Here is a 57,671-nt window from a genome sequence, read left to right as displayed (position 1 = left end):
CGAGTCCTTCGCCGGCTGGATCGGCGCCCTCGCCCCCGGCGGCACCTTCGCCTTCCAGGTCCCCGGCAACTTCACCGCCCCCAGCCACGCCCTGCTCGCCGAACTGTGCGCCACCCCGCGCTGGCGCGACCGGCTCGACCTCCCGGCCCTGCGGACCGTGCGCGTCCTGGAGCCCGCGGACTACCTCACGCGCCTCTCGGACCTCGGCTGTGCGGCGGACGTCTGGGAGACGACGTACCTCCAGCTCCTCACCGGCGAGGACCCGGTGCTCGACTGGGTCAAGGGCACGGCCCTGCGGCCCGTCCTCACCGCGCTGGAGGGCGACGAGGCGGCCACGGAGGAATTCACGGCCCAATACCGCGACCTGCTCCGCACCGCCTACCCCCCGGGCCCGCACGGCACGGTCTTCCCGTTCCGCCGGATCTTCGCGGTCGCACGCACGGCGGGATGAGGCCCGGTGGCCCGCCTGGCTCAGGCCCGCCGCTTCAGGGCGTCGAGAGTGATGTCCAGGTCGATGGTGAACGGGACGCTGAGCTTGAGACGGTCGTGGTGGATGCCCGTCAGCTGGTACGACTTCGAGAGCGGGTCCAACTCGTAGACGCGTACGACCGGATGCCGGTCGGCGCCGGCCATCTCGACCAGCCAGAAGTTCGGGATGCCCGCCGTGGCGTACTTGTGTGGCTTGCTCTCACGGTCTCGCGCCTCGGAGTCCGGGGACACCACCTCGACGGCAAGCAGCAGGTCGGCCGCCTCGAAGCGGGTCTGTTCCAGGTCGGTGGCCGCCTCGGCCCGGACGACGAGAACGTCAGGCTCAGGGCCGTTGCGGCGATCGAGGATGACGGTCATCTCTCGCTCGACTTCGACATCCGACGGCGCCGACCGGCTCAGGCCGGTCACTAGCAGGTCGATCATTCGGGCATGGAAACGGCGCTGCGGACTCACGAAAACAAGGCTCCCGTCGATCAGCTCGGTGTGCGGCGGGAGTCCTGGCAGGGTGAACAGATCGTCCACGGTGTAGCCGTCCTGCGGGGGCACAGGCCACTGATGCGTGGCCTTGACTGGCTCTGCGGTCATGATTCCTCCCATGGACGGAATGCTCGGCCCTGTTTCTCCACCGTAGCGGTGGAATAACGACGTCGTCATCACAATGAGTGACCGTTTGCCCCTGAGGCTGACCGTATGATCAACGGGCGCCGGTCTCAGATCTTGCGGTGGCCTATGAGCCGCGGCTTCGGTTCCAGGTTCTCCAGGCCGTGCCACGCCAGGTTCACCAGATGCGCCGCCACCTCGGACTTCTTCGGGCGGCGCGCGTCCACCCACCACTGGCCCGTCAGCGCCACCATGCCCACCAGCGCCTGGGCGTACAGCGGTGCCAGCTTCGGGTCGAAGCCGCGGGCCTTGAACTCCATGCCGAGGATGTCCTCGACCTGGGTGGCGATATCGCTGATCAGCGAGGCGAACGTCCCCGTGGACTGCGCCACCGGAGAATCGCGGACCAGGATGCGGAAGCCGTCCGTATACGTCTCGATGTAGTCGAGCAGTGCGAACGCGGCCTGTTCCAGCAGCTCACGGGGGTGGCCGGCGGTGAGGGCGCTGGTGACCATGTCCAGCAGCTGGCGCATCTCGCGGTCCACGACCACCGCGTACAGGCCCTCCTTGCCGCCGAAGTGCTCGTAGACGACGGGCTTGGAGACCCCGGCCTTCGCCGCGATCTCCTCGACCGACGTGGCCTCGAAGCCCTTCTCGGCGAAGACGGTGCGGCCGATGTCCAGCAGCTGTTCGCGCCGTTCCGCACCGGTCATCCGGACCCTGCGAGTCCGCCGCCCTCCCGTGGTCCGGCCCTTGTCGGTGCTGCCCTTGCCGCTCGTGCTGCCGTCGATCGCCACGGTGCCCATCATGCCTTGGCGGGTGCGCTCTTGCGGCGAGTGTCCAGCCGGGAAGCGCTCGGCCAGCGGACGTCCGACGCCCAGCCCAGCAGCTCGAACCAGCGGATGATCCGGGCGCTGGAGTCGAGCTGGCCCCTGAGCACGCCGTGCCGCGCGCTGGTGGGGTCCGCGTGGTGCAGGTTGTGCCAGGACTCGCCGCAGGACAGCACCGCGAGCCACCAGACATTCCCCGAGCGGTCCCGGGACTTGAAGGGGCGCTTGCCGACCGCGTGACAGATGGAGTTGATCGACCACGTGACATGGTGCAGCAGCGCCACCCGCACCAGCGAGCCCCAGAAGAACGCCGTGAACGCCCCCCACCAGGACATCGTCACCAGCCCGCCCACCAGTGGCGGGATCGACAGCGAGACGACCGTCCACAGCGCGAACTGGCGCGAGACCGCCCGGATCGCCGGGTCCTTGATCAGATCGGGCGCGTATTTGTGCTGCGGCGTCTGCTCCTCGTCGAAGAGCCAGCCGATGTGCGCCCACCACAAGCCCTTCATCAGCGCGGGAAGGGTCTCGCCGAACCGCCACGGGGAGTGCGGGTCGCCCTCCGCGTCCGAGTACTTGTGGTGTTTGCGGTGGTCCGCCACCCAGCGGACCAGCGGGCCCTCCACGGCGAGCGAACCGGCCACGGCGAGCAGGATCCGCAGCGGGCGCTTCGCCTTGAAGGAGCCATGGGTGAAGTAGCGGTGGAAGCCGATCGTGATGCCGTGGCAGCCGATGTAGTACATCGCCACCATCAGACCCAGATCGAGCCAGCTCACGCCGCCCCAGGCGAACGCCAGCGGCACCGCGGCGAGCAGCGCCACGAAGGGCACGGCGATGAAGAGCAGCAGGGCGATCTGCTCGATGGTCCCCTTGCTGTCCCCGCCGAGCGTGGCGGAGGGAAGCGGGGTGCCCTCGGCGTCCGAGCCGGGGGAAGAGGAGCCGGTGGAAGAGGTGGGGGGAGTGGAGGGATCGTCGATCACATCGGGGGGTGTGGGCATGAGGGGGTCCCCTGGGGGTGAGGAGTAGGTCAGAAGTACGAATAGGGCAGAAGGTTGGATACGGGTGCGTAACCTACGGCATCGTAAGTATGGCAGCGCCGCACGGCGCGGCAAGAGGCCTGTGGATAACACCAAGCGAAGGACACCTATCCTTGTTGTCGTCGGACAGCGCGGTCCGCGAGACCTTCTCCCGGAAGGTCTGACGCCTCCAGAACCCTCCAGACGTGCTCAAACACTGCAAGGAGCCGCACCTGTGAGCAGTGCCGACCAGACCTCATCCGCCAGCGCGGAGCTGCGCTCAGACATCCGCCGTCTCGGTGACCTCCTGGGCGAGACCCTCGTACGGCAGGAAGGCCCGGAGCTCCTCGACCTCGTCGAGCGAGTACGCGCGTTGACGCGCGAGAACGGGGAAGCCGCCGCCGAGCTGCTCGGCGACACCGACCTGGAGACCGCCGCCAAGCTGGTGCGCGCCTTCTCCACCTACTTCCACCTGGCCAACGTCACCGAACAGGTCCACCGCGGCAGGGAAATGCGCGAACGGCGCGCCGCCGAGGGCGGCCTCCTCGCCCGCACCGCGGACCGGCTCAAGGACGCCGACCCCGAGCATCTGCGCGAAACCGTCAAGAACCTGAACGTACGGCCCGTGTTCACCGCGCACCCCACCGAGGCCGCGCGCCGCTCCGTCCTCAACAAGCTCCGCCGCATCGCCGAGCTGCTCGAAGCACCCGTCATCGCCTCCGACCGGCGCCGCCACGATCTGCGGCTCGCCGAGTCCATCGACCTGATCTGGCAGACCGACGAACTGCGCGTCGTACGGCCCGAACCGGCCGACGAGGCCCGTAACGCCATCTACTACCTCGACGAACTCCACGTCGGCGCCGTCGGCGACGTACTCGAGGACCTCGTCGCCGAACTGGAGCGCGTCGGCGTCGAACTGCCCCCCGGCACCCGCCCGCTCACCTTCGGCACCTGGATCGGCGGCGACCGCGACGGCAACCCGAACGTCACCCCCGAGGTCACCCGCGAAGTGCTGATCCTCCAGCACGAGCACGGCATCACCGACGCGCTCGAACTCATCGACTACCTGCGCGGCCTGCTCTCCAACTCCATCCGCTACACCGGCGCCACGGACGAACTGCTCGACTCGCTCCAGACCGACCTGGCACGCCTCCCGGAGATCAGCCCCCGCTACAAGCGCCTCAACGCCGAAGAGCCCTACCGCCTCAAGGCCACCTGCATCCGCCAGAAGCTCGTCAACACCCGCGAACGCCTCGCCAAGGGCACCCCGCACGAGCCCGGCCGCGACTTCCTCGGCACCGCCGAACTGCTCGACGACCTCACCCTGATCCAGACCTCGCTGCGCCAGCACCGCGGCGGCCTCTTCGCCGACGGCCGCATGGACCGTACGATCCGTACGCTCGCCGCCTTCGGCCTCCAGCTCGCCACCATGGACGTACGCGAACACGCCGACGCCCACCACCACGCGCTCGGACAGCTCTTCGACCGCCTCGGCGAGGAGTCCTGGCGCTACACCGACATGCCGCGCGAATACCGGCAGAAGCTCCTCGCCAAGGAACTGCGCTCCCGCCGGCCGCTCGCCCCCACCCCCGCGCCCCTCGACCCCGCCGGAGAGAAGACGCTCGGCGTCTTCCACACCGTCCGCCAGGCCTTCGAACGGTTCGGGCCCGAGGTCATCGAGTCGTACATCATCTCCATGTGCCAGGGCGCGGACGACGTCTTCGCGGCGGCCGTACTGGCCCGCGAGGCCGGACTCCTCGACCTGCACGGCGGCTGGGCCAAGATCGGCATCGTCCCGCTGCTGGAGACCACGGACGAACTGCGTGCCGCCGACGTCATCCTCGACGAGATGCTCGCCGACCCCTCCTACCGCCGGCTCGTCTCGCTGCGCGGCGACGTCCAGGAGGTCATGCTCGGCTACTCCGACTCGTCCAAGTTCGGCGGCATCACCACCTCGCAGTGGGAGATCCACCGCGCCCAGCGCCGGCTGCGCGACGTCGCCCACCGGCACGGCGTACGCCTGCGCCTCTTCCACGGCCGCGGCGGCACCGTCGGCCGCGGCGGCGGCCCCTCGCACGACGCGATCCTCGCCCAGCCCTGGGGCACGCTGGAGGGCGAGATCAAGGTGACCGAGCAGGGCGAGGTCATCTCCGACAAGTATCTGATCCCCTCCCTGGCCAGGGAGAACCTGGAACTGACCGTCGCCGCCACCCTCCAGGCCTCGGCCCTGCACACCGCGCCGCGCCAGTCCGACGAGGCGCTGGCCCGCTGGGACTCGGCGATGGACACCGTCTCGGACGCCGCGCACGCCACATACCGCGCGCTGGTCGAGGACCCCGACCTGCCCGCGTACTTCTTCGCCTCCACCCCCGTCGACCAGCTCGCCGACCTCCACCTGGGCTCCCGGCCCTCCCGGCGGCCCGACTCCGGCGCCGGTCTGGACGGACTGCGCGCCATCCCCTGGGTCTTCGGCTGGACGCAGTCGCGGCAGATCGTGCCCGGCTGGTACGGGGTCGGCTCGGGCCTCAAGGCCCTGCGCGAGGCCGGACCCGACACCGTGCTCGACGAGATGTACGAGCACTGGCACTTCTTCCAGAACTTCCTCTCGAACGTCGAGATGACGCTCGCCAAGACGGACCTGCGCATCGCACGCCACTACGTGGACACCCTCGTCCCCGACGAGCTGAAGCACGTCTTCGGCGCCATCGAGGCCGAGCACGCGCTCACCGTCCAGGAGGTGCTGCGGATCACCGGCGGCGAGAAGCTCCTCGACTCCAACCCGGCGCTCCAGCAGACCTTCGCGATCCGGGACGCCTACCTCGACCCGATCTCCTACCTCCAGGTCTCGCTGCTCGCCCGCCAGCGCGCGGCGGCGGAGCGGCAGGAAGCGCCCGATCCCCTGCTGGCACGGGCGCTGCTGCTGACGGTCAACGGGGTCGCGGCGGGGCTGCGCAACACCGGCTGACCGCCCGCCGTACACGCGGAAACGACGACCGCCCCCGGCCCGGATCTCCGGGCCGGGGGCGGCGTCATACCCACGACATGCCGCTTCTCAGAGCGCGAAGAACGTGGCCAGCAGCAGCGCGGCGCCCGCCAGCGCCGTCCCCCAGGCCGTCCGGGTCATCCGCAGACCGCCGCCGATGACGAGCGAGGCCAGCAGCAGCGCCCCGCCCAGCGGCACCCACGCGTACAGCAGCCCCGCCACGCCGGTACGGACCAGATCGTCGGTGCCCGGCTTCACGACGACCGGGAACCGCTCGCCCTTCTTGACGGCGACCGACTGCTCGATGGCCATCCCCGCGCGCGGGCCGTCCGGACCGTCGGGATCGTACGGCCCGGTGCAGGTCCCGTCCGCGCAGCGGGACACCGTGAGCGTGCCGTGCTCACGGCCCTTGGAGAGCACCACGTGGTGGGCGGAGTCCCACGAGGTCCAGACGGCCGCGACGAGCAGCAGCACGGCGACGCAGCCCATCACCGCCCGCCGGCCGAAGGAGAGCACACGGCCGGAGGAGTTCCGCTTCCGCCGCTTCCGCTCTGTCGTCCGTCCCATAGGGCGGGATCTTTGGCCATAGGCATGCGCCCGGTCAACTCAGCGCGGTAAGAGACCTGCCGGAGAGCCCTCGGGACGCCGCCCGTACCGCCCGTACCGCCGTACCGCCTTACCGCCCGTACCGCCGTACCGCCCTGACCGTCGCCCCCGCCCGTCCCCGCGGTCAGTGCAGGATCTTCTCCTTGGCCCGGCGGAACTCCTCATCGGAGATGTCGCCCCTGGCACGGATCTCCGAGAGTTTCGCGAGTTGCTCGACCTCGCTGGATTCCCCCGAGCCCCTGGCGGTCTCCCGCACATAGGAGTCGAACGCCTTCTGCTGGGCCCGCACATGCTCCGTCTCCCGCCTGCCCATGCCCTTGCCGCGAGCGAGGACGTACACGAGGACGCCGACGAAGGGGAGAACGATCACGAGGACGAGCCACCCGGCCTTGGCCCAGCCGCTCATGGCGTCGTCGCGGAAGATGTCGACGATGACCCGGAACAGCAGGACGAACCACAGGATCCAGAGAAAGATCCACAGCATGGTCCAGAACGCACCCAGAAGCGGATAGTCGTACGCCAGATACACGGAACCGTCCATTGTCCTCTCCCCAATCCACCCCCCGCGGTCCGAGCCGCGCGGCGGGGGCCGACGGCTCACCCTTTCCATGCTCATGCGCTCAGCCGATGATCGCCACGCGACCGCCGGAGATGCGGTCCGCGGACCGGGTCTGTGGAATGGAGGACAAGAGCGGTCCGACCGGCGGGAGGCTTGATCGCGTGGACAGGCGCTGGGCCGCACGCCTCGCACTGGCGGCGGGAACGGCGGCCCTGCTGGTTCTCCTGGTGTCCGCCGGGCTGCGGAGCGTGGCGCTGGTGGGCGTGGGGCTGGCGGGACTGGCCGTCACGGCCGCCGCCCTGTGGTGGGTGCTCGCGCGCACGGGGCCGGTCAGGGCGCTCGCTCTCGTACTGGCGACCGGCGCACCGATCGCCGTCCTGGTGTTCTACGCCGTCGCCGGAGTGCTGTGGGTGGTGCTCGTCTCGCTCGCCCTGTGGATGCTGGCGGTGTCCGCCGGCAGAACGGCACTGGCGGACCCGGGCCCGCCGCCCACGCCGGAACCCCGGGCCGCTCCTCCGAGACGGCCGTTCCTCATCATGAACCCGCGCTCGGGCGGCGGGAAGGTCGAGAAGTTCCGCCTGGTGGACAGGGCCAGGGCCCTCGGCGCCGAAGTCGTCGTGCTGGACCCCGCGCATCCGCAGGACGTGGCCGACCTGGCGAGGCGGGCCGTGGACGACGGCGCGGACCTCCTCGGCGTCGCGGGCGGCGACGGCACGCAGGCCCTGGTCGCGGGCGTGGCGATGGAATGCGGCGTTCCGTTCGTCGTCATCTGCGCCGGGACCCGTAACCACTTCGCCATGGACCTCGGCCTCGACCGCGAGGACCCGGCCGCGTGCCTCCAGGCACTCACCGACGGCGTCGAGATCCGCGTCGACCTCGGCTTCATCAGCGTGGGAGCGCCCTCGGCAGCGGGCCGGGAGCGCGTCTTCGTCAACAACGCGTCCTTCGGTGCGTACGCGACCGTGGTGCAGAGCCCGGCCTATCGCGACGACAAGGCCCGTACGACCCTTCGGATGCTGCCGGACCTGCTCACCCACCACAGCGGCCCGAACCTGAAGGTGCACGCCGATTCCGTCGCCCTCGACGGACCCCAAGCCGTCCTGGTGAGCAACAACCCCTACCGGATGGGGGACCCCGCGGGCCTGGGATATCGGGACCGGCTGGATTCCGGCGTCCTGGGAGTGCTCGGCATCACGGTGGACAACGCGGTCCAGGCGGCCTCACTGCTTCGCGGCCGGCGTGCGCTCGGGCTGACCTCGGCCACCGCCCGGCAGGTCGTCATCGACGCCGACGCTCCCTCCGTCCCGGCCGGCGTCGATGGCGAGGCCCTCACCGTGCCCGTCCCCGTACGCTGCCGGATCGAGCCGGGCGCGCTGCGCGTACGACTGCCCCGCCACCGCCCGGGTGTGCGGCCCGGGGCGCCGCCGATGAACTGGCGCAGAGTGCGCAGGCAGGCCCTCACGGTGGGACGGGCCGCGGCGGGGCGTGACCCACGCTGACCGACGGCGGCGGCGCGGGCCGCGGGCGGGAGCGCTCGCCGACCGTGATGTCAGAGGTGCGCGGTAGCGTCGGCCGTACCCGACAGAGGAGGGGCCTCGCATGGCGACCAACTGGAGTCTGACGATCGACTGCGCGCACCCGGCGAAGCTGGCGGAGTTCTGGGCACTGGCGCTGGGCTACGCGGAGAAGCCCGCACCCACGGGGTTCGGGAGCTGGGAGGAATGGTTCTCCCATCACGAGGTCCCGGAAGACGAGTGGGACGACGGCGCGTACCTCTGCGATCCCGAGGGGGCGGGCCCCCACATGTCCTTCCTGAAGGTGCCGGAGCCCAAGGCGGCGAAGAACCGCGTGCACCTGGACGTACAGGTAGGCGGCGGCCGGGAAACACCGTGGGAGGTGCGATGGCCGCGCGTGGCCGAGGCGGTGGAGCGGCTGACCGCCGCGGGGGCGACCGTGATTCGTGAGGAGGGCCTGCGGGGCAGACCCGATCATGTGGTGATGGCTGATCCGGAAGGAAATGAGTTCTGCCTGGTCTGACAGCCCGGTCTGACAGCCCGGTCTGACAGCAGCCCGGTCCGACAGCGGAATTCACCAGCCCCTCAGGAGCCGCGTCAGGAGCCGTTCAGGAAATCGCGTCCGGAATCGCGTCAGGAGTTGTACGTGCTCTGCGCGCGCTCGAGTCCCTCGATCACCAGAGCCTCCACCGCGTCCGCCGCGCGGTCCACGAAGTACCCCAGCTCCTTGCGCTCCACCGACGAGAAGTCCTTCAGGACGAAGTCCGCGACCTGCATCCGGCCCGGCGGCCGGCCGATCCCGAACCGTACCCGGTGGTAGTCCGGGCCCATCGCCTTCGTCATCGACTTCAGACCGTTGTGGCCGTTGTCCCCGCCGCCCAGCTTCAGCCGCAGCACGCCGTAGTCGATGTCCAGCTCGTCATGGATCGCGACGATGTTCGCCGTCGGGACCTTGTAGAAATCACGCAGCCCGGTCACCGGACCACCGGACAGATTCATGTACGAGCCGGGCTTGGCCAGCACCACCCGGCGGTTGGCGGGACCTGGCGGCCCGATCCGGCCCTCGATCACCTGCGCCTGCGCCTTCTGCGCCCGCTTGAAGGAGCCGCCGATACGCTCCGCCAGCAGATCGGCCACCATGAACCCGACATTGTGCCGATTGGCCGCGTAACCGGGCCCGGGATTCCCCAGGCCGACGATCAGCCAGGGGGCATTGGCATCCGTGGTCATCCGCGCTGCGTCTCCTCTGGATCGGATGGATCGGGTCGATCGGGTCGATCGGATGGATCGGGTGGATCAAGGTGCATCGGCGAGATCGAGGTGCATCGGGTGGATCAAGCGGACCGGAGCCGATCGGGGGCGTACGGACAGCCGAACGGGGTGGCGGGCCGAGGCCCGCCACCCCGTGGGGCACAGCGTACGGATCAGCCCTCGGCGCCCTCGGCCGCCTCGGCCTCGTCCGCCGACGGCTCCTCGGCCTGCGCGGCCAGGATCTGGATGACGACCGCGTCCTCGTCCGTGACCAGCGTGGTGCCGGACGGCAGCGGGACGTCCTTGGCGACGATCGAGTCACCGGCGTCCAGACCCGCGATGGAGACCGTGACGGACTCCGGGATGTGGGTGGCCTCGGCCTCGACGGTCAGGGTGTTGAGGACGTTCTCCAGCAGGTTGGCGCCCGGGGCCAGCTCGCCCTCGGTGTGCACCGCGACCTCGACGGTGACCTTCTCGCCGCGCTTCACCGCGAGCAGGTCGACGTGCTCGATGTGGCCCTTGATCGCGTTGCGCTGGACGGCCTTCGGGATGACCAGTTCCTTGCGGCCCTCGATGTCCAGGGAGATCAGCGCGTTCGCCGTCTTCAGCGCCATCATCAGGTCGTGGCCCGGCAGGGTCACGTGGACGGTGTCGGCGCCGTGGCCGTAGATGACGGCGGGGACCTTGTTGGCACGACGGGTACGGCGGGCGGCGCCCTTGCCGAACTCGGAACGGACCTCGGCGCTGATCTTCACTTCAGCCATGACGGCACTCCTCGTAGGTGACAGGAAATCGGCCGTCACCCGGCCACGACAGGCCTGCTACGAAGAGCACGTCGATAACGGACCGCCGCACATGAGTGCGGCCTCCCTCGCCGAGCAACTCGCTGAGTCTACCCGGCGGGGAGGCCGCCTCAGAAATCGATCTTGCGGGCCCAGGGCTCATGGGCGCTCCCGGTGCGCTGCGGGCGCTCCGGAACCGTGAACCCAGAGCCCTGAGCCCAGCAGTACCGTTACGCCTGCTCCTCGAAGAGGCTGGTCACCGAACCGTCCTCGAACACCTCGCGCACCGCACGGGCGATCGTCGGCGCGATCGACAGGACCGTGATCTTGTCGAGGTCGAGGTTGCCGGGGTCGGGTAGCGAATTCGTGAAGACGAACTCGCTGACCTTCGAGTTCTTCAGCCGGTCGGCCGCCGGACCCGACAGCACGCCGTGCGTGGCCGTCACTATGACGTCCTCGGCGCCGTGCGCGAAGAGCGCGTCCGCCGCCGCGCAGATCGTGCCACCGGTGTCGATCATGTCGTCCACCAGGACACAGACCCGGCCGGCCACATTTCCGACGACCTCGTGGACCGTCACCTGATTGGCGACGTCCTTGTCACGGCGCTTGTGCACGATCGCCAGCGGCGCGCCCAGCCGGTCACACCAGCGGTCCGCGACCCGTACCCGGCCCGCGTCCGGCGAGACCACCGTCAGCTTCGACCGGTCCACCTTCCCGGCCACATAGTCCGCCAGCACCGGCAGCGCGAAGAGATGGTCCACCGGACCGTCGAAGAAGCCCTGGATCTGGTCCGTGTGCAGATCGACCGTCAGGATCCGGTCGGCCCCCGCGGTCTTCATCAGATCGGCGACCAGCCGGGCCGAAATCGGCTCCCGGCCACGGTGCTTCTTGTCCTGCCTGGCATAGCCGTAGAACGGCACGATCACGGTGATGCTCCGGGCCGAGGCCCGCTTCAGCGCATCGATCATGATCAGCTGTTCCATGATCCACTTATTGATCGGAGCGGTATGGCTCTGGATCAGGAAGCAGTCCGCGCCACGGGCCGACTCCTGATAGCGCACGTAGATCTCACCATTGGCGAAATCGAATGCCTTGGTCGGCACAATCCCGACACCCAGCTGTTGCGCGACCTCCTCGGCCAGCTCGGGGTGGGCGCGGCCGGAGAAGAGCATCAACTTCTTCTCGCCGGTCGTCTTGATCCCGGTCACAGCACTGTCTCCTCAGACGTGTTGATGGCCGCTGCACCCGCGCGTCCCTGCGAGCCAGCCGAATCGTGCAGTTATCACGGTACGCCGAGATCGGCGCATCTCTTTCCGGTCAGCTTTCCTTCTCGTCGCCGACCGAGGTGGTCCCGGCCGCCTGAGCCGCCTGAGCGGAGGCACTCCCCGGCCGCTTCCTGGCCACCCAACCCTCGATATTCCTTTGCTGGCCCCGGGCCACGGCCAGCGAACCGGGCGGTACGTCCTTCGTGATGACCGACCCCGCCGCCGTGTACGCGCCGTCCCCCACCGTGACGGGCGCCACAAACATGTTGTCCGAGCCCGTCTTGCAGTGTGAGCCGACCGTCGTGTGGTGCTTCGCCTCGCCGTCGTAGTTCACGAACACGCTCGCGGCACCGATGTTCGTGTACTCACCGATCGTCGCATCCCCGACATACGACAGATGCGGCACCTTCGTGCCCTCACCGATCGTCGCGTTCTTCATCTCCACGTACGTACCGGCCTTCGCCCGCACACCCAGCCGCGTACCCGGCCGCAGATACGCGTACGGCCCCACCGAGGCGGCCTCACCGATCTCCGCGCCGTCCGCCACCGTGTTGTCCACCCGCGCGCCCGCGCCGACCACCGTGTCCTTCAGCCGCGAATTCGGGCCCACCTCGGCACCCTCGCCCAGATGCGTGGCGCCCAGCAACTGCGTACCGGGATGCACCACCGCGTCCTGCTCGAACGTGACCGACACATCGACGAGAACCGACGCCGGATCCACCACCGTCACCCCCGCCAGCATCGCCCGCTCCAGCAGCCGCGCGTTCAGCAGCCGGCGCGCCTCCGCCAGCTGCACGCGGTTGTTGATGCCCAGGATCTCGCGGTGATCGACGGCGACCGACGCGCCGACGCGATGGCCCGCCTCCCGCAGGATGCCGAGCACATCGGTGAGGTACTCCTCGCCCTGGCTGTTGTCCGTGCGCACCTTGCCCAGCGCGTCCGCCAGCAGCGGCCCGTCGAACGCGAAGACGCCCGAATTGATCTCGCGGATCGCGCGCTGCGCGTCGGTGGCGTCCTTGTGCTCCACGATCGCCGTGACCGCGCCGCTCGCCCCGTCCCGGACGATCCGCCCGTACCCGGTCGAGTCCGGGACCTCGGCGGTCAGCACCGTCACCGCGTTGCCGTCGGCGGCGTGCGTCGCGGCCAGCGCGTTGAGCGTGTCGCCGGAGAGCAGCGGGGTGTCGCCACAGGCGACGATCACGGTCCCGTGCGGCGTGGACCCCAGCTCCTGGAGGGCGATCCGTACGGCATGGCCGGTCCCGTGCTGCTCGGCCTGGTAGGCGGTACGGACACCGGCGTGCTCGGCGGAGAGATGCCCCTCGACCTGCTCACGCGCGTGTCCGACGACCACGACGAGCTGCTCGGGGCCCAGCTCACGGGCCGCGGACACGACATGCCCGACGAGCGAGCGCCCACAGACCTCATGCAGAACCTTGGGGGTCTTCGACTTCATGCGGGTTCCTTCACCCGCTGCGAGAACGACGACGGCGGCCGGTGGGGTCTCCCCGGTTCGAGCGGAGCCGAGAACTTGGGGAAGGTTGGCGCTCACGGGAATGCCCTTCGGCTTCGGGTGATGGACAACCGCAGGATACCGGTGGGTTTCGGGACGGAAACGAGGACGGGTCCTGACCGGCGAGGTCAGGACCCGAACTGCGCAGCTCCCCCACCAGGATTTGAACCTGGACATACGCAGTCAAAGTGCGCAGTGCTGCCGATTACACCATGGGGGATGGTGAGCCACCGCAAACCAGACATTCGGCTATTCGGTGAGAGTGGCCGCTCCTACTATGCCGTACCACCAGCCCTCGATGCGACAGTAAAGCTCGGCGCCTTGGGCGACCCGGATGACCAGGCAACCCCGGTATGTCTCGCCGACATTCTTCCGTACCGTCTTCGGATTGTGCTTCTTCAGGGTCGTCCTCTGGAAAGTGGACACATCGGCGCGGACTTGATCGGCCCAGTACTTCTCCGCGGCTTCCACGTCGGCGGACTCATGGATCATCACGCGGTAGCGCACGCGGTCGCGCTCCACTCCGAGCAGGTCGAGCCAGGCGAGATATACATGGATCATGCCGACGTCGCTGTTGACGAAGATGACGGCCTCTCGGCGGTCATATGGCTTGTCCTTGGTTCCTTCGGCCCAGTAGAGGCCGACGCCGAGCAGGAACAGTTCGCGGTCGGACATCGCGCCGATCTCGGCCGCCGCCGCGGCCTTCGTCCGCTGGCGCCTCTCGTCGCGCACCGCCAGCTCGTGGTCCCAGCGTTTCCGGGCCGCCAGCTTCGCCTGCTCCGCCGCTTCGCGCCGCTCCGGCCTCGGCAGGTCCCGTACCCACAGCGAGATCGAGCTCTTCGAGCAGCCCAGCTCCAGCTGGATCTGGTCGTACGTGAGCCCCTTCAGGCGCAGCTCGCGTGCCTTCGCGCGCAGGTCGTCCTTCGCGTTCGGGCGTGTCGTCCAGTCCGGGGGCGGCTCGCCCTCCAGGAGGCGGTTGAGGATGTCGTTGTTGTGTACGTGGAGCCGGTCGCGTATCTGGCGGCGGCTGAGGCCCTGGCGGCGCAGTGCGACGGCCTGTTGCCGCAGTCCCTCGAAATCGGCGTATCCGCCGTGGATCGCTGTCATGCGGAGATCGTCGTCCGGAATGCGGACGTCCGGCTCGAATGTGCGGGCGATTCACCAGTTCGAGGTATCGATGTGCCTTCCCCGCGTGTCCCGTCCCGGTTCGTGCTGCGGCGGTCGCCGGAAAATGGGGAGCGGGCGCCCGTAGGCTGGGAGACATGACCACAACGGGGGCACATCAGGACGCTGCGGGCGCGAACGCTCGCGGCTGGTGGTGGTGGGGACGGCGGCGTAGTGCCGTACTGGATGTGGGGCTGGCGCTGGTGTCGGCTCTGGAGTGCGGGCTTGAGGGGATCAGGTTCGCGGACGCGGCCACGCTGCCCGTGCCGCTGGGGGTGGTCTTCGGGCTGCTGGCTGGTGCGGTGCTGTTGGTGCGGCGTCGGTGGCCGTTCGTCGTGGTGCTTGTCTCGATCGCGATCACACCGGCGGAGATGGGTTATCTGATGACCCTGGTCGGGCTGTACACGCTCGCCGCCGCGGAGACGCCGCGCCGGATCGTCGGCGCGCTGGCCGGTATGTCGCTGGTCGGGACGCTGATCGTCACGTACGTACGGACGCGGCAGAACGTGGTGGCCGACTCGGGGTTCGATTCGGCGCAGTGGTACGTGCCCATGGTCGCGGTCCTGATGTCGCTGGGGATGACGGCGCCGCCGGTGCTGTTCGGGCTCTACGTCGGGGCGCGGCGGCGGCTGATGGAGAGCCTGCGCGAGCGGGCGGACAGTCTGGAGCAGGAGCTGTCGCTGCTGGCGGACCGGGCCGAGCAGCGGGCGGAGTGGGCGCGTACGGAGGAGCGGACACGGATCGCGCGGGAGATGCATGACGTCGTGGCGCACCGGGTGAGCCTGATGGTGGTGCACGCGGCGGCGCTCCAGGCGGTGGCGCTGAAGGATCCGTCGAAGGCGGTGAAGAACGCCGCTCTGGTGGGGGACATGGGGCGGCAGGCGCTCACGGAGCTGCGGGAGATGCTCGGGGTGCTGCGGGCCGGGGAGCAGGTGGCGGCGCGCCAGGCGTCGGACGCGGTGTCGGCGCACGCTCCGGCGGCGGTGCCGCTGGCGGCTGTGGGCGCTGCCGCCGCTGCCGCCGCTGCCGCCGCCGCGGAGGACGGTCCGGGTATGGGGGATATCGAGGTGCTGGTCGGGGAGTCCCGGGACACGGGGATGGTCGTGGAGCTGACGGTGCAGGGCGAGTCCCGTGCGTACGCGCCCGAGGTGGAGCAGACGGCGTACCGCGTGGTGCAGGAGGCGCTGACGAATGTGCTGAAGCACGCGGCGGGCGCGAAGGTGATGGTCCGGCTGGCGCATCGTGAGGAGGAGGTCGCGATGCAGGTGGAGAACGGGCCTTCGGAGGTTGGCGCGCAGGATGTGGGGCTGCCGAGCGGTGGCAATGGTCTGCTGGGGATGCGGGAGCGGGTGATGGCGCTGGGCGGGGTGTTCGTCTCGGGGGAGACGGACGCGGGGGGTTTCCGCGTGTCGGCGGTGCTGCCGCATCGTCGGGCCGCCTGATGCCTGATGCCTGATGCCTGATGCCTGATGCCTGATGCCTGACGGCTGACGGCTGACGGCTGGCGCCTGGTGCCTGACGGCTGGCGCCTGATGCCTGACGGCTGGCGCCTGATGCCTGACGGCTGACGTCTCCGTTCTGGCCGTCCGGTCCGTCCTGGCCGTCCGGCTCGGCGGCGGGCGTGTCTCGGCCTCCGGTTCGCCCCGGGCGTCAGCCCGAGGTCAGGCGCGCCGGTTCCAGGCCCGTGAGCAGCGTGCCGAGCGCCCGGTCGAGGTCCGGTCCCAGGTACCAGTCGCCGGTGTGGTCGATGCTGAAGACGCGGCCCGTGCTGTCGATCGCGAGGGTGGCCTGTCCGTCGCCCTCCTCGCCGAGCGGGCTGATCTCCGTGTCCAGGGAGCGCCCGAGGTCGGCGAGCGTACGGGCGAGGTGGATGCCCGCCATGGGGTCGATCCGTACGACGGCCGGGGCGATCTGGCGGCCGGGGCCGGGCGCGATGACGCGCAGTCCGCCGAATTCGGCCCACGCCTCGACGGCGGCGGGGAAGACGGCGTGCCGGTGGCCGGCGGGGGTGATGTGCGCGCGCAGGGCGTCGGCCCACTCCTCGGCCTGCCGTATGTCCCAGCGTCCTGGCTGCCAGCCGGCCTCGCGCAGGGCGGCGTCGACGGGGACGGGGAAGCGGGTGGTGTGGAGGTCGCGCATGCTCAGCCGTTCTCGGTGGGGTCGACGGGCCGTACGCCGAAGTGAGCGAGGAGCGGCGCGCAGGAACGGCAGGGCGGGGCGTAGCTGCCGTGCTGCGGGTCGCCGTCCTCGCGGATGCGGCGGGCGGTCAGCTTGGCGTGTTTGAGGGAGCGGCGTGCCTCGCTGTGGGACAGGGGTTTTCGTCTCGCGCGTTTGGAGCGTCCGGCCTCGGCGGCGGTCAGATGGCGGGAGAGCAGGATCGCCTCGGGGCAGCGGCCGGTGAAACGTTCGCGCTGGCCGCTGGTGAGGGTGTCGAGGAAGTCCTGTACGAGAGCGTGGAGTACGGGTGGCTGATCGGCCTTGCCCGCGGTACAGGTGAGGGTCTCGCCGCGGACGGAGAGTGCGGCGGCGACCGCGGGCAGGATGCCGTCCCGGCGTCGGTGGAGCACCGGTGGACGGTGTGGTTCGGTGCTGCTCCAGCTGAGGCGTGGGTCCCCGGACGCGTCGGTTGGTGCGGTGTGCATGTGCTGTCCCCTCCCGGTGCCGGCGGCCGGACAGCCGCTCGTTCACGCCCCCGTTTTCCCGCTGTCACGCCCCTGTTTGCCTGCACAGCCTGCCAAATGCGGCGCGCTGTCGGGAAGCTGGGGCGTGGATCGTGGCGTGGCGTCGGCGCTGGGTCACGCCTGCGTGACCGTTGGTTACGGGGTCGGCCGGTCCCGTAGGAGTACGCCCGATCGGCGTACGGGGAAGAGGCGGCGTTACCGCGGGCGGGAGTTGGGAGCGACGTTGGAAGCGACGTTGGGACGGGTCCATGACGGGCGCCGTGACGGGTGTCGGGCAGGGCGCCGGACAGGGCGTCGGAGCGGGCGTCGGAACGGGCGGATACGGCCGGGGGAGGAGCGTCGGATCCCCTCTTGCCCCACCACATAGGCTGTCCTGCAACCAGGGCTGTGGAACCAGCCGGAAGCGCAGCAGGGGGCAACCGCCATGACGACAGGTCGGCTCGGGCAGCAAGCCGCGCCACCGAACGCGGCCTACGCCGGGCAGGTCGTGCATTTCCCGGATCCGGTCCGGGCCTCCCGTCACCCCAGGGGTGTACGGGTGGATGACGACGGCTATCCGGACTTCTCGCCGTACGCGCGTGCCGCCGCGGAGATAGCCGAGCCCCCCGAGGGGTTCGGCGTGGACGAACTGCGGCTCACGGACTATGTGTCGGCCAATGCCGCGCTGGCCGCCGCGGGGCATGAGCTGTGGGACACGATCTCGTCGGTGGCCACACCGCACGGCTGGACGTGGCACCATCTGCCGGCCTCGCGCCGGATGGTGCTGATTCCGGTCGAGGTGAAGGCGCTGCTGCGCCATCACGGCGGGCTGGCGACGACGCGCGTGGACCACGGCAAGCGGGGGACGCGTCCTCTCCAGGAGACCCGGCCGGCCCATTTCGGGCTGCCGAAGGGCTCGTTGCCGGTCAGCGAGCAGCAGTTGCAGGGCGTGGAGGAGGACCTCGGTTACCGGCTGCCGGGTGCGTACCGGTCGTTCCTGAAGGCGGCCGGCGGCTGCGCGCCGGTGGGTGCGGCGCTGGACGCGGAGCTGGGCCTGCTGGTGGACCAGCCGCTGCTGACCGTAAGGGACGTGGCCGCCGTCAATGACCTGGTGTACGTCAACAAGTGCCTGCGCGACCATCTGACCAAGGACTATCTGGCCGTCGGTTTCGTCCAGGGCGGCATTCTGGCGGTCAAGGTCAAGGGCGACCGGGTCGGTTCTGTCTGGTTCTGCGCGTACGACGACGCCAGGGACCAGGACGGCTGGAGCGTGGCGGAGCGGGTGGAGCGGCTGTTGCTGCCCTGCGGTGACGACTTCGACGCCTTCCTGCTGCGGCTGGCGGGCAATCCGCCGGAGCTGGAGACCGTGGCGAACCTGATGGTGGACGGCGGCTTCGCGCGCGCCGTCCCGGTGGAGGGGTGAGCGCGATGGTGACCTTCGCTCAGGCGCAGGAGCGCGCGGAAGAGTGGGTGAACGCCGATCTGCCCGGTTACCAGCATCGTGAGGTGCGGGTACGGGAGTTCGAGCTGGGTTTCGTGGTGTGGGCGGAGGACCGCGAGGGCGGTCCGACGTCGGACGGAGGCCGGCAGCGCCTGGTGATCGCCAGGGACAGCGGTGAGGCGACGCTGTGGCCGGGGCTGCCGGTGGGTGAGGTGATCCGCCGGTACGAGGAGGAGTACGGGGCGCCCGCGGTGGCGTCGGCCGCTCCTGAGGCGCCGCAGCGTATCGACCTGAACCAGACGTCGTTCCTGCTGACGCCGCCGGAGTGGCTCCAGGACGCGGCGGACAAGCTGGGGATTCCGGACGGGCGGACGCCGGAGGATTCGTCCTCCTCGTCCGCCTCTCCTTCACCCGCACCCGCACCCGCTGCCGCTCCCGCACCCGCCGCTTCGGGTGGTGGCGCTTCGAGCACGGGTGGGGCGCCCGGTGGCGGCAACGCCTCGCAGGGCAGCTCCGCCTGGTCCGGTGGGTACGAGCCCACCTCCAACGACGGGGTGCCCGCCTCGACGCCGGGTGTGCCGACCGGGGCCACGCCCTGGGCCGGGACCGACACCAACGGTGCGTCCGCCATGCCGGAGGACGGTTCCGTACCGCTGCCCGCGACGGTCTTCGCGCCGCCGCTCTCGGGGACGGACGACGAGGACACACCACCGCCGAGCGTGGCTGCCGAGGCGCCGACCGCGCTGATGTCCGGCGGCAGCCACTTGGCGCGTACGACGGTCGCTCCTGGGCCGGCGGGACAGGCGCCGGAGCCGGAGTCCGGGGGATCCGGGCGGCCTGGTTCCGGTGCCGGCGCGGCGTCCGGAGGCGGGCCCGGCGCAGGTGCGGGGGCCGCCGATATCGCCGACGCCGCGACCAGCAAGGCGCCCGTACCGCCGCGTGGTGCGCGCGGTGGTGGCGCGACGACTCCGCCGCCGCCGAGCGCGCCCGGCGTGCCCGGAGCGCGTCCGCCGGGCGCGACCCCGCCGCCGTCGGGTCCCGGTACGCCCGGCGTCCCGGCGGGTGGCTATCTGCCGACGCAGCTGGCTCCGAGCCTCGGCGGACCCGGCGCCAACGGACCGCAGCCTCCGGCCGCTCCTGGGCCTCCGGGCCCTCCTGGACCTCCTGGTGCGCCCGGTGCGCCCGGTGCGCCTGGTGTTGCGCAGCCTCCCGGTCCTCCTGGCCCCCCTGGTCCCCCCGGTCCGCCGGGGGTTCCCGGTACGCCTCCGGGTGGGGTGCATCACGCGGCGACGATGCTCGCGGACGCGAGCCTGGGCGGCCAGGCACCGCAGCCGCCACGGCCTCCGGGCGCTCCGGGGGTTCCCGGTACGCCTCCGGGGGGCGTGCACCACGCGGCGACCATGCTCGCGGGCCCGGGACAGGCGGGCCCGGGACAGGCGGGCCCGGGACAGGCGGGCCCGGGACAGGCGGGCCCGGGACAGGCGGGCCCGCAGCCGCCCAGCCCGCCCGGTCCGCCGGGAGCGCCTCCCGGCATGCCGCCGGGGAGTCCCGTGCCCGGTGGCCCCGTACCTGGCGGTCCCGTCCCCGGCGGTCCCGTACCGCCGTCGGCCCCGCACGCCCAGCCCCCGGCGTACGGCTATCCGCAGCAGCCGTCCGGTCTGCCGACCGTCGGCCCCGGCTATCAGGCCGTGCTGCGCTACCGCGCGCCCGACGGTTCGGAGGCTCAGCTCATCCGCCGCTCCGCGCCCGGCACCCCGCACCCGGAGTGGCAGATCCTGCACGAGCTGCGCGCCATGAACGTGCCGCCGCAGCAGGTGCTCGAACTCCACACGGAGCTGGAGTCCTGCGAGCTGCCCGGCGGCTACTGCGCCCGGATGATCCGGGAGACCTGGCCGCAGGTACGGATCACCAGCGTCGCCCCGTACGGCCAGGATCACGCCAGCAGGCAGCAGGGCATGCAGCATCTGCTCACGCATCAGGGCGAGTTGCACCAGGTCGCGGACGGTCCCGCGCGGCCCGCGCCGGTGCGCGCTCCGCTGCCGCAGATGCCGCCCGCGCCGCCGATCCCGCCCGAGGGGGTCGCGCAGGAGCTGATGGGCGCGTTCGGTCCGCAGGGCATCTGCCGGTTCGACCAGCGGGCGGTGTCCCGGCAGGGCGTGCCGGAGCTCGTGGCGCGCACGCTCGTATGGGCGGGTCTGCCGGCCGACTTCGGGCCGTTCTTCTGGGCGCAGCCCGCCCAGCCGGTGGTGCCGACGCTGGCCGAACTGGCCGCGCAGCGGCAGGTGCGGCCGGCCGCCGACGCCGGGTCGTATCTGGTGATGGGCTCGGACTTCGGCCGCGCGCTGTGTGTCCAGTACGGTACGGCGCACATCATGGCCGTACCGGTCGAGGCGGGTCCGGGCGGACAGCCGGTGGCTCCGCAGTTCGTGAACACCGGACTGCCGGAGTTCACGCGCTCGCTGGCGCTGCTCGGCCGGATGTGGCGGCTGCGGTTCGGTCTCAACCCGGAGCAGGCGGGCCGTTGGACCGTCGACTTCCAGGCGCAGCTCTCGGCGCTGGACCCGGCGGCGCTGTCGTCGCCGGAGAACTGGTGGTCGGTGCTGCTGGAGCAGATGTGGGACGGACTGCTCTGACGACCTGAACGCAGTGACCTGAGCACAGCGACACCTGAACACGGCGACCCGAACCTGACGGACGGCCGGGGCGCCCACCGCGACACGCGGGGGGCGCCCCGGCCGTTCCGCGTCGCGCGTCGCCGCGTCTCCCGCCCGTCCGGGACTACACGCCGCGACGTCTGCGTGCTTCCGTTTCTCCGCCTTTCCACCTTTTCGGGGTCGATGCCGCATCCTTGACCGGGGTGGCCGGGCGGAGTGTCGTGGTATGGGCACTTCGGCTCACTCCAGCAGGATTGTGCCGGATGGCGTTCTGTGTCGTGTGTCGGAGAGGGGCTTCAAGGATGGTTGCCGCACCGTTGTCGGCTCATGGCTTCGTGCCCGTACGTGGCCGTGGCTACCGCCCCGAGCAGGTCGAGCGGGAGGTCACGGCGCTGTTCCGGGACCGTGACGACGCCTGGGAACGCGTGGCGCGGCTCACCGTCCTCGCCAAGGAGATGGAGGCCGAGGCGGAGCTGCTCCGCGAGCGGGTCGCGGCGCTGCCGCCGCAGACGTACGAGAAGCTCGGCCGGCGCGCCCAGCAGATCCTGGCCCTGGCGCGGCAGGAGGACGAGACGGTACGGACCGAGGCGCGCGAGGAGTCCCAGGCGGTCCTCGACGCGGCGCGTGCGGCGGCCGAGCGGGTGCGCGAGGCGGCGCGTCAACGGGCCGACGCCGTACGGGCGGAGGCGGACGCGTACGCCGAGCAGGTCCTGCGCGCCGCCACGGGCGCGGCCGAGGCGGCGCGGGCCGAGGCGCGGCGCGAGGTCACGGCGGAGCGTGCGGAATCGCTCGCCGCGCTCAAGGAGGTGCGCCGCCGCACTCAGCGTGTGATCGACGAGCAGGAGCAGAAGCAGGGCGAAGAACTGGCGGCGGCGGAGCGCGAGTTCGCGGACCGCGACGCCGCGTCCCGGGTCGAGCACGACGAACTCGCCGCGTACGCGCAGCTCCAGCTGGTGGCGGCGCAGCGGGCCTTCTCCGAGGCGGGCGAACAGGCCCGGCACGGCCAGGAGGACGCGGCGGCGCGCGCCGAGGAACTGCTCGCGCGGGCGCACGCGGACGCGGACGGCGTGGGGCGCGAGACCGAGCGGCTGCTGCGGGAACACGCGGAGACGCGCGAGGAGATGCAGGCGCACATGGCGCACGTACGGAACACGCTGGCGGCGCTCACGGGGCGCGCGCCCGCGGAGGGGTGACGGGAGTGGCCCCGGAATCCGGGGTTATTCCGGATCCTTGAGGACGGGGAACCGCCGGGGGGCCACGAAGATGAGCACCAGCAGGGAGACGGCTGCCGCGCCCGCCGCGCCCAGGTAGACGTAGTCCACGGCGGAGTCCATCGCCCGGCGCAGATAGTCCGCCGCCTCCGCGGTGAGTGTGGCCGGGTTCTCCAGGGCTTTGGAGACGGAGTCGAGGTCGTCGGGGAGGCCGGGGGTGGGGGCGTCGGCGAGGCGGGCGGCCATGACGCCGTTGGCCACCGCCCCGAACAGGGCGGCGCCCACGCTCTGGCCGACCTGGCGGTAGAACAGTATGGACGCGGTGGCCGTACCGCGTTCCGACCAGCCCACGGTCGACTGGACCCCGATGATCAGGGGCAGTTGGAACATCCCGAGCGCGGCGCCGAGCAGCAGCATGATCAGTGCCGGCTGCCAGGGCCGGCCGGGATAGGGGAGGAGCGGGAAGGCGAGCAGTACCAGCAGGGCGAGGGAGATCCCGGTGATGGCGGTGAGCCGGAAGCCGATGCGGTTGTAGAGGCGGCTGGAGAACGCCGCGCTGATGGGCCAGCTCAGCGTCATGGCGGACAGGACGAAGCCGGCGGCTATCGGGCCGAGTCCGAGTACGGACTGCGCGTACGTGGGGAGGAAGACGGTCGGGGCGACCATCAGCAGGCCGAGGGCGCCGAGGGCGAGGTTGACGGCCGCGATGGTACGGCGGCGCCAGACCCAGCCCGGGATGATCGGGTCCGAGGCGCGGCGTTCGATGACGACGGTGACGGCGGCGAGGACCGCGCTGCCGCCGAGGAAGGCGAACGACGGCACGGAGAGCCAGGGCCAGGCGACGCCGCCCTGGACGAGGGCGGTGAGCAGCAGGGCTCCGGTGGCGAAGACGGCGAGCGCGCCCGCCCAGTCGACGCGGCGGCGTGGGGCCCGGTCGGCGCGGCGGCGTGGGGCCCGGTCGGCGCGGCGGCGCGGGGCCCAGTTGACGCGGCGGCGCGGTGCCCGGTTGACGCGGCGGCGCGGTGCCCGGTCCGGGACCGCCGCCCGGGTGGAGGGGGCCCGGTTCGGTTCCCGCAGGTAGGTGACGACGAGCCAGAGCGCGACCGCGCCCACCGGCAGATTGATCAGGAAGATCCAGCGCCAGTCCGCGTATCCGGCGAGCAGTCCGCCGAGGGCGGGGCCGGCGATGGACGAGGTGGCCCAGACCGTGGACAGCTTGGCCTGGATCTTGGGGCGTTCCTTGAGGGGGTAGAGGTCGGCGGCGATGACCTGGATCGTGCCCTGGAGCGCGCCGCCGCCGAGCCCCTGGACGACGCGGAAGGCGATCAGGGAGGCCATGTTCCAGGCGGTGGCGCAGAGCAGTGAGCCGATGAGGAAGAGGATGATGCCCGCGATCAGGACGGGCTTGCGGCCGAAGGTGTCGGAGAGCTTCCCGTACACGGGCAGGGTGACCGTCACGGCGAGCAGATAGCCGGAGAACAGCCAGGAGAAGACGGCGAATCCGCCGAGGTCGCCGACGATCTGCGGGACGGCCGTGGAGACGATGGTGCCGTCGAGCGCGGCGAGCGCCATGCCGAGCATCAGGGCGGCGACGACGGGGCCGCGACCACGCGCCCGGCCGTTCTCGCCGGGCGGTGCGGCTGCGGGCGGTGCGGCCGCGGGTGGTGGGGCGGCCGGCGGTGACGGCGTGGGTGCGGCCGACGGTGCGGCCGACGAGACCGCCTCGGGTATCGCTTCGGTACGTCCGGAGTCCTCGGTACTTCCGCCGGCGCCGCTCACGGGATCCCTTCCCTATGCCTTCCCTATGCATGTATCTCCAGGGCAACAGCCTCTCACCCGGGCCTCTCCCGGGGGAGGCCCGGGGAGGGCCCGGGTGGGGGCCCGCACCCGACCCACCCATGCCCCCACCCATCCCCCACCCTCCGTTCAACCTGGAGGCGGAGTCCCCTAGGGGCTCCTCCCTACTTCCGGCCAGGGGCCGTTCGTCCCGCCGGACGACGAGGAAACGGTGGCTTGTTCTTTACGTTGGTCCTCCCGCCGCGAGGGCCCGTGAAGGGGGCCGGCCGCAGCACGAGGGTGGGGAAAACCCCAGGTGAAGACTGCGCTGTGCCCCAGCGCGCCGGGGCCCCGGATACATACAGACTCAGGCCACGCCCGACGAACACTCGGCGTATTCAGCGATATAGGAGACGTACCGTGACAACGGCTGTGACCATTCCCAGGCACGGGGGTACTGGAGGGCGTACGGCCGTCGCGGCGCGAGCGCGGCAGGTCGTCAAGGCGTACGGCGCGGGGGAGACCCGGGTCGTGGCGCTCGACCATGTCGATGTGGACATCGACCGAGGGCAGTTCACCGCGATCATGGGCCCGTCCGGCTCCGGCAAGTCGACGCTGATGCACTGCCTCGCGGGGCTGGACACGGTGACGTCGGGTGAGATCCATCTGGACGAGACCGAGATCACGAAGCTGAAGGACAAGCGGCTCACGCAGCTGCGCCGGGACCGGATCGGCTTCATCTTCCAGGCGTTCAACCTGCTGCCGACGCTCAACGCGCTGGAGAACATCACGCTGCCCATGGACATCGCGGGCCGTAAGCCGGACGGCCCGTGGCTCCGGCGGGTCGTGGAGACGGTGGGTCTCGCCGACAGGCTCTCGCACCGGCCGACCCAGCTGTCGGGCGGCCAGCAGCAGCGGGTCGCGGTGGCCAGGGCGCTCGCCGCCCGGCCCGAGATCATCTTCGGCGACGAGCCGACCGGGAACCTGGACTCGCGCGCGGGCGCCGAGGTGCTGGGCTTCCTGCGCCGGTCGGTCGACGAACTGGGCCAGACGATCGTGATGGTGACGCACGACCCGGTCGCCGCCTCGTACGCGGACCGGGTGCTGTATCTCGCGGACGGCCGGATCGTGGACGAGATGTTCCGTCCGACGGCCGACGCCGTGCTCGACCGCATGAAGGACTTCGACGCCCGGGGACGTACGTCATGACCGTCCTCAGAACCTCCCTGCGCAACTTCTTCGCGCACAAGGGGCGGATGGCGCTCTCCGCCGTAGCCGTCCTGCTGTCGGTGGCGTTCGTCAGCGGCACCCTGGTGTTCACGGACACGATGAACACGACGTTCGACAAGCTCTTCGCCGCGACGTCCGCGGATGTCACGGTCAGCCCCAAGGCCGCCAAGGGCGTGGACGAGACGTCCCAGACCGGCAAGCCCGAATCGCTGCCCGCGTCGGTCGTCGAGACGGTGAGGGCGGCGGACGGGGTGAAGTCCGCCGAGGGCGCGGTCAGCAGCACGAGCGTGACCGTCGTGGACGCGGCCGACGAGAACGTGGGCGCGAGCAGCGGCGCGCCGACGATCGCCGGCAACTGGACGCGCAACGACCTCCGTTCGATGGAGATCACCTCGGGTCACGCGCCGCGCGGGCCCACCGAGGTGATGGTCGACGCCGACACCGCCGAGAAGCACCGTCTCGCGCTGGGCGACGAACTGCGCACCATCGCCGTCACGGGTGACTTCCGCGCGAGGATCTCCGGTATCGCCACCTTCACCGTCACCAACCCCGGTGCGGCGGTCATCTTCTTCGACACGGCGACCTCCCAGCGTCAACTGCTCGGGGACACCGGCCGGTTCACCCATGTCAATGTCACCGCGGCCGAGGGTGTCGGTGACAGCCGGCTGAAGCGGGACGTGGCTGCCGCCCTCGGCGGCGGCGCGTACAAGCTACAGACGCAGAAGGAGGCCGCGGACGCGAACCGCGCGGATGTCGGCTCCTTCCTCGATGTGCTGAAGTACGCGATGCTCGGCTTCGCCGGGATCGCCTTCCTCGTCGGCGTCTTCCTGATCGTCAACACGTTCTCGATGCTGGTCGCGCAGCGGACCCGTGAGATCGGTCTGATGCGGGCCCTCGGCTCCAGCCGTCGGCAGGTCAACCGCTCGGTGCTGCTGGAGGCCGTGCTGCTCGGGGTCTTCGGCTCGGTCGCCGGGGTCGGCGCCGGGGTGGGGCTCGCCGTCGGGCTGATGAAGCTCATGTCGTCCATGGGCATGGATCTGTCCACCGGGGATCTGACGGTGAAGTGGACGACGCCGGTGATCGGGCTGGTGCTCGGGGTCGTCGTCACCGTCGTCTCGGCGTACGTACCGGCCCGCCGGGCCGGGAAGATCTCCCCGATGGCGGCCCTGCGCGACGCGGGCACACCCGCCGACGGCCGGTCCGGACGGATCAGGGCGGCGATCGGTCTGGTGCTCACCGGGGCCGGCGGCGCCGCGCTCCTCATCTCGACGCGGGCCGACGAGGCCGCTGAGGGCTCGGTCTTCCTCGGGGCGGGCGTGGTCTGCACGCTGATCGGCTTCGTCGTGATCGGTCCGCTGCTCGCCGGCGGTCTGGTCCGGGCGCTCAGCGCGGTGGTGCTGCGGATGTTCGGACCGGTCGGCCGGATGGCCGAGCGCAACGCGCTGCGCAACCCGCGGCGTACGGGAGCGACGGGCGCCGCGCTGATGATCGGGCTCGCGCTGGTGGCCTGTCTGTCGGTGGTCGGGTCCTCGATGGTCGCCTCCGCGACCGACGAGCTGGACAAGTCGGTCGGCGCGGACTTCATCGTCCAGTCCGACAACGGCCAGCCGATCATGCCGCAGGCCCAGGCGGCGCTGGAGAAGGCGCCGGACATCGCGCATGTCACCGAGTACAAGTGGGTCGACGTCAAGGTGACGGCCCCGGACGGGACGACGGAGTCCGACGGCATCGTCGCCGCCGACCCGACCTACGCCGAGGACCTGCGCCGCGAGACCGTCGCGGGTGAGCTGTCCGCCGCGTACGGCGACGACGCGATGTCGGTGGGGGACGCCTACGCCACGAAGCACGGCATCGGACTCGGTGACCGGATGTCGGTCGTCTTCCCGGGCGGGAAGAGCGCCGAGCTGACGGTCGCGGCGATCACCTCGGACGACACGAATGTCGACAAGGGCGCGATGTACACCAACATCACCACAGCCCAGCGGTATGTGCCGGCCGACAAGATGCCCAAGAACCTGATCATGTTCGCGGCGGCCGAGGAGGGCAAGGAGAAGGAGGCGTACACCGCCCTCAAGGACTCGCTCGCGGCCTACCCGCAGTACACGGTGCAGAACCAGACCGACTTCAAACAGGACTTGAAGGACCAGATAGGCCAACTGCTCAATATCGTCTACGGTCTGCTGGCGCTCGCGATCATCGTCGCGGTGCTGGGAGTGGTGAACACCCTGGCGCTGTCGGTGGTGGAGCGGACCCGTGAGATCGGTCTGCTGCGGGCGATCGGACTCTCCCGTCGCCAACTGCGCCGCATGATCCGGCTGGAGTCGGTGGTCATCGCCCTCTTCGGCGCCCTGCTCGGACTCGGGCTCGGCATGGGCTGGGGCACGTCGGCCCAGAAGCTGCTGGCCCTGGAGGGTCTCGGTGTCCTGGAGATACCGTGGCCGACGATCCTGACGGTCTTCGTGGCCTCAGCCTTCGTCGGACTCTTCGCCGCGCTGGTCCCGGCCTTCCGGGCCGGTCGGATGAACGTACTGAACGCGATCGCCACCGAGTAGAACGGTACGGTGGAGGCTCCGGCCTCGGTGGGCGTTCCTCCAACGTCCACCGGGGCCGGAGGGCATTATCACCGCGTCACGGCGCTGTCCGTCAGAACGTGCGCGGGTGGGGCGAGTTCACCCTTACGAGGGGTTGTAGCGCCAGGTAGCCGACCGGACACTGAGAGCGACGGACTCTCTCGGTCGGACGGATCCGACCGACATCCCGGGCCCGCTCAGAATGAGAGAGGGGACCGCTGTGTCCACAACCAACGCACCGGAAACCAACGCAGAGGTGGCGGCCAGGACGGACGGGCTCGCGGTGGCCGGCGGCAATGTCGCCGACCTGTGGCGAGGCTGGGTCGTCTGGGGCGCGTACAGGGGCTGGGTCAACTTCCCCGTCACCTGGAACGTCATCAACCCGAACTCGACGGTCATCGTCACCGCCTCCGAGGTCGACGCCAACGGCGTCCGCTTCATCGGGGCCGCCCCCATCACGGTGACGGGGATCGCCCCCGGCTCCGGAATCGTGACGGCCAAGATCAACATCGCCTGGGACACCCCGCTCCGTATCCGTACGGACGTGGTCGTCCTCAACTGAACCGTCCCCTGACATGGAGGGCCCGCCTTCCGGCCCCCTCCGCGAGCGGCCCCCCCCCGCACCGGCCGGAGCGCCCAGCTCCGGCCGGTGTGCGCGTACTTCGCGAGCCCGTGTACCTCGCGGACCCGCGTATCTCGCGAGCCCGTGTACCTCGCGGACCCGCGTATCTCGCGAGCCCCGTGCCTCGCGAGTCCGGGGCGGCGGCCGGTGGAGTCGGTCCACGCGCGGCGGTACGGGTTGCGGGCACGGGCCGGGGGTACGGCGGCGGTGTCAGGCGATGTCCAGGACGGCCTTGCCGTGGAGCCGGCGGCCGAGCAGGGCGTCGACGGCGTCAGCGGCCTCGTCCCAGGTGCCGCGCCAGGAGATGTGGGGCGTGAGTTCGCCGGTGGCGACCTGGTGGGCGAGCCACGTCAGGTCGCGGGTGAGCCCGGCACAGGCGGGCAGGAAGAACGTGGTCAGGGTGCGGTCGTGCCGTCCTTGGTCACCGTAGAGGGCGCCGTAGGGGAAGGTTTCGTCCTCGTGGGCGGAGTGCCCGACCGCGACCAGCGTGCCTCCTTCGGCCAGCCTGCCGTAGGCGTCGACGAGTTGCCGCCCGCCCACGAGATCCACGACCCCGTCCACAGGTTCCGTGACCTGGAGCGGTTCGGCGACGACGTCGTGGGCGCCCAGGTCGCGCAGGCCGTCGCCGTGCCGTTCCGGGGCCCCGGTGGAGGCGATGACATGGGCCCCGCCGCGCCGGGCGAGCTGGACCGCGTAGCGGCCCGTGCCGCCGGTGGCGCCGGTGACCAGAACGCGCCTCCCCAGGAGGGGGCCGAGGCGGTGCAGGGCGCGGAGCGCGGTGGTACCGGCGACAGGGATCGTGCTGATGGCTCCGAGATCGGCGCCGGGCGGCACCACCCCGGTCAAGTCGGTATCCACGGCCCGGAGTTCGGCCCACCCTCCGGCGGGGCCGAGGGTCACTACGCGGGTGCCGACGGCCGGACCGGAACCGTCGGCTGCCGCGCGCTCGACCACCCCTGCCGCGTCCCATCCGAGGATGGCGCCGTCGGCGCCCTCTTGGAGACCGATCCGCACCTCGCCGTAGTTGAGGGAGGTCGCCTCCACCCGCACCAGAGCCTGATGCGGGGCGGGTTGGGGCTCGGGGGCCTGGGCGAGGCGGAGGCCGGCGGGGGCGGAACGGTCGACGAGCAGAGCACGCATGGCGGTGCACCCTTCACGAGGCGGAGAGAACACAGTTATGCCACTGAGTGGCATAAGCCCGCAAGTGGCATTCACCTCTCGGGTACGCTTTCGGTCATGGGGAATCCGCATCCGTCATCCGACCCCGGAGGCCGACTGCCGTTGCGTGAACGCAAGAAGCAGCGCACCCGGGAAGCCCTGGTCGACGCCGCCCTGGAGCTGTTCACCGAGCGAGGCTTCCAGGGCGTGACCCTCGATGAGCTCTGCGATGCGGTGGACACCTCCAAGCGCACGTTCTTCCGGCACTTCACCAGCAAGGAAGACGTGGCCATGACACCGCTGCACGACCTGTGGCGGGCCTTTCTGGACGACGTGGAAAACCGCGAGCCCGACGGTGGCCCGCTCCTGGAACTCCTGCGAGAGTCCCTGCTCGCCGCCCTGGACCGCGTGCACACGGACCAGTGGGCCCATCGAGTCCTGCTCAACCGTCGGCTGGCCGAGCAGACTCCGTCCATAGAGGCTCACGGCCTGCGCTTCTGCCGCGACACCACCCGCACCGCACTCGACACCCTCCACCGGCGGCTCGGCCTCGACACCGCGGACGACCCGCGCCCGCGCCTCGCCGTCGACATGCTCCTCGCCGCCTGGCACTGCGCACTCGACACATGGACAGCCCAGCCGGACACCCCCACCCGCGACGCCCCGGCCGCCCACCTGCGCGCCGCCTGCTCAGCCCTCCCGGGGAGCCTCACCCTGCCGATCGCCGCGCGACCCCGGACACAACGTTCCTGATCCGGGATTCCTGGTAAGCGGCACCTCTCCGCCTACGGGAGCCGAGCGACGGCGGCACGGACGATCAGGGTCCCGATGTGGCCGGGAGCCGGCGCGTCGAGTACCTGTGCGTCCACTTCCGCGAACCCGGCGGTGAGCAGTCGCGCTTTCCACGCGGCGGGTGTGTGGCTGTAGCGGTAGGTGTACATCGCCTTGCCCGCGAAGCCCCCCTTGTACATGCCCTGCGCACCGGACGTGCCGGGGATGGCCGGAGGGTGGGAGAAGACCAGGACCCCACCGGGGTTGAGCCGCCGGGCGATCAGCGGAAGCAACTCCTCCGGGTCCGTGAACCAGACGGCCCCGAAGATGGAATAGACGGCGTCGTACGTCTCCGTATCGCTTCGCAGATGTTCCGTCACCTCAGCACAGACGAACCGGGAACCCCCCGGCCCCCAGCGCTCGGTGATCTGCTCGACCATGACCGGGGAGAGGTCGACGCCGGTCGTCCTGACGCCTTGCTGAGCGAGCCAGGCCAAGGCCCTGCCCGTGCCGCACCCGATCTCCAGAGCTGTCCCGGGGGAGCCCAGCAGCTCAGGCCCCGGCCCGTGACCGGCGTACTGCGTCCAGCCGAAGACGGGGTCGGCGTCGAGCAGGCTGTCCTTGGTGCTCCGGGCGTAGGCGTCCCAGAGTTCCCGCTCGTGGTCGATGTTGTGGTGTGCGGGCAACGCGTTTCCTGGTTCCTCGTCGGCCTCGAACCGCCCTTGCGCCACACTTCGGCGCTCCGCGTCACGGTGCCGGCGCGGCGCCGTTCGATGAGGGGAGCACGGTTCTTGTATCGCCCCTTGTTGTACTCCTCGCGCAGCGTGAAGGGGTCGGTTGCGCGCTCTTGCGCAATAGTGCTCTGTCGGTGTCCAGTCCTGTGTGGGGGAGGACTGGACGGATATGAGCCACGGCCGTGAGATTGATACCTTCCTGTGCCCCGGGGGCCGGGGCACAGGAAGGCAGTTCGTCAGTGCGGGGTCGGGGACGGCTCCAGGAGGAGGACGGGGATCTCGCGGTCCGTCTTCGTCTGGTACTCGGCGTACGGCGGGAACGCCTCGACCGCGCGGTTCCACCACGCGGTCTTCTCCTCGCCGGTGACCTCGCGGGCGATCATGTCCTGGCGCTCGGGGCCGTCCTGGAGTTCCACCCGGGGGTCGGCCTTGATGTTGTGGTACCAGACCGGGTGCTTGGGGGCGCCGCCCAGTGAGGCGACCGCCGCGTAGACGCCCTCGTGCTCCACCCGCATCAGCGGGCTCTTGCGGATCTTGCCGCTCTTCGATCCCCGCGTGGTGAGGACGATGACGGGCATGCCGTTCAGCGTCGTCCCCTCCGTACCGCCCGAGCTCTCGTACACCTCGACCTGCTCGCGTGCCATCTGCATCGAGCTGGGCTCGTACTCACCCTCAAGAGGCATGCTGATCCATCCCATCATCGGAATCCGGCATCGGACGTCGCGCCGGTCGCGGCCCGCGTCCCGTGCTTCCTTCAATGACCGATCGGGTTCGATCATTCCTGGTTTCCGTCACTTCCTGTCACTTCCCGTCACCGGACCCGCTCCGGCCGGCTTCCGGTCCCGGGTGTCACACCGGCGTCGTACGCTGGAGAACCCCCGGCCCGTGAGACGTGTCGGGTCCCTTGCGTTGCCCGCACTCCCAGCCCCACTCGATCTCTCAGCCCCACTCGATCGACCCGCTCGATCTGTCAGCCCCCGCTCGATCTCGGACCTGGATGGAAGCCCCCTTCATGAGCCTGCACGGTCTGCTGGACGCCGTCGTACGTGACCCGGCGCTCGCCGAAGCGGTGAAGGCCGCCACCGATGGTCACCGCCCGTATCTCGACCTCGTCGGACCGGCCGCGGCGCGGCCCTTCGCGGTGGCCGCGCTGGCGCGCGAGGCCGGGCGGCCGGTGCTGGCCGTGACCGCGACGGGGCGGGAGGCCGAGGACCTGGCGGCGGCCCTGCGCTCGCTGCTGGACCCGGACACCGTCGTCGAGTACCCGTCGTGGGAGACCCTGCCGCACGAGCGGCTCTCGCCGCGTTCCGACACCGTGGGCCGCAGGCTCGCCGTGCTGCGCCGGCTCGCGCATCCGGCGAAGGACGACCCCACGGCCGGCCCGGTCAGCGTCGTGGTCTCGCCCGTACGCTCCGTGCTCCAGCCGCAGGTCAAGGGGCTCGGCGACCTGGAGCCGGTCGCGCTGCGCAGCGGCCAGAGCGCCGATCTGAACGCGATCACGGAGGCGCTGGCCGCCGCCGCGTACGCCCGGGTCGAGCTGGTCGAGAAGCGGGGCGAGTTCGCCGTGCGCGGCGGCATCCTGGACGTCTTCCCGCCCACCGAGGAGCACCCCCTGCGGGTGGAGTTCTGGGGGGACGACGTCGAGGAGATCCGTTACTTCAAGGTGGCCGACCAGCGCTCCCTGGAGGTCGCCGAACACGGACTGTGGGCGCCGCCCTGCCGGGAGCTGCTGCTCACCCCGCGGGTACGGGAGCGGGCCGCCGCGCTCGCCGAGCTGCACCCGGAGCTGGGCGAGCTGCTCGGCAAGATCGCGGAGGGGATCGCGGTCGAGGGCATGGAGTCCCTGGCCCCGGTCCTCGTCGACGACATGGAACTGCTGCTGGACGTCCTGCCCGCCGGTTCGATGGCGCTGGTCTGCGACCCGGAGCGGGTACGGACCCGGGCCGCGGACCTGGTGGCGACGAGCCAGGAGTTCCTCCAGGCCTCGTGGGCGGCGAGCGCCGACGGCGGCGAGGCCCCGATCGATGTCGGCGCGGCCTCGCTGTGGGGCATCGCGGACATCCGGGAGCACGCCCGTGAGCTGGGCATGATGTGGTGGTCGGTCTCCCCGTTCGCCGTGGACGAGGAGCTGGAGGACGCCTCGGGCGAGGCCATCACGCTGGGGATGCGCGCCCCGGAGACGTACCGCGGCGACACCGCACGCGCGCTCGCCGACACCAAGGGCTGGCTGGCGGACGGCTGGCGCACGGTCTTCGTCACGGAGGGGCACGGCACGGCGGCCCGTACGGTCGAGGTCCTCGGCGGCGAGGGCATCCCGGCCCGGCTCGACACCCCCGGCGCCCGCACCGCCCGGGGTCTCGAGGAGATCACCCCGTCCCTCGTCCATGTCGCCTGCGGCTCGATCGACTACGGCTTCATCGACCCGGACCTGAAGCTCGCCGTGCTCACCGAGACCGACCTCTCCGGCCAGAAGGCGGCGGGCAAGGACGGCGCGCGGATGCCGGCCAAGCGCCGCAAGACCATCGATCCGCTCACGCTGGAGACGGGCGACTACATCGTCCACGAACAGCACGGCGTCGGCCGGTACGTCGAGATGGTGCAGCGCACGGTGCAGGGCGCGACCCGGGAGTATCTGCTCGTCGAGTACGCCCCGGCCAAACGCGGTCAGCCCGGCGACCGCCTCTACATCCCCACCGACCAGCTGGAGCAGGTCACCAAGTACGTCGGCGGCGAGGCCCCGACGCTGCACCGCCTCGGCGGCGCGGACTGGACGAAGACCAAGGCGCGCGCCAAGAAGGCGGTCAAGGAGATCGCCGCCGACCTGATCAAGCTCTACTCGGCGCGGATGGCGGCCCCCGGCCATGCCTTCGGACCCGACACCCCCTGGCAGCGGGAGCTGGAGGACGCCTTCCCGTACGTGGAGACGCCCGACCAGCTCTCCACCATCGCCGAGGTCAAGGAGGACATGGAGAAGACGGTCCCGATGGACCGGCTGATCTGCGGCGATGTCGGCTACGGCAAGACGGAGATCGCTGTACGGGCGGCCTTCAAGGCGGTCCAGGACGGCAAGCAGGTCGCGGTCCTCGTCCCGACGACGCTGCTGGTGCAGCAGCACTTCGGCACGTTCTCCGAGCGGTACGCGCAGTTCCCGGTCGCCGTGAAGGCGCTCTCCCGCTTCCAGTCGGACGCGGAGGCGAAGGCGACGCTCCAGGGCCTGCGCGAGGGCGCGGTCGACATCGTCATCGGCACGCACCGGCTCTTCTCGTCCGAGACCAGGTTCAAGGATCTGGGGCTGGTCATCGTGGACGAGGAGCAGCGGTTCGGTGTGGAGCACAAGGAGCAGCTGAAGAAGCTGCGCGCCAACGTCGACGTCCTCACCATGTCCGCGACGCCCATCCCCCGTACGCTCGAAATGGCCGTGACCGGCATCCGTGAGATGTCGACGATCACCACGCCGCCGGAGGAGCGCCATCCGGTGCTGACCTTCGTCGGCCCGTACGAGCAGAAGCAGATCGGCGCGGCCGTCCGGCGCGAACTGCTGCGCGAGGGCCAGGTCTTCTACATCCACAACCGCGTGGAGTCGATCGACCGGGCGGCGGCGCGGCTGCGCGAGATCGTCCCCGAGGCGCGGATCGCGACGGCGCACGGCCAGATGGGCGAGAGCGCGCTGGAGCAGGTCGTGGTCGACTTCTGGGAGAAGAGATTCGATGTGCTGGTCTCCACGACGATCGTCGAGTCCGGGATCGACATCTCCAACGCCAACACCCTGATCGTGGAGCGCGGCGACAACTTCGGCCTCTCGCAGCTGCACCAGCTGCGGGGCCGGGTGGGGCGTGGCCGGGACCGCGGCTACGCGTACTTCCTGTACCCGCCGGAGAAGCCGCTGACCGAGACCGCCCATGAGCGCCTCGCGACGATCGCCCAGCACACGGAGATGGGCGCGGGCATGTATGTGGCGATGAAGGACCTGGAGATCCGCGGCGCGGGCAATCTGCTCGGCGGCGAGCAGTCCGGGCATATCGCGGGTGTCGGCTTCGATCTGTACGTACGGATGGTGGGCGAGGCGGTCGCCGACTACCGCGCGTCCATCGAGGGCGGGGTGGAGGAGGCGCCGCCGCTGGAGGTCAAGATCGAGCTGCCGGTCGACGCGCATGTCCCGCACGAGTACGCGCCGGGCGAGCGGCTGCGGCTCCAGGCGTACCGGTCGATCGCCTCCGCCAATACGGAGGAGGACATCGCGGCGGTCCGCGAGGAGCTCACCGACCGCTACGGCAAGCTCCCGGAGCCGGTGGAGAACCTGCTGCTGGTGGCGGGGCTGCGGATGCTCGCGCGGGCGTGCGGGGTCGGCGAGATCGTGCTCCAGGGCGCGAACATCCGGTTCGCGCCGGTGGAGTTGCGGGAGTCGCAGGAGCTGCGCCTGAAGCGGCTCTATCCCCGTACGGTCATCAAGGCACCGGCGCACCAGATCCTGGTACCGCGCCCCACGAGCGGGAAGATCGGCGGCAAGCCGGTGGTGGGCCGCGAACTGCTGGCGTGGACGGGCGAGTTCCTGACGACGATCCTGGGCTCTTAGGTCCGGCCGGGGCGGCGGGCGGCGGGCGCGCTGACGGGGGAGGGGGCTGACGGAGGACGGGCGGCGGGCGGCGGCCGGATCGATCGTTCAGGCGGCGGAGAGCGTCAGGAGCGCGGGTGCGAGCACGCTCATGCCGTTGTTGACGGCGTGGACGCAGACGCCGGGCCATACCGATCCGGTCCTGCGGAGCAGGAGCGCGGAGGTGGCGCCGACCACGAAGGCGATGGGCAGGATGATGTTCATGCCGTGCGCGAGGGCGAAGACCGCGGAGCTGCCGATGACGCCGACCCAGGGGCCGTAGCGCCCGAGTGCGTTGGCCAGTACTCCGCGGAAGGCGAGCTCTTCCCCGATCGGGGTGGCGATCGCGCCGAAGAGGATCGTGAGGGCGAACGGGAGCGCTCCTCCGCTCGCGGCGGCACGGTAATCACCCTGCGGGTTGCTGGTGTCGCCGGAGATCTGCACGTAGGCGATCGCCACCACGATGTTCAGCAGGAATGCGCCGGCTCCGAGTCCGGCCCCGAGCAGGAGCCACTTCCCGGCCACGCGTCGTAGTCCGAACGCCGCCGGGTCCCGGACGCGGAGGAGGAAGGCGATCCCGAACGCGCCGAGGCCGGCCAGCGCGGACACCGCGTAGCTCACGATCCCGCGGGCGACGGCCTGCTCGTCGGATAGGGAGACGATCACGGCGACACCCGCGGCGACGAGCGCCGCGTACGTCACCGCCGCGACGGCGGTCTCGGGCCATCCGGGCCGCTTCACGGTGCGTGCCGGTGGTGCGTCGGGGAGTGCGGCCTCAAGTGCGGCCTCGGGGGCGGGGGTCAGGCGATTCTCGGTCACGATGTCTCTCCACGGGTTAGTACGCTGTACCAGCATACTGTACCGGTACAGCGTACCTGGCACGGTGTACTACCATGCCCGTATGTCCAGACGGGAAGAGATCATCGAAGCGGCCCTGCACCTGGCGAGGGCCGAGGGCATCGGCGCCCTGAGCGTGCGGGCCGTCGCGAACGCGGCGGGCATCGGGCCGACGACGCTGCGCCACTACTTCCCGTCCCAGGCCGAGCTGCACCAGGCCGTCGCGGGCGCGGTCGTCAGCGGGTCTCTCGACGACCTGGCCATCGCGGACGACACACGCGAGCCGGTCCAGCGGCTGTACGACTGCCTCCAGCAGTTCCTTCCTCCGTCGGAGCATCAGGAGGCGGTACTGGGCGGCTGGTTCGAGCTGTACCGGCTCGCCCTGGGCCCGGAGCCCCTCCCGGCGGTACGCGAACTGCTGGAGAGCGGGCACCACTCGTCCGCGCAGGTGCTCCAGCGGTGGCTCGGCACGCTCGCCGACCAGGGACACGTGGTGCCCGACGAGGTCGGCACGCACGCCGCCCGCGCTCTCGCGCTGATCGACGGGCTCCATCTGAACCTCCTGCTCGCCCCCGAGCGTCTCGACATCGAGGCGGCGAGGGACACCCTGCGATGGTTCGCCGAGCGCGTGATCTCCTAGCTTCAGGGGTTCAGTACCAGGACCTGTTTTCGAAGTGGCGCCGTAGAGTTCGGCGGTGAACAGTCTTGGGGAACGCATAGCGCGAACGTGTCGTGGGGGAAGGGCTCTTGTCCTCCCCGTTGTGTCCGTGGTGGTGCTGACGGGGTGTTCGGGGGAGCTGGGCACGGATCCCGACGCGTCGTCATCGGCGTCGGCGTCGGCGTCGAGCGGGGGTGGCGGCAGCGCTGATGGCGGGTACGGCGTCGGGCCGCTCGGGAATCCCGACGGGACGAAGCCGGGGCTCGCGGCGATCGGTTCCGAGGCCGACCGGAAGACCGCGCGCGAGCTGATCGAGCGGGTGCGCACCTCCGGGCGGGGGCCCAAGACCGGTTATGAGCGGGACGAGTTCGGCTACGCCTGGATGGACACGGCGGACGGGGTGCCGCTGGCGCGCAACGGCTGCGACACCCGGAACGACCTCCTCCAGCGCGACGGCCGGGAGCTGCGCTTCCGTTCGGGTTCCGACTGCGTGGTCGCGTCCATGACGCTGCACGACCCCTACACCGGCAAGACCGTCGAGTGGCGCAAAGAGCGGGCGAGCGAGGTGCAGATAGACCATGTGGTCCCGCTGTCCTACAGCTGGCAGCTCGGCGCCTCCCGCTGGTCCGAGAAGAAGCGCAGGCAGCTGGCGAACGACGTGCTGAATCTGCTGCCGGTGGAGGGCCGCGCCAACTCGGCCAAGCGCGACTCAGGTCCGGCGTCCTGGCTTCCGCCGGACAAGGCGGTGCGGTGCGCGTACGCGGTCCGGTTCGGTCAGGTCGCGCTCAAGTACGAGATGCCGGTGACCACGGCGGACAAGCGGGCCATGCTCCAGCAGTGCGGCGGCTGAGCCCCGCCACCACGGAACGGGACCGGTCGGCCCGCGCGGGGAACCACCCGGCCGTGTCGATCATCAGTTCTTGTGACACGAGAAACAGGAAGAAACATCTTCCGGAGGCGGGGAGTTGACGAGCCGCACGACGACACGTCGGCGCTGTCGGCCCCACTCCCCGCCGCACACCCCGTAAGGAACACGCTTGTCTTCCCACATATCCACCCTCCCCCGTCGCCTGCGGCGCACCGCGACAGTGTCCGTCCTCGCCGGTACCGTCGCCGCGGTCATGGCCACGGCCTTCCCGGCGAGCGCGGCACCCGCCGCCGGTACGGAGGAGGCCCGGTCCGAGGTCTCCTGCACGTCCGACAAGGCCGGCCTCGCGAGCCGGCTCAGCGAGGACATCCAGGCCGTGGTGGAGGACGCCACCCTCAAGGGACGGGTCTCCGTCGCTCTGTACGACCGCACCACGGGCACCACGTGCGCGTTCAACGCGGACCAGCGGTACGACTCGGCGAGCGTCGTCAAGGTCATCGTCCTGGGCACGCTCCTGCGCCTGGCCCAGGACGAGAACCGGGACCTGACCCCGGACGAGCGCACGCTCGCCGGCAAAATGATCACGGCGTCCGACAACGACGCGACGACCACGCTGTGGAAGCAGCTCGGTCTCGCCCGTATCTCGGACTTCCTGCGCCTCGCGGGCATGGAGGGGACGACTCCCGATCCGGACGGCTTCTGGGGGCTGACGCAGATCAACGCCGCCGACCAGCTCAAGCTGATGGAGCTGCTCACCTCGGCGAACCCCGTGCTCGACGACGACCGCCGTGCCTACGCGCTGGACCTGATGAACCAGGTGATCCCCTCCCAGCGCTGGGGCGTCCCCACGGGCGCGCCGGGCGGAGCGACGGTACACGTCAAGAACGGCTGGTTGCAGCGCAGCAGCGGCGGCTGGCGTGTGCACAGCGTCGGCGCGTTCACCGGGCAGGGGCATGACTACGGTCTCGCCGTCCTGACCGCCGACAACACGGACATGCCCGCCAGCGTCGCGGTGATCGAGAACATCGCCGGGAAGGTCCACGCGGACCTCAACGGGACCACGTTCGCCACGTTCCAGGAGCAGCGCCGCCAGGCCCTGCCCACCACCTCCGACGGTTCGCTGGTGCCCGACGGCAACCGGTGACCCACCCCGCCGCCCGGCTTCGGCCGGGCTGCGGAACCGGGTGGGCGCGGACGGCCGCGGGTGATCCCGTGGGGTCGTGGGGCCGGGTGTGCCGCCGGGGCACGCGAGCCCGGCGGGATCCGGACGAGAGGCTCCGGGCCGTGTCCGTGGAGTCCCGCCCGGTTCGCGGCGCCCGGCACGCCCGCTCGCCGCGTGCCGTGACGACAGGCCCTAGGCCGGTCGCGCCCGCAGGAATGCCGACGTCGAGACGCGTCCCAGCATCTCCAGCCGCGACGAGCCGCTCGCCAGGTGCGTGTCCGTGGCCTCCTGGACGCCCGGCCAGTGGCCGTCGCCGTAGTCGTCGAGAACGACGATCCCGCCCGGCGCCACGATCTCCTCGACCCACTCCAGGTCGGCCCGCACGCCTTCCGCGGAGTGGTCGCCGTCCACCACGATCACGCCGTACTCACGGTCGGAGACCGCGGCCCGCACCTCGGGGTCCCCGGAGAAGCCCTGCTGTATGCGGGCCTCCTCGCCGGCCCGGCCGCCCAGCGCGAGGTTGGCGCGTACGACGTCCAGCCGCACCGGCGTACCCGTCGGCTCGGCGGACTGCTTCGCACCGGGCTGGAGCTGGCTGCCCACCAGCGGGTCGACGATCGTCAGCCGCGCCTCCGTACCCGCCCGGTGCAGCATGCGCGTCATCGTGGCCGAGAACAGGCCGTACAGCGTGCCGATCTCCAGGACGTCGCCGTTCGGCGGGGCGAGCAGCGGGACGGTGGCGAGCTTGCCGCACACGTTGGAGGTGGAGCCGGCCAGCCGGCCCACGGCCAGCGCCTCCAGCGCGATCACATTGCGGTACGCGACGGTCACGTTGCGCCGGGCGTAGCCGCCGTCCTCTCCCGTCACCTCGGCTATCTGCCGTACGAGGGTGTCGATCTGGGCGGGCGTGGGCACGCGGTGGCCGCTGCGTCCCGTCCGGTCGAACAGCAGGCCGAACGCGTACTGCTGAGCGCGCAGGTCCGCGACCTCGCGCTTGAGGGCATCAAGATCCTTGCGCAGGGGCGAGTGCTTGATGCGCCGGTCGACCATACCGGCGGCCGGGCGCAGGATCCGCTTCGCCAGCTTGTTGCTCAAAAGAGAAGACATGCGCGGAAACTACGCTCCGGCAAGGGCATGGCGGGCCACGCCTCAGTGCTCAGTCGGTGAAGTGTTGGTGTCGCGGGAGCGACGCGCGCATGGCGCGATGGCGCGCGGCGGTGACGAAAGCGACGGTGACCAGCGCGGTGACCAGCACGGTCGTGGCGGCCCCGGTGCCGGACGCCGTGGTCCCGCCGCGGCGGGGTTCCGGCGACGCGACAAAGACCGGATATGCCGGTACGAAACGGTAAATCGGCCACCAATTCGCTCCGTTCACCGGACGGTTGCCCGCCGGCCGTATGGGATGTCCTTCCGCGACATTCCCGCCGGATTCTGTTCTCCTGGAGTGAAGCGGCCTCCGCCGGAGCCGTAACCAGGGGGAGCGCGCACGCACATGACGGTCCGGATCCAGATGGTCAGATTCGCGCTGGTGGGAGCGGCGAACACGGGCACGTACTACGCCTTCTACCTGCTGCTGCTGACCCGGCTGCCGTATGTCGCCGCGCATGTCGTCGCGTCCGTGCTGAGCATGATCGGCTCGTTCTTCCTGAACAGCTGGTTCACCTACCGGACCCGGCCCACCTGGCGGAAGTTCCTGCTCTTCCCGCTCACCAACGCGGCGAACTTCGTGATCACCACCGTCGGGGTCTATGTGCTGGTGGACGTCCTGCACTTCGGCAGCCGGTACGCGCCGCTGATCGCGGCGGCCGGGGCCATCCCGATCACGTTCGTCGTCTCCCGCGCGATCATGCTCCGCCCTGATCCCGTCAAGGGCGGCGATCCCGTGAAGGGCGGCGATCCCGTCCAGGGCACCGGCCCCGTCAAGGGCACCGGCCCCGCCGAGGGCAACGCCCCTGAAAAGGGAAGCGACGTCCAGAGCACCGGCCCCGCGGAGGGCGCCGGCCACGTGACCGCGGCCGACGCCCCCGCCGTCACTTCGCCGGTGGCGGGGCCGGCAGGCTCCGGCCGGTGAAGACCGGCGCGTCGGCCGGGGAGCCGGCCGCGTCCGGAGCGGCACTCCGCGCCATGCGCGAGAAGCCCAGGTCCAGGGTGTACACCCGGGTCTGGCTGGCCGGCGTACGGAACATGTAGGCCCAGGTCCGTCCCGACGCGTTGGAGTACTCGAACGCGGTCGGCTCGGTGGCCGCCTCCTCGGTGCTCGGCTGCTGCCAGGGCCGCCAGACCCCGGTGCCCGGAAGCGTCTCACCGGTGTTGTGGATCGTGCCGTCCGTGCCGAGCACCAGCACCTCGGTGACCCCGCTGACCGGGCTGATCACGGCGGTGGGCGAGCCCTTCGCGGTGACCCCGTCGATCGCGGACCACGCCCCGTAGGCGCCGCCCTCGGCGGACTGGGAGGCCGTGACGACCGTTCCGTTGCCGTCGGTGGCGAAGACCCGCAGGCGGAAGCCCGGGTAGACGACGACCGCCGGGGTGCCGGTCACGCCCTGCGCGCCGAGCGCGGTCCACGCGGACAGCGTGCCGGCCTCCTTGAACAGCGCCGTGCTCAGCACGCCCGAGGCGTTCCGCCCGAAGAGCTGGATCCCGTCGCGGACGGTGACCGCGGTGAACGGTCCCGCGAAGCCGCTGCCGCCGAGCGGCATCCAGCCCATGAAGTCCACGTCGGCGCGCTGTTGGATGCGGTACCAGGGCTTGCCGTCCGCGTCCGACGAGAACTGGACGAGCAGCCCGGACGGGGTCTTCCCGGTGACGGCGCCCTGCGCCATCGCCCCGCCGAGGTTGATCACGTTGCCCCAGTCCGCGGACGACACGGCGGCCTGGTTGCGCTGCCAGACGGTGCCCGCGGTGTTCTGCGCCGTCACCACGACCCGGCCGTCGGCGTGCTCGGCGAGGGACGGCTGCCCGGTGAGGGTCTCCGTCTCCAGCACCGGCGCCCACTTGACGCCGTTGAAGTCCGACGGGTCGGACTGCCTGCCGTGCATCAGCCGGCCGATGTTGTCGGTGTACGCGTACTCCAGCGCGCCCGACGACGAGCGCATCGCGGAGCCGCGGCTGTACGGCTCCAGCGTCAGGGCCGGTGCCGGCGGCGTGTGGTTGGAGTCGAGGCGGCAGGAGTCGGGGGTCGTGGACACCGAGGTGTACGCCGCCCAACCGCTGCTCTCCACCAGCTTGTTGTAGACGGGGAAGTTGCCCAGCGTCTCGTCGTAGCGGTAGTAGCGGACCTCGCCGTTGCCCTTGACCCGGAGCAGCGTGTCCCCGCCGTACGAGCTCATGAACTTGGTGTCGCTCCAGTCCGCGGCGGACACCAGGACATGGCGCTCCAGCCAGCGCTGGCTGGTGTAGTCGTAACGCGACCGGTAGAGCTTGCCGTCGGAGGCGGCGCGGCCGAACAGCACGCCCCTGTCACCGGCGTAGATCGCGTCGTAACGGTCCCACCCCATGTCGACGATCTTGCCGCCTTCGTCCACGAAGTCGTCGGCCGCCGCGTCGTAGCGCCACCAGCGCAGCCCGCCGCTGGAGGGCTGGAACGTCCAGAGGTTCCCGCCGCGGTCCATGGTGATGTCGTCGGTCCTGGTGCCCGTGCGGAACTCGGCGAAGCCGGTGCTGATCTTCTTGTGGTGCACGTCCCAGGTGGCCGTCGTGCTGATGCGGTGGCTGTAGTACAGCCCGTCCGCCTTGATGCCGTAGAACGCCCCGGCGGGCCCGGCCAGCATCCTGCCGTAGCCGGACCACCCCGTGTCGATGGTGGTGGCGGCGGGCAGGGCGTTGCCGACGCCCGGCCCCGGCATGTCCTGGCGCAGCAGCTTGCCGGCCGTGTCGATCGCGTACGTCGGTCCACTGGTGTTGCAGGTGAGCGGCACGGCCGCGTGCGCGGTGCCGGGAAGGGCCCCCAGCAGGGGCAGGGCGGCCACCGCGGCCGTGGCGAGTGCCGTCCAACGCCCGGTTCTTCGGGGCGAATTGAGAGTCATGCGCTGGACGCTAAGCGTCTCTGGGTGAACGGTGCGGTAGCGGTTGGGTGAACAACGTGTCGGCGAAAGCGGCCAGCAGGTGAACCCTGCGTGCGGGTCTCGACATGTCCATCACATCCTCCTCATGATCTGGTTGATCGTTTCGTTTCGGATCGGTGGGGGGACCGTGCCGGCATACCGAAGGCATGTACGGACATTTCTGATGGCCCGTCTGTGCCGCACTGGATGGGTCAAGTTGATCGCGCTCGCCGCGATCGGCTTCGTCGCCGTCGGCACCCTGGCGGTGGCCGGTGTGGGGTTCCCGCTGTTCCCCGAGCCGCTGCCCGGAGCGAAGGGCCCGGGGCAGCGCTGGGGCAGCGCCGAGGGCCGGGACCATCTGGCCGTCGACGGGACCAACCGCACCACCGGGCAGTCGCTGCGCGCCAAGTACCCGCTGCGCGCGGCGTCGTCGGCGAAGCCGGCCGAGGGGCGCAACACCGCGTCCGTCGCCACGCCGCCCTCCCCCGCCGCCGTCACCGGCTTCGACCGCGCGACCAGCGAGGAGATCGTCTCCGAGCGCGACGCGCACAGCCGTACGTACGCGAACGCCGACGGCACCGAGACGACCGAACTCTCCACCACCCCGCTCCACTTCCGCGACGGCGCGGGCGCCTGGCGGCCGGTCGATCCCGCGCTGGTCGCGTCGGACGGCGGCTGGAAGGGCGCGGCGGGCTCCGTGGGCGTACGGCTCGCCGACCGGGCGGACGCGGCGCGGCTCGCGGCCGTGACGTTCCCCTCCGGTGAGTCCTTCGCGTACGGGCTGGACGGTGCGGCCGGAGCGAAGGGCAGTGCGGGGGAGACGGAGGAAGGCGGCACGGCGGACAGCCGTGTCAGCTACCGCGAGGTCCTGCCCGGGACCGATCTGTGGCTGGACTCGCGGGCGGGCGGCGTCAAGGAGACGCTCGTCCTGCGCTCCACCGACGCCCCCACCAGCTTCGACTTCCCGCTCACGCTCACCGGCCTTACCGCGAAGCCCGGCACCGCGGGACTCGGCGGCGAGGGCTCCGTCGTCCTCGCCGACGACCGGGGGCGTACGAAAGCCGTCATCCCGGCCGGCTTCATGGAGGACGCGGGCGGCGCCGTCTCCCACGCCGTCCGCTACGAACTGATCGCGCGGGACGGCGGCCAGGTCCTCCGGATCAGCGCCGACCGCGACTGGCTCGCCGATCCGGCCCGCGCCTTCCCCGTCCGGCTCGACCCGTCCGTCGACACCACCGCCGCCTCCCGCTCCATGTACGTCACGGAGAACGGACCGGTCGCGGGGTCGAACGAACTGCACGTCGGCAAGGGCACGGCCGGTTCCACCGCCTCCTACCTCGGCTTCCCCGGGCTCGACACGGAGCTGAGGAACCACAAGATCTTCGGCGCGCAGCTCCAGGTCGTGAACTACGACGCGCCGTCCTGCAAGGCCCGTTCCGTCTCCGTCCATCCGGTGACCCAGTCCTGGACGACCGCGAACGGCGGCTCGTACCCCGGCCCCTCGGTCGGCGGCTCGCTGGCGTCGAAGTCCTTCGCGTACGGGCATATAGCCGTCGGCTCGTCGAAGTCCGGCTGCCCCGCCGCCGGTGAGCTGTTCGACCTCGGCAAGGGCGGGCGCGATCTGGTGCAGCGCTGGGTGGACGGCACCCAGCCCAACTACGGTCTCTCGCTGCGCGCTTCGGCGTCCGACCCGCTCGGGTTCAAGAAGTTCACCGGCGACACCACCGCCAACCCGCCGAAGCTGTTCGTCACGCACTCCCCGTACAACGCGTCCTACTCCTTCCCCAAGCCGGTGCCCGACCCGCCGGTCCTCCAGAACCAGGCGGGCAAGGTCAAGGTCACCGTCACCAACAAGGGCGCGGAGACCTGGACCACGGGCGGCTACTACCTCGCCTACCGGGCGTACGACTCCAAGGGCAAGCTCGTCACCCAGCAGCGCGCGGCCGATGTCTCGGGGTCGGTGGCCCACGGCGGGCGCATCACCTTCGACGCGACCATCAAGGCGCTGCCGCCGGGCACCTACATGCTCGACTTCACGATGGTCCGCACGGGCGGCAAGGTCTTCACCGACGAGCAGGTGCCGCCCGGCCGGCTCGTCCTCCAGGTCTTCGACATCGCGCCGGTGGTCAAGGAGCAGTTCCCGCCCAACGGCTACCAGGCGCAGACCCTCACCCCGCAGCTGTGGGCGGCCGGCGTCGACATCGACGCGCCGCCCGGCCTGGCGCTCCAGTACAAGTTCGAGATCTGTGAGGCGGACAAGGAGGGCAAGCCGACCGCCTGCACCACCTCCGCGTACCAGCCGGGCTCCGCCTATCCGGTGCCCGCCGGGCGGCTGAAGTGGGGCACGACGTATCTGTGGCGCGGCTTCGTCAAGGACGCGTCGAACGAGGTGCCGACCGCGCAGGTCGCGCTGGTCGCGGCCGTCCCGCAGCCCGAGATCACCTCGCGTCTCGCCGAGGCCCAGGGCAAGGAGTTCGACCCGAACGTCGGCAACTTCACCACGGCCGCCATCGACGCGTCCGTGGCCGGGGTGGGCCCGGACATGACGCTCGTACGGACGTACAACAGCCTGGACCCGCGGCGCGACGCCGCCTTCGGCGCGGGCTGGTCGACGCGGTACGACATGCGGCTGACCCCCGACGACGACGGCACGGGCAATGTCGTCATCCGCTACCCGGACGGCCAGGACGTCCGCTTCGGCAAGAACGCCGACGGTACGTTCGCCCCGCCGCCCGGCCGGTTCGCCAAGCTGACGACGGACGCCGCGACCAGTACGTACCGGCTCCAGGACAAGTCGGGCACGGTCTACGACTTCAGCTCCTCCGGCCTGCTGGTGAAGGTCACCGACCCGTTCTCCACGGCCGTCACCTACACCTACTCCGGCGGGAAGCTCTCGACGGCGGTCAACGCCCGTACGGGCCGGTCCCTGACCTTCACCTGGACCGGCGCGCATGTCACCAAGGTGGCCACCAACGCCGTCGACGGCGCCGCGCTGAGCTGGAGCTACACCTACACCGGTGACCGGCTGGACTCGGTGTGCGACCCGGCGGCCGGCTGTACCCGGTACGGCTACGGCGCGGGCAGCCACTACCGCACCAGCGTCCTCGACTCCCGCCCCGAGTCCTACTGGCGGCTCGGCGAGGCGGAGGGCGCCGCCGCGAACAGCGCCGTCGAGGTCAACCTCGGCAAGGACCGCGGCACCTACACCGATGTGACGCTGGGCGCGGCCGGCGGGATCACCGGCGACCCCGGCACCGCCGGCACCTTCAACGGCACCACCTCCCGGGTCGACCTGCCCTCCGGCACGCTCAAGAAGAGCCGTGACGCGGCGGTCGAGGTCTGGTTCAAGACCATCGCGTCGGGGCTCGGCGGTCCGCTCGTCGGCTACCAGAACAAGGCCTGGGGCACGGCCCCGACCACCGGGGCGCCGCTGCTCTACGTCGGTACGGACGGCAAACTGCGCGGCCAGTTCTGGACCGGCACCGCCGCCCCCATCACCGACATCACCAAGAACGTGAACGACGGCAAGTGGCACCACGCGGTGCTCTCCGTCTCCGGCTCCACCCAGAACCTGTATCTGGACGGCAAGCTCTCCGGCACCCTCACCGGCGCCCAGCTCAGCCAGAACGATCTGACGTACAACCAGATCGGTGCCGCCCGTACGGTCACCCCGGCGTCCTGGCCCGGCTGGGGCACCGCCGCCGCCAAGTCCTTCGCGGGCACCATCGACGATGTCGCGGTCTACCACCGTCCGCTGGGCGCCGCGGCCGTCGCGAGCCACTACCGCGAGGGCGGCCGGGCCGCCGATCTGCTCACGTCCACGACACTGCCGTCGGGCCGTACCGCCACCGAGGTGCAGTACGACACCTCCCGCGACCGGGTCGAGGAGTACACCGACCGCAACGGCGGCACGTGGAAGATCGGCGCGCCCGCGGTCTTCGGCAACGACAAGGACCTGCGGCGCACCGTCGAGGTCCATGACCCGATGGACGCCCCCTACTTCTACGAGTACGACGGCCTGACCTCGCGGATGCTGCGCTACGGCGAGCCGATGGCGCTCGGCGCCCGCGAACCCGCCACCCCCTCGTCCTCGCAGCCGCCGGAGCCGCCGGCCGAGATCTGCACCAAGCCCGACCCGGGCGACCCGGCCTTCTGCACCAATCCGCCGGGGGACGGCGGCAGCGAGCCCGACTTCATCCGGCACCCCGTGGACGGCGTGGCGATCCGCACGTTCGGCTACGACGACAAGGGTTTCCAGACCGCGATCACCAGCGAGAACGGTGACACCGTCGCGCTGGGCTACGACGACCGCGGCAATGTGGTCCGCCGTACGACCTGCCGGGCCAAGGACGACTGCCAGACCGCGTACACCACCTATCCGGCGCCGACCGGCGACTTCGACCTGCGGGCGGACCAGCCCTCCGAGACCCGTGACGGCCGCTCCACCAGCGCCACCGACAACCGCTTCCGCACGCAGTACCAGTACAACGACAAGGGGGCGCTGCTCCTCCAGACGGCGCCCGACGGCGGGGTCGTGCGCCATGCGTACACCACCGGCGCGGAACCGGCGGTCGACGGCGGCAACACGCCCACCGGACTCCCGCTGACCACCACCGACCCGCTCGGCAAGCTCACCCGCTACCGGTACTTCAAGAGCGGTGACCTGGCCCAGCTGACCGAACCGTCCGGCCAGATCACCAAGTACACCTATGACGCGCTGGGCCGCAAGCGCACCGAGACGACCGTCTCGGACGCCCAGCCGGCCGGGGTCACCACGACCTTCACCTACGACAAGCTCTCCCGGGTCGCCACCGTCACCGACCCGGCCGCGACCAACGCCGTCACCCTCGGCAAGCATCAGCAGAAGACCACGACCAGCTATGACGCCGACGGCAATGTGGTGCGCACCGAGGTCAGCGACGTGCTCGGCGGCGACGCGACACGCGTGATGACCTTCGCTCTCGACGACCGGGGCCGCCCCGAGACGGTCACCGACGCGGAGGGCAGCGAGACCTCGTACACCTACGACGTCTTCGGCAACAAGACCTCGATGGTGGACGCCAACGGCAACCACTTCGACTACCTCTACACCGCGCGCAACATGATGGCCGAGACGCGGCTGCGCGACTGGGAGGACGACGGCGGGGACGACGACTACACCGTCCTGGAGTCGTTCGCGTACGACATGGGCGGCCGGGTCGCCAGGAACACCGACTCGATGGGACGCACCGTCGTCTACGAGTACTTCGGCGACGACCTGGTCAAGTCCGTCACGCTCAAGGACTTCCACAACCCCGACGGCACCAAGCGCGACGTCGTCATCGAGGCCAACACCTACGACGGCGCGGGCAATGTGCTCACCGAGACGGCGGGCAACGGCAAGCTCGTCACGCAGTACACCTACGACGCGGTGGGCCGTACGAAGTCGACGGTCACCGACCCGAGCGGGGTGGCCCGCCGCACCACACTGACCTACGACCTCGCGGGCAATGTGAAGACCTCCGCCTCCGGCGGGCTCGCGTCCAACGTGCCGTGGCCGGTGAGCGTCAACCCCGAGACCGTCACCTACCAGTACGACGACGCGGGCAACGCGATCGAGGAGACCGTCGAGAACGGCGCCCAGTCGCGCACCACGAAGTACGGCTACGACCAGCGCGGGCTGACGATCTCCCGGACCGACCCGGGCGGCCGTACCACCGAGTTCAGCTACGACGAGCTGGGCCGGCCGATGTCCTCGAAGGCACCGGAGGTACGCACGGAGTCCGGCGGCGGCGCGCCCGTCGCCACCCGCCCCGTCACCTACACCGGCTACGACACGTTCGGCGCGGCGACCGAGTCGGTGGACGCGCTCGGCCGGATCAACCGCTCCACCTACGACCGGCTCGGCCGGATCGTCTCCACCACCGCGCCCGGCTACACGGCGCCCGGCTCCACCACCCCCGTCACCCCGACCGTCACCAACTCCTACGACGCGCTCGGCAATGTGACCGCGTCGACGGACCCGCTGGGCCGGGTGACGCGCTACGAGTACGACCGGCAGAACCGGCTGATGGTCAGGGACGAGCCGACCGGTTCGGGCTCCGGCGACGACCGCGCCCGCTGGTCGTACACGTACACCCGCACCGGCGAGGTGCTCTCGGTCACCGACCCGAACGGGGCGCGCGCCGAGACGACGTACGACGACATGGACCGGCCGGTCACCACCACCCAGATCGAACGCGCCCCGCAGCCGGGCTCCTTCACCACCCGCAACGAGTACGACGACGCGGGCAACGTGGTGCGGCAGACCGCGCCGAGCGGCACCGGCACGCAGTTCGTCTACGACGCGGTCGGCCAGCTGACCCGGATGATGGACGCGGCGGGCGTGGTCACCCAGTTCGGGTACGACATCGCCGGGCGCGAGGTGCGCCGCACGGACGGCAAGGGACGGACCTCGTCGAAGCTGTACGACGGGCTCGGCCAGCTGGTCAGCGACGCCGACCTGGACGCCACCAACAGCGAGCTGCGCAAGGTCGGTTACGGCTACGACCAGGCGGGCAACCTGACCAGCGCGACCGACGCGCGGGGCCGCAGCACGATCTACACCTATGACGCGCTGGACCGGCTGACCAGCCAGAAGGAACCGGTCTCGGACACCACGTCGATCACCACGTCCTTCGGCTACGACGCGCTCGGCAACCGCACCCGCTACACCGACGGACGCGGCAACAGCACCGTCTACACCGTCAACACGCTCGGGCTGCCCGAGTCCGTCGTCGAGCCGTCGACCGCGCGCGACCCGTCGCCCGCCGACCGCACCTGGACCACGGCGTACGACGCGACCGGCCAGGCGGTGAAGGTGACCGCGCCGGGCGGGGTCACGCGCGAGCGGGAGTACGACAAGGCCGGAAACCTGATCAGGGAGAGCGGCGCGGGCGCCGAGGCCGCCACGGCGGAGAAGCGCTACGGCTACGACGCGGCCGGCCGGCTCACCACGGCGTCGTCCCCCAAGGGCGACAACGGATACGAGTACAACGACCGGGGTCTGCTGCTGAAGGCCGAGGGCCCCTCGGGCGACGCCTCGTACACGTACAACGGCGACGGCATGCTGACCGACCGCACCGACGCCGCCGGAACAGCGACCTTCACCTACGCGCGCCAGCAACTGGCCTCCGCCGAGGACCCGCTGACGGGTGGGCGGCAGAGCTACGACTACGACGGCGCCGGCGCGATCGAGCGGGTCGACTACGGCGCCGGGCAGTCGCGGGCGTACACCTACGACAACCTGGGCCGGCTCGACACCGACACGGTCAAGAGCAGCGGCGGCGGGGCCATCGCGTCCACGGACTACGACTACGACTCCAACGACCAGCTGACCGGCAAGACGACCACCGGCACCGCCAAGGCCGCGAAGAACACCTACGGCTACGACCAGGCGGGCCGGCTCACGTCCTGGACGGCGGACGGCGCGACCACCGAGTACGGCTGGGACGACAGCGGCAACCGCGTCAAGAACGGCGCCAAGAGCGCCACGTTCGACGAGCGCAACCGGCTGCTGACCGACGGGGACTACACCTACGACTACACCGCGCGCGGCACCCTCGCCTCCCGCACCAGCTCGGGGCTGACGGAGGAGTTCGCCTTCGACGCCTTCGACCGCATGACGAAGGCGGGCGAGTCCGGGACGGCGTACACGTACGACGCGCTGAACCGCGTGGCCGACCGCAACGGCGCGGACTTCACCTACGCCGGATTCGCCCCCGACCCGGTCAAGGACAACTCGGCGACCTACGGGCGCGGGGCCGCGGACGAACTGCTCTCGGTCGCCGAGGGCGGCCAGGCGCAACTGTCCGTCAGCGACAAGCACGGTGATGTGATCGGTGGCATGTCGGCGACGGACGGCGCGTCGACGTCCCTGGCGTCCTCGACGGCGTACGACCCCTTCGGCACGACGATCGGCACCGCCGGCGCGTCCGGGGAGGCGGGCGCCGCGGGCTTCCAGGGCGACTGGACCGACCCGGAGACCGACCAGGTCAACATGGGCGCGCGCTGGTACGACCCGGGCACCGGCACCTTCGACTCGCGCGACGCGTACACCTACGCGTCGGGCGCCTCGATCCTCGCCAACCGCTATACGTACGGCGCCGGTTCGCCGATGGACTTCACGGACCCGGACGGCAACTGGCCCAGCTGCGGCTGGTGCAAGAAGACCTGGAACAAGGTCAAGAACAGCAAGGTGGGCAAGTTCGTCGCCAAGTCCGCCAAGACGGTGTGGAGCGGGGTGGTCTACACCGTGCGCCATCCGCTCTCCGCGCTGAGGATCGCCACGAAGGCCCTGGGCCGCGCCGCGAGCTGGGTGTACGAGAAGTCGGGCCTGAAGACGGTCGTCAACGCCGTCGTCAGTGTGTCGAGATGGGTCGGCAGCAAGATTAGCGCGGCGGCCTCGTCGACGGCCGACTGGGCCAGACAGAAAGCGGCGGAGGCCCAACGCCAGTACCGCGCGGCCCGGGAGGCCGTCACCCGCAAGGCCAAGTCGGTCGCCTCGTACGTGGCCAAGCACAACCCGATCCCGGACATCGTCGCCGCGGCGAAACCCCTGATGGCGGTGGCCACCGCGATCGTCACGGCCAACCCCAACCTCCCGGCGATCATCGTCTCGGCCACCCGCGATGTCATCGCGGACGTCGCCAAGGTCACGAACGCCATCCGCGACGCGGCGGTGGAGCAGATCGGCATCGTGGTCGAGTCCGTCTCGACGGCGATCGACTACGCGATCGAGATCGCCCCGGCGGTCTGGGAGGGCGTGAAGACCGTCGGCAATGTCGTCGGAGAGGTCACCGGCTTCAACGACATCAAGAACTGCGTCACCAAGGGCGACATGGAGGCCTGCGCCTGGGCCGTCGCCACGGTGGGCGGCCTGGCCCTGGGAGGAGTGGGCGCGGGCGCGGTCCGGGCGGCGAAGGCCGGGCGGATGGGCATGAAGGCCGTGAAGTACGCGGACGACATCGCGAAGGCGGCGGACAAGGTCGGCGAGGTGGCCGAGCGGGTGGATTCGGCCGTGTCGTGCCTCCAGCTCGCCGCCGACCTGACCGGTAACAGCTTCCTGCCCGGCACGGACGTGGTGATGGCCGACGGCACCAGAAAACCGATCGAGGATGTGGAGGCCGGCGACAAGGTCACGGCGACGGACCCGACGACCGGGAAGACCTCCGCGCAGGAGGTCACCGGGACGATCGAGGGCAAGGGCCTGAAGAACCTGGTCAAGCTCACGGTCGACACGGACGGCGCCAAGGGCGACGCCACCGACACGATCACGGCCACGGAGGGCCACTCCTTCTGGATCCCGGACCTGAAGAAGTGGCAGAAGGCCGGCGAACTGAAGCCGGGCCAGTGGCTCAGGACGGGCACCGGCAGCTGGGTCCAGGTCGAGACGGTCCAGGCGTGGACGCAGCAGGCGACGGTCCACAACCTGAGCGTCGACAGGGCGCACACCTTCTATGTGGCGGCGGGCCCCTCGACAGCGCTGGTCCACAACTGCGCGGCCGGCAAGGGCACCAGAGGCCTCAAGGGCAAGTTCCAGCCCACGGTGAGCGTCCACCGGGCCCAGGGCAACTGGGACATGGACGAGCGGATCTCCGACGCGACGGCACTGCGGGACGAGGCCGCGCGCGGCGCCACGGGCAAGGCGAAGTCACGGACGTACACAGCCGCCGTGCACCGGCAGACGGGCGACATCGCAGTAGGCTGCTCGGGGAACGGAAGCTGTGCGGAACCCAACATTCTCGACGCGACCGGCTGGGGGGCCGACGACGTGATCTTCACCCGGGCGGTCCGGCGCGAGGACGTCGGCGACGGACTGGGGAAGGTGCTCCAGGAGAAGGAGATCTGTGTCGTCTGCCAGGGGAACTACCCGCCCGACAACTTCGTCCCCGGGGTGCTCTACGACCCCAAGGGACCCTGGATGATCGGCGGAGCCGGATGAGGGCGTCGCTCATCGAGCTGGCCCGCCACGACTGGGCCGGCCTGCGCTGCGGATGCCGGGAGTCGGGAGCGCATCTCCCGGAGACCTTCACCCGGCTCCTTGAGGCCCGGAGTGTCGAGGAGACGGTCGGCCACGGCCTCGCGGGACACCTGGAAGAGCAGTCGATGCTGTTCCAGGTGGCCCCGCACGCCGTGCCCGTGATCCTGGCGGCGCTCGCCGAGGACCTGCCGTCGTTCGTCAGAGGCCACCTCCTGACCACGCTCTGGCAGCTCGTGACCGGTGAGTCGCATCGCAGCGAGAGCGAGGCCGGCGAGCCTGAGCTGGAGGAGGAGTGCTGCGAGGCGGCGCGCGAGGGTATCTGGCTTCTCTACCGCGAGGCCGTCTCGGGTGACACGGAGACCGCGCTGGACATTCTGGAGTTCGTGGACCCCGATCCGGACCGGTTCGAGGCGTTCCGGTCGGCGGTGGCCGCGAGGGCGGGAAAGCGTCTGCCACGGCACTGAGCCGTGTGCCGGGACCCGGGCCCACCCGCCCGCCCGGCACACACGCATCCCGATCCGCCCGCGAATCGTTGGTCGAACCAGTGGCCCAGACCACGTCCACTGCCTACCATCGATCACTGCAAGGCCTTGTGCATCGCCGCACAATCACGCCGGGAGGCCCCCTTTGCACCGCCGTCGTCGCACCGCGCTCTCCGTCTCCGTCGCGCTCCTCGCCGCGGCCCCACTCCTCACCGCCTGCGGCAACGAAGCCCACCCCGGAGCGGCGGCCGTCGTCGGCGGGCAGCGGATCGAGGTGTCCGCGCTCCAGGCCCAGGTACAGGACGTACGGGACGCGCAGCGCGGCGTGCCGGAGTCCGAGGAGCTGATCAAGAACACCGGGCAGCTCAGCCAGGCCAAGCTGAACAGCATGATCTTCGACCGGGTGCTGGAGAAGGCCGCCGACAACACCGGCGTCACGGTCAGCCGCAAGGAGATCCAGACCACCCGGCAGCAGGCGGCCGCCCAGTCCGGCGGTGAGGAGCAGTTCGCCGCGATGCTGCTCCAGCAGGGCGCGCTCTCCGCCGGCCAGATCGAGTCGGCGATCCGCCGCGAGGTGCTGCTGACCAAGCTGGCCGTGGCGCTCGGCGCGAACACCACGACGCCGCAGGGCCAGCAGGCGGTCCTCACCGAGCTGACGAAGACGTCGGAGCAGCTCGGTATCGATGTCAATCCGCGGTATGGCAGCTGGGACAACAAGCAGGTCAGGCTGGGCGAGGCCAAGACGCCGTGGATCACGCAGCTCACCAGCGAGGCCCCCGAGCAGCAGCCGCCGGCGGGTACCTGACCGGACGGCGGGGAAGGGCGGCCGGATGGCCGGAGGTAGGTTCGAGAGGTGACAGACGAAGCTCCCGCCGCCCCCGCCGCCCCCGGCCGTATCGTCCTGCTGACCGCCAGCCACCGGGTCGCCCCCGGCCTGCTGTCCTGGCCCGCCTGGCAGCTGCTGCACGCCGCCGACGCGGTGCTGTGCGCCGACGCCGGCCATCCGCAGCTGCCCTACCTGCGTGAGGCGGGCATCACCGTCGAGCACGCCGCGCCCACCGCGCGGGAGCTGGTCGACGCGTGCGCGGGCGGCCGTACGGTCGTGGTCGTCCCCTCCAGCGAGGGCGACGGGACCGACGCGCGGCTGACCGACGGCCTGGCACGGCTGGCCGGTTCCGGCCAGGTCGCGATGCCGGACCTGGAACTGCTCCCCGGCTCGTACGACCTGCCGGGCGCCCGGCTGCTCGATCTCGTCCAGGTCATGGACCGGATCCGCGTCGAGTGCCCGTGGTCGTCGACCCGGACGCACCAGGGCCTGGCCAAGTACGCCATCGAGGAGGCGTACGAACTGGTCGAGGCGATCGAGGACGGCGACGCCGACGAGCTGCGCGAGGAGCTGGGGGACGTCCTGCTCCAGGTCGTCTTCCACGCCCGGATCGCGGAGGAGCGCTCCGCGGAGGAGGGTGAGGACGGCGAGGGGCCGTTCTCCATCGACGACGTCGCCGGCACGATCGTGGACAAGCTCATCCACCGCCACCCCCATGTCTTTGGCGACGAGACGGCCGAGACCCCCGAGGACGTCAAGACCCACTGGCTCCGGATGAAAGCGGTCGAGAAGCAGCGCGACTCGGTCACCGACGGCGTCCCCCTGGGCCAGCCCGGCCTCGCCCTCGCCGCGAAACTGGCGGGCCGCACCCGCACGGCCGGCCTCGACGTCCCGCTCCCGAAGGGCGAGGGCATCGGCTACGAACTACTGGCCCTCGCGGTAAGGGCGGAAGAGGCCGGCGCCGACCCGGAAGCGGCCCTGCGCGCGGCGGCCCGCGTATACAGGGACGCGATCCGCACGGCGGAGGGCCACGCGGTATGAGGCAGGGCCGAGGGCCACTCCGTACAGGGGGGTAGGGCCGAGGGCCACGCGGTCCAGCGGTAGGGCCGAAGGCCACGCCGTAATGGGAGGGAGCCCGGGGAGGGAGCCTCTTGCGCGTGATCACGCGAATCATCGCGAATCAAGCGGGACGGTGCGGCCATGCCCGTCTCATCCTGGTCGGGACTCGTCCGGCGGTGAGAGGGGAACGGAAATGGCACGACGGCTCCGGTGCATCGGTACCAACTCCGGCAACAGCGGCTGCCCGACCCTGTACGAGGACCTGGACAGCGGGGAGGTCCTCGTCCAGGGCGACGCGGTGACCGATCCCGACGACGTCGCCCAGCTTCGGAACGTCAGGGCCGGGGAAAGCTTCGTGATTGTTCCGCGCGTGCTGTTGGCGGACTTCGCACCGAAGGAGGCCGAGAGGGTTCCCGTGATGATCAGCTTCGAAGAGTTCGAGTCCATGTTCGAGACGTGCGAGCACAGCGCGTGGCGTCTGGAGTCCCGTAGCCGCTATGCCTCCGACGAAGAGACCGAGACATACCGGCGCTTCGCGTGCGGCGAGGACTCCGGCTGGGACCTGGACGACCCCTGGTGCGTGGTGCGCCGCGAACAGACGGCCCTGGGCAAGCGGTTCGAGCGGGTACGTGTCGTGGACAGCCCCCCGTCGGTCGGACAGCGCTACCTGCTCGACAACGCGCGCCGGAACAGCGCGGTGGGAGAGGACATCCGCAACCTGTGGCGCGCCGACGCGGCGCGTCTCCAACTGCCGGAGGACGACTTCTGGCTGTTCGACTCCCGAGTCATCGCCCGCCTGCACTTCGATGACGCGGATCAGCTCACCGGAGTCGAGCTGATCACCGATCCCGTGGAGATCTCACGTGCCTGCCAGGTACGGGACGCCGCCTGGCACCACGCCGTTCCCTACGGACAGTTCGCGGAACAGATGCCGTCGGGCGAGTGACTTCCGACTTCCAACAAGCACGCGTGGCCCTCGGTGTGCGGCTCCGTGAGCTGCGCACCGACCGGCGTCTCACGGGGCGGCAGCTGGCGGCACGACTGGGCTGGACGCAGTCCAAGGTCAGCAAGCTGGAGACCGGGCGGCAGACCGCGACGGCGGACGATCTGCTGGCATGGGCCGGGGGCACGGGCCACCCGCAGGTGGCAGAGGAGCTGATCACCAGACTGAGAAGTCTGGAGTCACGTTCCCGGGCGTGGCGCAGACAACTGGCCGCAGGACACAGACCGGTCCAGGACGCGCTCACTGTGCAGTACGAGCGCTCCAGGAGGATCCGCGGCTGGGAGAGCTCCATGGTTGCCGGGATGCTCCAGACCGCCGAGTACGCCCGCCACGTTTTCACCCGTTACGCGGACCTCCACCAGTCCGTGCGGGACACCGAGGAAGCCGTACGGGCGCGTGTGAGGCGACAGGAGATGCTGTACGAGCCGGGCAGGACGTTCCATATCGTCATGTGGGAGGCAGCGCTCCGGGCCCTGGTGTGCCCTCCCGCCGTGCTTGCCGCGCAACTCGACCGCCTCGCAGGTGTGTTGGGGCTGGACACCGTCTCCCTCGGCATCGTCCCCTTCGGTGCCTCGCTCGGTATTCCTCCGGCCAACGGGTTCTGGCTGTACGACGATCGATTGGTGATCACGGAGGACTGGCACGCCGAACTCTGGCTGGACGACGCGGACAGTGTCGGCGTCTACCGGAAGGTGTGGCAGACGCTCTCCGACTCCGCCGTCTACGGGGCCGACGCCCACCGCGTG

Annotated in this window: 42 protein-coding genes, 1 tRNA gene and 2 pseudogenes (2 of these 45 only partly in view); 24 read left to right on the top strand and 21 right to left on the bottom strand. The window is 70.8% G+C overall.

What is annotated here, in order from left to right; translation table 11 throughout:
- Positions 1-451 carry the 3' portion of a trans-aconitate 2-methyltransferase gene (locus ACIOGX_RS18810; RefSeq protein ID WP_401914456.1) on the top strand. 410 nt of this gene lie to the left of the window's left edge, so only the last 451 of its 861 coding nucleotides appear in the window; its start codon lies off the left edge, out of view; it ends in the stop codon at positions 449-451.
- Between the two features lie 20 nt (positions 452-471).
- Here ACIOGX_RS18810 and ACIOGX_RS18805 read toward each other — a convergent pair whose 3' ends face one another.
- The 3 genes from ACIOGX_RS18805 to ACIOGX_RS18795 all read right to left on the bottom strand — a co-directional run bounded on the left by ACIOGX_RS18805 (position 472) and on the right by ACIOGX_RS18795 (position 2,917).
- Complete coding sequence (locus ACIOGX_RS18805; protein WP_401914454.1) at positions 472-1,074, bottom strand: Uma2 family endonuclease; 603 nt, start codon at positions 1,072-1,074, stop codon at positions 472-474.
- Between the two features lie 125 nt (positions 1,075-1,199).
- Complete coding sequence (locus tag ACIOGX_RS18800; protein ID WP_129767038.1) at positions 1,200-1,895, bottom strand: TetR/AcrR family transcriptional regulator; 696 nt, start codon at positions 1,893-1,895, stop codon at positions 1,200-1,202.
- A complete protein-coding gene (locus tag ACIOGX_RS18795) occupies positions 1,895-2,917 on the bottom strand; it encodes an acyl-CoA desaturase (protein WP_401914451.1) in 1,023 nt (340 codons plus the stop codon). Before ACIOGX_RS18795 ends, ACIOGX_RS18800 begins: the two co-directional genes overlap by 1 nt.
- A gap of 253 nt (positions 2,918-3,170) precedes the next feature.
- Between ACIOGX_RS18795 and ppc the strand changes: the two genes are divergently transcribed.
- Positions 3,171-5,900, top strand: coding sequence for a phosphoenolpyruvate carboxylase (gene ppc, locus ACIOGX_RS18790; RefSeq protein ID WP_356512616.1), 2,730 nt, complete (start codon positions 3,171-3,173; stop codon positions 5,898-5,900).
- 87 nt (positions 5,901-5,987) lie between these two features.
- Here ppc and ACIOGX_RS18785 read toward each other — a convergent pair whose 3' ends face one another.
- Together ACIOGX_RS18785 and ACIOGX_RS18780 are read right to left on the bottom strand one after the other, a co-directional pair.
- Positions 5,988-6,485, bottom strand: a complete 498-nt coding sequence (locus ACIOGX_RS18785) for a hypothetical protein (protein ID WP_356512618.1) — start codon at positions 6,483-6,485, stop codon at positions 5,988-5,990.
- A 163-nt stretch (positions 6,486-6,648) separates the two neighbouring features.
- Positions 6,649-7,065: an SHOCT domain-containing protein gene (locus tag ACIOGX_RS18780; protein WP_356512620.1), complete on the bottom strand. Its 417-nt coding sequence runs from the start codon at positions 7,063-7,065 to the stop codon at positions 6,649-6,651.
- 179 nt (positions 7,066-7,244) lie between these two features.
- Here ACIOGX_RS18780 and ACIOGX_RS18775 point away from each other — a divergent pair, with 179 nt between their 5' ends.
- Positions 7,245-8,582 (top strand): diacylglycerol/lipid kinase family protein, encoded by a 1,338-nt coding sequence (locus tag ACIOGX_RS18775; protein ID WP_401914448.1) that lies wholly within the window; start codon positions 7,245-7,247, stop codon positions 8,580-8,582.
- Between the two features lie 100 nt (positions 8,583-8,682).
- Positions 8,683-9,120, top strand: coding sequence for a VOC family protein (locus tag ACIOGX_RS18770; protein ID WP_401914446.1), 438 nt, complete (start codon positions 8,683-8,685; stop codon positions 9,118-9,120).
- Positions 9,121-9,230: 110 nt separating this feature from the next.
- On the opposite strand, the gene pth is transcribed toward ACIOGX_RS18770, so the two are convergent.
- The 6 genes from pth to ACIOGX_RS18740 all read right to left on the bottom strand — a co-directional run bounded on the left by pth (position 9,231) and on the right by ACIOGX_RS18740 (position 14,512).
- Positions 9,231-9,827: an aminoacyl-tRNA hydrolase gene (gene pth, locus ACIOGX_RS18765; protein ID WP_356512626.1), complete on the bottom strand. Its 597-nt coding sequence runs from the start codon at positions 9,825-9,827 to the stop codon at positions 9,231-9,233.
- A 194-nt stretch (positions 9,828-10,021) separates the two neighbouring features.
- Positions 10,022-10,612, bottom strand: a complete 591-nt coding sequence (locus ACIOGX_RS18760; protein ID WP_129767008.1) for a 50S ribosomal protein L25/general stress protein Ctc — start codon at positions 10,610-10,612, stop codon at positions 10,022-10,024.
- A 248-nt stretch (positions 10,613-10,860) separates the two neighbouring features.
- Positions 10,861-11,838, bottom strand: coding sequence for a ribose-phosphate diphosphokinase (locus ACIOGX_RS18755; RefSeq protein ID WP_129767009.1), 978 nt, complete (start codon positions 11,836-11,838; stop codon positions 10,861-10,863).
- Between the two features lie 109 nt (positions 11,839-11,947).
- Positions 11,948-13,444: a bifunctional UDP-N-acetylglucosamine diphosphorylase/glucosamine-1-phosphate N-acetyltransferase GlmU gene (gene glmU / locus ACIOGX_RS18750; protein ID WP_356512628.1), complete on the bottom strand. Its 1,497-nt coding sequence runs from the start codon at positions 13,442-13,444 to the stop codon at positions 11,948-11,950.
- 109 nt (positions 13,445-13,553) lie between these two features.
- Positions 13,554-13,625: transfer RNA gene (locus ACIOGX_RS18745), tRNA-Gln, on the bottom strand.
- A gap of 29 nt (positions 13,626-13,654) precedes the next feature.
- Positions 13,655-14,512 carry a hypothetical protein gene (locus ACIOGX_RS18740; RefSeq protein WP_401914441.1) on the bottom strand — a complete coding sequence of 286 codons (858 nt, stop codon included), beginning with the start codon at positions 14,510-14,512 and terminating at the stop codon, positions 13,655-13,657.
- Positions 14,513-14,550: 38 nt separating this feature from the next.
- Here ACIOGX_RS18740 and ACIOGX_RS18735 point away from each other — a divergent pair.
- Positions 14,551-15,483 (top strand): annotated as a pseudogene (locus ACIOGX_RS18735) (sensor histidine kinase); the annotation flags it as partial.
- Positions 15,484-16,219: 736 nt separating this feature from the next.
- Here ACIOGX_RS18735 and ACIOGX_RS18730 read toward each other — a convergent pair.
- Together ACIOGX_RS18730 and ACIOGX_RS18725 are read right to left on the bottom strand one after the other, a co-directional pair.
- Positions 16,220-16,708 (bottom strand): SUKH-3 domain-containing protein, encoded by a 489-nt coding sequence (locus tag ACIOGX_RS18730; protein WP_129767013.1) that lies wholly within the window; start codon positions 16,706-16,708, stop codon positions 16,220-16,222.
- A 2-nt stretch (positions 16,709-16,710) separates the two neighbouring features.
- Positions 16,711-17,211, bottom strand: a complete 501-nt coding sequence (locus ACIOGX_RS18725) for a YwqJ-related putative deaminase (protein ID WP_356512636.1) — start codon at positions 17,209-17,211, stop codon at positions 16,711-16,713.
- Positions 17,212-17,674: 463 nt separating this feature from the next.
- Between ACIOGX_RS18725 and ACIOGX_RS18720 the strand changes: the two genes are divergently transcribed.
- Positions 17,675-18,652 (top strand): SMI1/KNR4 family protein, encoded by a 978-nt coding sequence (locus ACIOGX_RS18720; RefSeq protein ID WP_401914437.1) that lies wholly within the window; start codon positions 17,675-17,677, stop codon positions 18,650-18,652.
- A gap of 425 nt (positions 18,653-19,077) precedes the next feature.
- Here ACIOGX_RS18720 and ACIOGX_RS18715 read toward each other — a convergent pair whose 3' ends face one another.
- The gene (locus ACIOGX_RS18715) at positions 19,078-20,286 is read right to left on the bottom strand and encodes a pentapeptide repeat-containing protein (protein ID WP_401915095.1); all 1,209 of its coding nucleotides are present in this window, start codon (positions 20,284-20,286) and stop codon (positions 19,078-19,080) included.
- On the opposite strand from ACIOGX_RS18715, the gene ACIOGX_RS18710 reads away from it, so the two are divergent.
- On the top strand, positions 20,203-21,303 hold the full coding sequence (locus ACIOGX_RS18710; protein WP_401915093.1) for an SUKH-4 family immunity protein: 1,101 nt from the start codon (positions 20,203-20,205) through the stop codon (positions 21,301-21,303). The two genes, ACIOGX_RS18715 and ACIOGX_RS18710, sit on opposite strands and share 84 nt — an antisense overlap.
- A gap of 323 nt (positions 21,304-21,626) precedes the next feature.
- Positions 21,627-22,517, top strand: coding sequence for a cellulose-binding protein (locus tag ACIOGX_RS18705; protein ID WP_383961257.1), 891 nt, complete (start codon positions 21,627-21,629; stop codon positions 22,515-22,517).
- Positions 22,518-22,541: 24 nt separating this feature from the next.
- Here the strand turns inward: ACIOGX_RS18705 and ACIOGX_RS18700 are convergent, their stop codons facing one another.
- Positions 22,542-24,116 (bottom strand): MFS transporter, encoded by a 1,575-nt coding sequence (locus ACIOGX_RS18700; protein WP_401915090.1) that lies wholly within the window; start codon positions 24,114-24,116, stop codon positions 22,542-22,544.
- 615 nt (positions 24,117-24,731) lie between these two features.
- On the opposite strand from ACIOGX_RS18700, the gene ACIOGX_RS18695 reads away from it, so the two are divergent.
- From ACIOGX_RS18695 to ACIOGX_RS18685, 3 genes are all read left to right on the top strand, one after another.
- On the top strand, positions 24,732-25,520 hold the full coding sequence (locus ACIOGX_RS18695) for an ABC transporter ATP-binding protein (protein WP_326611917.1): 789 nt from the start codon (positions 24,732-24,734) through the stop codon (positions 25,518-25,520).
- Positions 25,517-28,093 (top strand): ABC transporter permease, encoded by a 2,577-nt coding sequence (locus ACIOGX_RS18690; RefSeq protein ID WP_401914433.1) that lies wholly within the window; start codon positions 25,517-25,519, stop codon positions 28,091-28,093. The genes ACIOGX_RS18695 and ACIOGX_RS18690 overlap by 4 nt, the downstream gene beginning before the upstream one ends.
- Positions 28,094-28,331: 238 nt before the next feature.
- Positions 28,332-28,673: a hypothetical protein gene (locus ACIOGX_RS18685; RefSeq protein WP_356512647.1), complete on the top strand. Its 342-nt coding sequence runs from the start codon at positions 28,332-28,334 to the stop codon at positions 28,671-28,673.
- Positions 28,674-28,943: 270 nt separating this feature from the next.
- On the opposite strand, the gene ACIOGX_RS18680 is transcribed toward ACIOGX_RS18685, so the two are convergent.
- A complete protein-coding gene (locus ACIOGX_RS18680; RefSeq protein WP_401914430.1) occupies positions 28,944-29,873 on the bottom strand; it encodes a zinc-binding dehydrogenase in 930 nt (309 codons plus the stop codon).
- Positions 29,874-29,969: 96 nt separating this feature from the next.
- On the opposite strand from ACIOGX_RS18680, the gene ACIOGX_RS18675 reads away from it, so the two are divergent.
- On the top strand, positions 29,970-30,644 hold the full coding sequence (locus tag ACIOGX_RS18675; protein ID WP_356512651.1) for a TetR/AcrR family transcriptional regulator: 675 nt from the start codon (positions 29,970-29,972) through the stop codon (positions 30,642-30,644).
- A gap of 32 nt (positions 30,645-30,676) precedes the next feature.
- Here ACIOGX_RS18675 and ACIOGX_RS18670 read toward each other — a convergent pair whose 3' ends face one another.
- Both ACIOGX_RS18670 and ACIOGX_RS18665 read right to left on the bottom strand, forming a co-directional pair.
- The gene (locus tag ACIOGX_RS18670) at positions 30,677-31,348 is read right to left on the bottom strand and encodes a class I SAM-dependent DNA methyltransferase (protein WP_401914427.1); all 672 of its coding nucleotides are present in this window, start codon (positions 31,346-31,348) and stop codon (positions 30,677-30,679) included.
- Positions 31,349-31,632: 284 nt separating this feature from the next.
- Entirely contained in the window at positions 31,633-32,079 is a 447-nt protein-coding gene (locus tag ACIOGX_RS18665; RefSeq protein ID WP_401914425.1) for a nitroreductase family deazaflavin-dependent oxidoreductase, read from the bottom strand.
- Between the two features lie 329 nt (positions 32,080-32,408).
- On the opposite strand from ACIOGX_RS18665, the gene mfd reads away from it, so the two are divergent.
- Positions 32,409-35,969, top strand: a complete 3,561-nt coding sequence (gene mfd, locus ACIOGX_RS18660; RefSeq protein WP_356512665.1) for a transcription-repair coupling factor — start codon at positions 32,409-32,411, stop codon at positions 35,967-35,969.
- Between the two features lie 87 nt (positions 35,970-36,056).
- Here mfd and ACIOGX_RS18655 read toward each other — a convergent pair whose 3' ends face one another.
- A complete protein-coding gene (locus tag ACIOGX_RS18655) occupies positions 36,057-36,806 on the bottom strand; it encodes a lysostaphin resistance A-like protein (protein ID WP_401914422.1) in 750 nt (249 codons plus the stop codon).
- An 82-nt stretch (positions 36,807-36,888) separates the two neighbouring features.
- Between ACIOGX_RS18655 and ACIOGX_RS18650 the strand changes: the two genes are divergently transcribed.
- The 3 genes from ACIOGX_RS18650 to ACIOGX_RS18640 all read left to right on the top strand — a co-directional run bounded on the left by ACIOGX_RS18650 (position 36,889) and on the right by ACIOGX_RS18640 (position 39,494).
- A complete protein-coding gene (locus ACIOGX_RS18650) occupies positions 36,889-37,464 on the top strand; it encodes a TetR/AcrR family transcriptional regulator (RefSeq protein WP_356512669.1) in 576 nt (191 codons plus the stop codon).
- 121 nt (positions 37,465-37,585) lie between these two features.
- Positions 37,586-38,332, top strand: a complete 747-nt coding sequence (locus ACIOGX_RS18645; RefSeq protein ID WP_401914418.1) for an HNH endonuclease family protein — start codon at positions 37,586-37,588, stop codon at positions 38,330-38,332.
- Between the two features lie 271 nt (positions 38,333-38,603).
- Positions 38,604-39,494, top strand: a complete 891-nt coding sequence (locus tag ACIOGX_RS18640) for a serine hydrolase (protein ID WP_401915087.1) — start codon at positions 38,604-38,606, stop codon at positions 39,492-39,494.
- Between the two features lie 210 nt (positions 39,495-39,704).
- Here ACIOGX_RS18640 and ACIOGX_RS18635 read toward each other — a convergent pair whose 3' ends face one another.
- Complete coding sequence (locus ACIOGX_RS18635) at positions 39,705-40,619, bottom strand: class I SAM-dependent methyltransferase (protein ID WP_356512675.1); 915 nt, start codon at positions 40,617-40,619, stop codon at positions 39,705-39,707.
- 89 nt (positions 40,620-40,708) lie between these two features.
- On the opposite strand from ACIOGX_RS18635, the gene ACIOGX_RS18630 reads away from it, so the two are divergent.
- Positions 40,709-40,861, top strand: a complete 153-nt coding sequence (locus ACIOGX_RS18630) for a hypothetical protein (protein WP_401914415.1) — start codon at positions 40,709-40,711, stop codon at positions 40,859-40,861.
- 143 nt (positions 40,862-41,004) lie between these two features.
- Positions 41,005-41,397: pseudogene (locus ACIOGX_RS18625) on the top strand (GtrA family protein); the annotation flags it as partial.
- Between the two features lie 145 nt (positions 41,398-41,542).
- Here the strand turns inward: ACIOGX_RS18625 and ACIOGX_RS18620 are convergent.
- Positions 41,543-43,537, bottom strand: coding sequence for a tachylectin-related carbohydrate-binding protein (locus ACIOGX_RS18620; protein WP_356512679.1), 1,995 nt, complete (start codon positions 43,535-43,537; stop codon positions 41,543-41,545).
- Between the two features lie 235 nt (positions 43,538-43,772).
- Between ACIOGX_RS18620 and ACIOGX_RS18615 the strand changes: the two genes are divergently transcribed.
- The 6 genes from ACIOGX_RS18615 to ACIOGX_RS18590 all read left to right on the top strand — a co-directional run.
- Complete coding sequence (locus ACIOGX_RS18615; protein WP_401914411.1) at positions 43,773-53,516, top strand: LamG-like jellyroll fold domain-containing protein; 9,744 nt, start codon at positions 43,773-43,775, stop codon at positions 53,514-53,516.
- Positions 53,513-54,019, top strand: coding sequence for a hypothetical protein (locus ACIOGX_RS18610; RefSeq protein ID WP_401766887.1), 507 nt, complete (start codon positions 53,513-53,515; stop codon positions 54,017-54,019). The genes ACIOGX_RS18615 and ACIOGX_RS18610 overlap by 4 nt, the downstream gene beginning before the upstream one ends.
- Before the next feature lie 163 nt (positions 54,020-54,182).
- The gene (locus ACIOGX_RS18605; protein ID WP_129769351.1) at positions 54,183-54,842 is read left to right on the top strand and encodes a SurA N-terminal domain-containing protein; all 660 of its coding nucleotides are present in this window, start codon (positions 54,183-54,185) and stop codon (positions 54,840-54,842) included.
- 48 nt (positions 54,843-54,890) lie between these two features.
- Complete coding sequence (locus ACIOGX_RS18600) at positions 54,891-55,904, top strand: nucleoside triphosphate pyrophosphohydrolase (protein WP_356512685.1); 1,014 nt, start codon at positions 54,891-54,893, stop codon at positions 55,902-55,904.
- Between the two features lie 211 nt (positions 55,905-56,115).
- Entirely contained in the window at positions 56,116-56,868 is a 753-nt protein-coding gene (locus ACIOGX_RS18595) for a DUF6879 family protein (protein WP_401914408.1), read from the top strand.
- Positions 56,865-57,671, top strand: partial view of a helix-turn-helix domain-containing protein gene (locus tag ACIOGX_RS18590; RefSeq protein WP_401914405.1) — the 5' portion only. It continues 36 nt past the right edge of the window; only the first 807 of its 843 coding nucleotides appear in the window; it begins with the start codon at positions 56,865-56,867; its stop codon lies beyond the right edge, outside the window. The genes ACIOGX_RS18595 and ACIOGX_RS18590 overlap by 4 nt, the downstream gene beginning before the upstream one ends.

The organism is Streptomyces sp. NPDC088147, from assembly GCF_044741565.1.
Taxonomy (GTDB): Bacteria; Actinomycetota; Actinomycetes; order Streptomycetales; family Streptomycetaceae; genus Streptomyces.
Note: the sequence above shows the minus strand (reverse complement) of the source record. Positions and strands in the feature narration are given on the sequence as shown.

Bases quoted from the DNA above. Each gene is read 5' to 3' on its own strand.
- ACIOGX_RS18805 (WP_401914454.1), bottom strand. From the start codon at position 1,074: ATGACCGCAGAGCCAGTCAAGGCCACGCATCAGTGGCCTGTGCCCCCG.
- ACIOGX_RS18800 (WP_129767038.1), bottom strand. From the start codon at position 1,895: ATGGGCACCGTGGCGATCGACGGCAGCACGAGCGGCAAGGGCAGCACC.
- ACIOGX_RS18795 (WP_401914451.1), bottom strand. From the start codon at position 2,917: ATGCCCACACCCCCCGATGTGATCGACGATCCCTCCACTCCCCCCACC.
- ACIOGX_RS18785 (WP_356512618.1), bottom strand. From the start codon at position 6,485: ATGGGACGGACGACAGAGCGGAAGCGGCGGAAGCGGAACTCCTCCGGC.
- ACIOGX_RS18780 (WP_356512620.1), bottom strand. From the start codon at position 7,065: ATGGACGGTTCCGTGTATCTGGCGTACGACTATCCGCTTCTGGGTGCG.
- ACIOGX_RS18770 (WP_401914446.1), top strand. From the start codon at position 8,683: ATGGCGACCAACTGGAGTCTGACGATCGACTGCGCGCACCCGGCGAAG.
- pth (WP_356512626.1), bottom strand. From the start codon at position 9,827: ATGACCACGGATGCCAATGCCCCCTGGCTGATCGTCGGCCTGGGGAAT.
- ACIOGX_RS18760 (WP_129767008.1), bottom strand. From the start codon at position 10,612: ATGGCTGAAGTGAAGATCAGCGCCGAGGTCCGTTCCGAGTTCGGCAAG.
- ACIOGX_RS18740 (WP_401914441.1), bottom strand. From the start codon at position 14,512: ATGACAGCGATCCACGGCGGATACGCCGATTTCGAGGGACTGCGGCAA.
- ACIOGX_RS18730 (WP_129767013.1), bottom strand. From the start codon at position 16,708: ATGCGCGACCTCCACACCACCCGCTTCCCCGTCCCCGTCGACGCCGCC.
- ACIOGX_RS18725 (WP_356512636.1), bottom strand. From the start codon at position 17,211: ATGCACACCGCACCAACCGACGCGTCCGGGGACCCACGCCTCAGCTGG.
- ACIOGX_RS18720 (WP_401914437.1), top strand. From the start codon at position 17,675: ATGACGACAGGTCGGCTCGGGCAGCAAGCCGCGCCACCGAACGCGGCC.
- ACIOGX_RS18710 (WP_401915093.1), top strand. From the start codon at position 20,203: ATGCCGCCGGGGAGTCCCGTGCCCGGTGGCCCCGTACCTGGCGGTCCC.
- ACIOGX_RS18705 (WP_383961257.1), top strand. From the start codon at position 21,627: ATGGTTGCCGCACCGTTGTCGGCTCATGGCTTCGTGCCCGTACGTGGC.
- ACIOGX_RS18700 (WP_401915090.1), bottom strand. From the start codon at position 24,116: ATGCTCGGCATGGCGCTCGCCGCGCTCGACGGCACCATCGTCTCCACG.
- ACIOGX_RS18690 (WP_401914433.1), top strand. From the start codon at position 25,517: ATGACCGTCCTCAGAACCTCCCTGCGCAACTTCTTCGCGCACAAGGGG.
- ACIOGX_RS18680 (WP_401914430.1), bottom strand. From the start codon at position 29,873: ATGCGTGCTCTGCTCGTCGACCGTTCCGCCCCCGCCGGCCTCCGCCTC.
- ACIOGX_RS18675 (WP_356512651.1), top strand. From the start codon at position 29,970: ATGGGGAATCCGCATCCGTCATCCGACCCCGGAGGCCGACTGCCGTTG.
- ACIOGX_RS18665 (WP_401914425.1), bottom strand. From the start codon at position 32,079: ATGCCTCTTGAGGGTGAGTACGAGCCCAGCTCGATGCAGATGGCACGC.
- mfd (WP_356512665.1), top strand. From the start codon at position 32,409: ATGAGCCTGCACGGTCTGCTGGACGCCGTCGTACGTGACCCGGCGCTC.
- ACIOGX_RS18650 (WP_356512669.1), top strand. From the start codon at position 36,889: ATGTCCAGACGGGAAGAGATCATCGAAGCGGCCCTGCACCTGGCGAGG.
- ACIOGX_RS18640 (WP_401915087.1), top strand. From the start codon at position 38,604: ATGGCCACGGCCTTCCCGGCGAGCGCGGCACCCGCCGCCGGTACGGAG.
- ACIOGX_RS18635 (WP_356512675.1), bottom strand. From the start codon at position 40,619: ATGTCTTCTCTTTTGAGCAACAAGCTGGCGAAGCGGATCCTGCGCCCG.
- ACIOGX_RS18630 (WP_401914415.1), top strand. From the start codon at position 40,709: ATGGCGCGATGGCGCGCGGCGGTGACGAAAGCGACGGTGACCAGCGCG.
- ACIOGX_RS18620 (WP_356512679.1), bottom strand. From the start codon at position 43,537: ATGACTCTCAATTCGCCCCGAAGAACCGGGCGTTGGACGGCACTCGCC.
- ACIOGX_RS18610 (WP_401766887.1), top strand. From the start codon at position 53,513: ATGAGGGCGTCGCTCATCGAGCTGGCCCGCCACGACTGGGCCGGCCTG.
- ACIOGX_RS18595 (WP_401914408.1), top strand. From the start codon at position 56,116: ATGGCACGACGGCTCCGGTGCATCGGTACCAACTCCGGCAACAGCGGC.